At 36.4% G+C, this 56,497-nt stretch carries 67 protein-coding genes and 1 pseudogene (1 of these 68 only partly in view); 15 read left to right on the plus strand and 53 right to left on the minus strand.

Annotated elements, in window-relative coordinates; translation table 11 throughout:
- From HCD_RS03885 to HCD_RS03965, 17 genes are all read right to left on the minus strand, one after another.
- A protein-coding gene (locus HCD_RS03885) for an alpha/beta fold hydrolase (RefSeq protein ID WP_014659287.1) crosses the window boundary here: on the minus strand, positions 1–246 show its 5' portion. 678 nt of this gene lie to the left of the window's left edge; 246 of the gene's 924 nt are visible here — the first part of the coding sequence; it begins with the start codon at positions 244–246; its stop codon lies off the left edge, out of view.
- 99 nt (positions 247–345) lie between these two features.
- Positions 346–1,203 (minus strand): cytochrome c1, encoded by an 858-nt coding sequence (locus HCD_RS03890; protein WP_014659288.1) that lies wholly within the window; start codon positions 1,201–1,203, stop codon positions 346–348.
- Entirely contained in the window at positions 1,200–2,438 is a 1,239-nt protein-coding gene (locus HCD_RS03895) for a cytochrome b (protein WP_014659289.1), read from the minus strand. Before HCD_RS03895 ends, HCD_RS03890 begins: the two co-directional genes overlap by 4 nt.
- Before the next feature lie 9 nt (positions 2,439–2,447).
- Positions 2,448–2,951: a ubiquinol-cytochrome c reductase iron-sulfur subunit gene (gene petA, locus HCD_RS03900; RefSeq protein WP_014659290.1), complete on the minus strand. Its 504-nt coding sequence runs from the start codon at positions 2,949–2,951 to the stop codon at positions 2,448–2,450.
- 132 nt (positions 2,952–3,083) lie between these two features.
- Positions 3,084–6,089 carry a transcription-repair coupling factor gene (gene mfd, locus HCD_RS03905; RefSeq protein ID WP_014659291.1) on the minus strand — a complete coding sequence of 1,002 codons (3,006 nt, stop codon included), beginning with the start codon at positions 6,087–6,089 and terminating at the stop codon, positions 3,084–3,086.
- 3 nt (positions 6,090–6,092) lie between these two features.
- Entirely contained in the window at positions 6,093–6,503 is a 411-nt protein-coding gene (locus HCD_RS03910) for a bactofilin family protein (RefSeq protein WP_014659292.1), read from the minus strand.
- Positions 6,458–7,357, minus strand: a complete 900-nt coding sequence (locus HCD_RS03915) for a M23 family metallopeptidase (RefSeq protein WP_014659293.1) — start codon at positions 7,355–7,357, stop codon at positions 6,458–6,460. Before HCD_RS03915 ends, HCD_RS03910 begins: the two co-directional genes overlap by 46 nt.
- Positions 7,358–7,369: 12 nt before the next feature.
- On the minus strand, positions 7,370–8,287 hold the full coding sequence (locus tag HCD_RS03920; protein ID WP_014659294.1) for a M23 family metallopeptidase: 918 nt from the start codon (positions 8,285–8,287) through the stop codon (positions 7,370–7,372).
- Positions 8,274–9,485, minus strand: a complete 1,212-nt coding sequence (locus tag HCD_RS03925; protein WP_014659295.1) for a Mur ligase family protein — start codon at positions 9,483–9,485, stop codon at positions 8,274–8,276. Before HCD_RS03925 ends, HCD_RS03920 begins: the two co-directional genes overlap by 14 nt.
- A complete protein-coding gene (gene lptE / locus HCD_RS03930; protein WP_014659296.1) occupies positions 9,457–9,966 on the minus strand; it encodes an LPS assembly lipoprotein LptE in 510 nt (169 codons plus the stop codon). The genes HCD_RS03925 and lptE overlap by 29 nt, the downstream gene beginning before the upstream one ends.
- Positions 9,963–12,383 carry a leucine--tRNA ligase gene (gene leuS / locus HCD_RS03935; RefSeq protein ID WP_014659297.1) on the minus strand — a complete coding sequence of 807 codons (2,421 nt, stop codon included), beginning with the start codon at positions 12,381–12,383 and terminating at the stop codon, positions 9,963–9,965. Before leuS ends, lptE begins: the two co-directional genes overlap by 4 nt.
- 9 nt (positions 12,384–12,392) lie before the next feature.
- Positions 12,393–12,731 (minus strand): DUF6394 family protein, encoded by a 339-nt coding sequence (locus tag HCD_RS03940; protein WP_014659298.1) that lies wholly within the window; start codon positions 12,729–12,731, stop codon positions 12,393–12,395.
- Between the two features lie 9 nt (positions 12,732–12,740).
- Positions 12,741–13,712: a protein translocase subunit SecF gene (gene secF / locus HCD_RS03945; protein ID WP_014659299.1), complete on the minus strand. Its 972-nt coding sequence runs from the start codon at positions 13,710–13,712 to the stop codon at positions 12,741–12,743.
- A gap of 9 nt (positions 13,713–13,721) precedes the next feature.
- Entirely contained in the window at positions 13,722–15,302 is a 1,581-nt protein-coding gene (gene secD, locus HCD_RS03950; RefSeq protein ID WP_014659300.1) for a protein translocase subunit SecD, read from the minus strand.
- Positions 15,303–15,593 carry a preprotein translocase subunit YajC gene (gene yajC, locus HCD_RS03955; protein WP_014659301.1) on the minus strand — a complete coding sequence of 97 codons (291 nt, stop codon included), beginning with the start codon at positions 15,591–15,593 and terminating at the stop codon, positions 15,303–15,305.
- 64 nt (positions 15,594–15,657) lie between these two features.
- Positions 15,658–16,971, minus strand: coding sequence for a sodium/proton antiporter NhaA (nhaA, locus tag HCD_RS03960; protein ID WP_014659302.1), 1,314 nt, complete (start codon positions 16,969–16,971; stop codon positions 15,658–15,660).
- A gap of 21 nt (positions 16,972–16,992) precedes the next feature.
- A complete protein-coding gene (locus HCD_RS03965; protein ID WP_014659303.1) occupies positions 16,993–19,797 on the minus strand; it encodes a RecB-like helicase in 2,805 nt (934 codons plus the stop codon).
- Between the two features lie 243 nt (positions 19,798–20,040).
- Between HCD_RS03965 and rpsB the strand changes: the two genes are divergently transcribed.
- The 7 genes and pseudogenes from rpsB to HCD_RS03990 form a co-directional block, all read left to right on the plus strand.
- Positions 20,041–20,835, plus strand: a complete 795-nt coding sequence (gene rpsB, locus HCD_RS03970; protein ID WP_014659304.1) for a 30S ribosomal protein S2 — start codon at positions 20,041–20,043, stop codon at positions 20,833–20,835.
- Positions 20,835–21,902: a translation elongation factor Ts gene (gene tsf / locus HCD_RS03975; protein ID WP_014659305.1), complete on the plus strand. Its 1,068-nt coding sequence runs from the start codon at positions 20,835–20,837 to the stop codon at positions 21,900–21,902. The genes rpsB and tsf overlap by 1 nt, the downstream gene beginning before the upstream one ends.
- 66 nt (positions 21,903–21,968) lie before the next feature.
- Positions 21,969–22,106, plus strand: a complete 138-nt coding sequence (locus tag HCD_RS09420; RefSeq protein WP_014659306.1) for a hypothetical protein — start codon at positions 21,969–21,971, stop codon at positions 22,104–22,106.
- A 42-nt stretch (positions 22,107–22,148) separates the two neighbouring features.
- Entirely contained in the window at positions 22,149–22,763 is a 615-nt protein-coding gene (locus HCD_RS03980; RefSeq protein ID WP_081482779.1) for a type II restriction endonuclease, read from the plus strand.
- The gene (locus HCD_RS09685; RefSeq protein WP_158308556.1) at positions 22,732–22,992 is read left to right on the plus strand and encodes a type II restriction endonuclease; all 261 of its coding nucleotides are present in this window, start codon (positions 22,732–22,734) and stop codon (positions 22,990–22,992) included. The genes HCD_RS03980 and HCD_RS09685 overlap by 32 nt, the downstream gene beginning before the upstream one ends.
- Positions 22,992–23,837, plus strand: a complete 846-nt coding sequence (locus HCD_RS03985; protein ID WP_014659307.1) for a DNA adenine methylase — start codon at positions 22,992–22,994, stop codon at positions 23,835–23,837. The genes HCD_RS09685 and HCD_RS03985 overlap by 1 nt, the downstream gene beginning before the upstream one ends.
- A 16-nt stretch (positions 23,838–23,853) precedes the next feature.
- A pseudogene (locus HCD_RS03990) lies at positions 23,854–24,345 on the plus strand (DNA cytosine methyltransferase); the annotation flags it as partial.
- Between the two features lie 207 nt (positions 24,346–24,552).
- On the opposite strand, the gene HCD_RS03995 reads toward HCD_RS03990, so the two are convergent.
- The 31 genes from HCD_RS03995 to rpsJ all read right to left on the minus strand — a co-directional run bounded on the left by HCD_RS03995 (position 24,553) and on the right by rpsJ (position 40,248).
- Positions 24,553–25,179 (minus strand): hypothetical protein, encoded by a 627-nt coding sequence (locus HCD_RS03995; RefSeq protein WP_014659309.1) that lies wholly within the window; start codon positions 25,177–25,179, stop codon positions 24,553–24,555.
- A 78-nt stretch (positions 25,180–25,257) separates the two neighbouring features.
- Complete coding sequence (locus tag HCD_RS04000) at positions 25,258–26,247, minus strand: DNA adenine methylase (RefSeq protein ID WP_014659310.1); 990 nt, start codon at positions 26,245–26,247, stop codon at positions 25,258–25,260.
- A 132-nt stretch (positions 26,248–26,379) separates the two neighbouring features.
- Entirely contained in the window at positions 26,380–26,730 is a 351-nt protein-coding gene (gene rplQ, locus HCD_RS04005) for a 50S ribosomal protein L17 (protein WP_014659311.1), read from the minus strand.
- The gene (locus HCD_RS04010) at positions 26,730–27,764 is read right to left on the minus strand and encodes a DNA-directed RNA polymerase subunit alpha (RefSeq protein ID WP_014659312.1); all 1,035 of its coding nucleotides are present in this window, start codon (positions 27,762–27,764) and stop codon (positions 26,730–26,732) included. Before HCD_RS04010 ends, rplQ begins: the two co-directional genes overlap by 1 nt.
- 11 nt (positions 27,765–27,775) lie before the next feature.
- Positions 27,776–28,402, minus strand: a complete 627-nt coding sequence (gene rpsD / locus HCD_RS04015; RefSeq protein WP_014659313.1) for a 30S ribosomal protein S4 — start codon at positions 28,400–28,402, stop codon at positions 27,776–27,778.
- A 9-nt stretch (positions 28,403–28,411) separates the two neighbouring features.
- Positions 28,412–28,807, minus strand: a complete 396-nt coding sequence (rpsK, locus tag HCD_RS04020; RefSeq protein WP_014659314.1) for a 30S ribosomal protein S11 — start codon at positions 28,805–28,807, stop codon at positions 28,412–28,414.
- 22 nt (positions 28,808–28,829) lie between these two features.
- A complete protein-coding gene (gene rpsM, locus HCD_RS04025; protein WP_014659315.1) occupies positions 28,830–29,192 on the minus strand; it encodes a 30S ribosomal protein S13 in 363 nt (120 codons plus the stop codon).
- A 3-nt stretch (positions 29,193–29,195) separates the two neighbouring features.
- On the minus strand, positions 29,196–29,309 hold the full coding sequence (rpmJ, locus tag HCD_RS08940; RefSeq protein WP_000868339.1) for a 50S ribosomal protein L36: 114 nt from the start codon (positions 29,307–29,309) through the stop codon (positions 29,196–29,198).
- A 78-nt stretch (positions 29,310–29,387) separates the two neighbouring features.
- Entirely contained in the window at positions 29,388–29,606 is a 219-nt protein-coding gene (infA, locus tag HCD_RS04030; protein ID WP_014659316.1) for a translation initiation factor IF-1, read from the minus strand.
- Positions 29,606–30,367: a type I methionyl aminopeptidase gene (gene map / locus HCD_RS04035; protein ID WP_014659317.1), complete on the minus strand. Its 762-nt coding sequence runs from the start codon at positions 30,365–30,367 to the stop codon at positions 29,606–29,608. Before map ends, infA begins: the two co-directional genes overlap by 1 nt.
- Positions 30,367–31,629 (minus strand): preprotein translocase subunit SecY, encoded by a 1,263-nt coding sequence (gene secY, locus HCD_RS04040; protein WP_014659318.1) that lies wholly within the window; start codon positions 31,627–31,629, stop codon positions 30,367–30,369. The genes map and secY overlap by 1 nt, the downstream gene beginning before the upstream one ends.
- A 55-nt stretch (positions 31,630–31,684) precedes the next feature.
- Positions 31,685–32,086: a 50S ribosomal protein L15 gene (rplO, locus tag HCD_RS04045; protein WP_014659319.1), complete on the minus strand. Its 402-nt coding sequence runs from the start codon at positions 32,084–32,086 to the stop codon at positions 31,685–31,687.
- Between the two features lie 17 nt (positions 32,087–32,103).
- Positions 32,104–32,547 (minus strand): 30S ribosomal protein S5, encoded by a 444-nt coding sequence (gene rpsE / locus HCD_RS04050; RefSeq protein WP_014659320.1) that lies wholly within the window; start codon positions 32,545–32,547, stop codon positions 32,104–32,106.
- A gap of 14 nt (positions 32,548–32,561) precedes the next feature.
- A complete protein-coding gene (gene rplR, locus HCD_RS04055; RefSeq protein WP_014659321.1) occupies positions 32,562–32,918 on the minus strand; it encodes a 50S ribosomal protein L18 in 357 nt (118 codons plus the stop codon).
- A 13-nt stretch (positions 32,919–32,931) separates the two neighbouring features.
- Positions 32,932–33,468 (minus strand): 50S ribosomal protein L6, encoded by a 537-nt coding sequence (gene rplF, locus HCD_RS04060; protein ID WP_014659322.1) that lies wholly within the window; start codon positions 33,466–33,468, stop codon positions 32,932–32,934.
- Positions 33,469–33,478: 10 nt separating this feature from the next.
- Positions 33,479–33,874, minus strand: a complete 396-nt coding sequence (gene rpsH, locus HCD_RS04065) for a 30S ribosomal protein S8 (RefSeq protein WP_014659323.1) — start codon at positions 33,872–33,874, stop codon at positions 33,479–33,481.
- 9 nt (positions 33,875–33,883) lie between these two features.
- Positions 33,884–34,069 carry a type Z 30S ribosomal protein S14 gene (locus tag HCD_RS04070; protein ID WP_014659324.1) on the minus strand — a complete coding sequence of 62 codons (186 nt, stop codon included), beginning with the start codon at positions 34,067–34,069 and terminating at the stop codon, positions 33,884–33,886.
- Positions 34,070–34,081: 12 nt separating this feature from the next.
- The gene (rplE, locus tag HCD_RS04075; protein ID WP_014659325.1) at positions 34,082–34,627 is read right to left on the minus strand and encodes a 50S ribosomal protein L5; all 546 of its coding nucleotides are present in this window, start codon (positions 34,625–34,627) and stop codon (positions 34,082–34,084) included.
- Positions 34,628–34,639: 12 nt separating this feature from the next.
- Positions 34,640–34,861 carry a 50S ribosomal protein L24 gene (gene rplX, locus HCD_RS04080; protein WP_014659326.1) on the minus strand — a complete coding sequence of 74 codons (222 nt, stop codon included), beginning with the start codon at positions 34,859–34,861 and terminating at the stop codon, positions 34,640–34,642.
- Positions 34,861–35,229: a 50S ribosomal protein L14 gene (rplN, locus tag HCD_RS04085; RefSeq protein WP_014659327.1), complete on the minus strand. Its 369-nt coding sequence runs from the start codon at positions 35,227–35,229 to the stop codon at positions 34,861–34,863. Before rplN ends, rplX begins: the two co-directional genes overlap by 1 nt.
- Before the next feature lie 3 nt (positions 35,230–35,232).
- The gene (gene rpsQ, locus HCD_RS04090) at positions 35,233–35,493 is read right to left on the minus strand and encodes a 30S ribosomal protein S17 (RefSeq protein ID WP_014659328.1); all 261 of its coding nucleotides are present in this window, start codon (positions 35,491–35,493) and stop codon (positions 35,233–35,235) included.
- Between the two features lie 18 nt (positions 35,494–35,511).
- A complete protein-coding gene (rpmC, locus tag HCD_RS04095) occupies positions 35,512–35,709 on the minus strand; it encodes a 50S ribosomal protein L29 (protein WP_014659329.1) in 198 nt (65 codons plus the stop codon).
- Positions 35,696–36,121 (minus strand): 50S ribosomal protein L16, encoded by a 426-nt coding sequence (rplP, locus tag HCD_RS04100; RefSeq protein WP_014659330.1) that lies wholly within the window; start codon positions 36,119–36,121, stop codon positions 35,696–35,698. The genes rpmC and rplP overlap by 14 nt, the downstream gene beginning before the upstream one ends.
- Positions 36,122–36,123: 2 nt before the next feature.
- Positions 36,124–36,828: a 30S ribosomal protein S3 gene (gene rpsC / locus HCD_RS04105; RefSeq protein WP_014659331.1), complete on the minus strand. Its 705-nt coding sequence runs from the start codon at positions 36,826–36,828 to the stop codon at positions 36,124–36,126.
- Positions 36,829–36,831: 3 nt separating this feature from the next.
- Positions 36,832–37,200 carry a 50S ribosomal protein L22 gene (rplV, locus tag HCD_RS04110; RefSeq protein ID WP_014659332.1) on the minus strand — a complete coding sequence of 123 codons (369 nt, stop codon included), beginning with the start codon at positions 37,198–37,200 and terminating at the stop codon, positions 36,832–36,834.
- Positions 37,201–37,209: 9 nt separating this feature from the next.
- Complete coding sequence (gene rpsS / locus HCD_RS04115) at positions 37,210–37,491, minus strand: 30S ribosomal protein S19 (RefSeq protein ID WP_014659333.1); 282 nt, start codon at positions 37,489–37,491, stop codon at positions 37,210–37,212.
- Positions 37,492–37,502: 11 nt separating this feature from the next.
- Positions 37,503–38,333 (minus strand): 50S ribosomal protein L2, encoded by an 831-nt coding sequence (rplB, locus tag HCD_RS04120; protein ID WP_014659334.1) that lies wholly within the window; start codon positions 38,331–38,333, stop codon positions 37,503–37,505.
- 18 nt (positions 38,334–38,351) lie between these two features.
- The gene (locus HCD_RS04125; RefSeq protein ID WP_000763613.1) at positions 38,352–38,633 is read right to left on the minus strand and encodes a 50S ribosomal protein L23; all 282 of its coding nucleotides are present in this window, start codon (positions 38,631–38,633) and stop codon (positions 38,352–38,354) included.
- A gap of 3 nt (positions 38,634–38,636) precedes the next feature.
- The gene (gene rplD / locus HCD_RS04130) at positions 38,637–39,284 is read right to left on the minus strand and encodes a 50S ribosomal protein L4 (RefSeq protein WP_014659335.1); all 648 of its coding nucleotides are present in this window, start codon (positions 39,282–39,284) and stop codon (positions 38,637–38,639) included.
- Positions 39,285–39,319: 35 nt separating this feature from the next.
- Positions 39,320–39,895 carry a 50S ribosomal protein L3 gene (gene rplC, locus HCD_RS04135; RefSeq protein ID WP_014659336.1) on the minus strand — a complete coding sequence of 192 codons (576 nt, stop codon included), beginning with the start codon at positions 39,893–39,895 and terminating at the stop codon, positions 39,320–39,322.
- A gap of 38 nt (positions 39,896–39,933) precedes the next feature.
- A complete protein-coding gene (rpsJ, locus tag HCD_RS04140; RefSeq protein ID WP_014659337.1) occupies positions 39,934–40,248 on the minus strand; it encodes a 30S ribosomal protein S10 in 315 nt (104 codons plus the stop codon).
- Positions 40,249–40,449: 201 nt separating this feature from the next.
- On the opposite strand from rpsJ, the gene HCD_RS04145 reads away from it, so the two are divergent.
- Together HCD_RS04145 and HCD_RS04150 are read left to right on the plus strand one after the other, a co-directional pair.
- The gene (locus HCD_RS04145) at positions 40,450–41,544 is read left to right on the plus strand and encodes an ATP-binding protein (protein ID WP_014659338.1); all 1,095 of its coding nucleotides are present in this window, start codon (positions 40,450–40,452) and stop codon (positions 41,542–41,544) included.
- Between the two features lie 251 nt (positions 41,545–41,795).
- Positions 41,796–42,377: a flagellar biosynthesis repressor FlbT gene (locus HCD_RS04150; RefSeq protein ID WP_014659339.1), complete on the plus strand. Its 582-nt coding sequence runs from the start codon at positions 41,796–41,798 to the stop codon at positions 42,375–42,377.
- Here the strand turns inward: HCD_RS04150 and HCD_RS04155 are convergent.
- The 3 genes from HCD_RS04155 to HCD_RS04165 form a co-directional block, all read right to left on the minus strand.
- Positions 42,351–42,944 (minus strand): ribonuclease HII, encoded by a 594-nt coding sequence (locus tag HCD_RS04155; protein ID WP_014659340.1) that lies wholly within the window; start codon positions 42,942–42,944, stop codon positions 42,351–42,353. The two genes, HCD_RS04150 and HCD_RS04155, sit on opposite strands and share 27 nt — an antisense overlap.
- A gap of 57 nt (positions 42,945–43,001) precedes the next feature.
- The gene (gene fumC / locus HCD_RS04160; protein WP_014659341.1) at positions 43,002–44,393 is read right to left on the minus strand and encodes a class II fumarate hydratase; all 1,392 of its coding nucleotides are present in this window, start codon (positions 44,391–44,393) and stop codon (positions 43,002–43,004) included.
- A gap of 65 nt (positions 44,394–44,458) precedes the next feature.
- Positions 44,459–45,976 (minus strand): MBL fold metallo-hydrolase, encoded by a 1,518-nt coding sequence (locus tag HCD_RS04165; RefSeq protein WP_227624871.1) that lies wholly within the window; start codon positions 45,974–45,976, stop codon positions 44,459–44,461.
- A gap of 314 nt (positions 45,977–46,290) precedes the next feature.
- Here HCD_RS04165 and crdA point away from each other — a divergent pair, with 314 nt between their 5' ends.
- From crdA to HCD_RS04190, 5 genes are all read left to right on the plus strand, one after another.
- Positions 46,291–46,668 (plus strand): copper resistance determinant CrdA, encoded by a 378-nt coding sequence (crdA, locus tag HCD_RS04170; protein ID WP_014659343.1) that lies wholly within the window; start codon positions 46,291–46,293, stop codon positions 46,666–46,668.
- Positions 46,669–46,677: 9 nt separating this feature from the next.
- Positions 46,678–47,907, plus strand: a complete 1,230-nt coding sequence (gene crdB / locus HCD_RS04175) for a copper resistance outer membrane protein CrdB (RefSeq protein WP_014659344.1) — start codon at positions 46,678–46,680, stop codon at positions 47,905–47,907.
- Complete coding sequence (locus HCD_RS04180) at positions 47,904–48,905, plus strand: efflux RND transporter periplasmic adaptor subunit (RefSeq protein ID WP_014659345.1); 1,002 nt, start codon at positions 47,904–47,906, stop codon at positions 48,903–48,905. The genes crdB and HCD_RS04180 overlap by 4 nt, the downstream gene beginning before the upstream one ends.
- A gap of 2 nt (positions 48,906–48,907) precedes the next feature.
- Complete coding sequence (locus HCD_RS04185; protein ID WP_014659346.1) at positions 48,908–52,006, plus strand: efflux RND transporter permease subunit; 3,099 nt, start codon at positions 48,908–48,910, stop codon at positions 52,004–52,006.
- A 107-nt stretch (positions 52,007–52,113) separates the two neighbouring features.
- Positions 52,114–54,564, plus strand: a complete 2,451-nt coding sequence (locus tag HCD_RS04190; RefSeq protein ID WP_014659347.1) for a type I restriction-modification system subunit M — start codon at positions 52,114–52,116, stop codon at positions 54,562–54,564.
- Between the two features lie 108 nt (positions 54,565–54,672).
- On the opposite strand, the gene HCD_RS04195 is transcribed toward HCD_RS04190, so the two are convergent.
- Positions 54,673–54,936 (minus strand): type II toxin-antitoxin system YafQ family toxin, encoded by a 264-nt coding sequence (locus tag HCD_RS04195; protein WP_014659348.1) that lies wholly within the window; start codon positions 54,934–54,936, stop codon positions 54,673–54,675.
- The gene (locus HCD_RS04200; protein ID WP_014659349.1) at positions 54,929–55,189 is read right to left on the minus strand and encodes a type II toxin-antitoxin system RelB/DinJ family antitoxin; all 261 of its coding nucleotides are present in this window, start codon (positions 55,187–55,189) and stop codon (positions 54,929–54,931) included. Before HCD_RS04200 ends, HCD_RS04195 begins: the two co-directional genes overlap by 8 nt.
- Positions 55,190–55,288: 99 nt before the next feature.
- On the opposite strand from HCD_RS04200, the gene HCD_RS04205 reads away from it, so the two are divergent.
- Complete coding sequence (locus tag HCD_RS04205) at positions 55,289–56,419, plus strand: restriction endonuclease subunit S (RefSeq protein ID WP_014659350.1); 1,131 nt, start codon at positions 55,289–55,291, stop codon at positions 56,417–56,419.
- Positions 56,420–56,497: the final 78 nt, after the last annotated feature.

Genomic DNA, 56,497 nt, shown 5'->3' on the forward strand with positions numbered 1-56,497 from the left:
TTCACCCATTTCGCCCAAAAACACATCACTCCCATTAACGCTCTTACCATGCCCCCTATGGTCGTTAATAAACACATCATAACCCCTAGAGCATAGCTCTTCGCATAACCATGCGTAGCGTTCTTTATACTCCACCATGCCATGAGCGATTTGAACCACCACGCCGACAGGGTCTGTAGGCGTGTATTGATGGTAGTAAATGTTTAAATCAGGGTTGCTTTGAAAATGCAAGTTACTTTGTTTCATTTCATATCCTTTAAGGGCTTTACAAAGGAAATTCTAACACAAAATAAAACTACAAAAATAAATCAAAAATTTTAAAATAATCCCCCCACCTTTTTTAGCTCAATGCACTTCGCTCCAAACTTTTCTTTTCCAAGCATAAGCTAAGAAAGCTAACACAGCAAAGAAAATCATAATCTTAATACCTAAAGTGTCTCGCTCATGCTTTTTGCTATCGCCTGCTTTTTCTAAGTAGGCTATAACTTGTTTTTGAGCTTTTTCATTCAATCCCACTCTTGGCATGGCGGTGCCGTGCAAGAGCTTTTGAGGGTCATTAATGAAAACATTTAGTCCATGCTCACCCTTAGCTCTAATCATCATGGACAAATCAGGCACTTCAGAGCCTAAATAATGCGTTAAATCTTTAGCATTACTAAAAGCTTTGTCTTTAGCATAATCTAGGCTATGGCATCTTTGACAGCTTTGCGCAAACACTTCCTTATCGCTCAACTTTTCAGGCAAAATAGAAGTGAGATACGCCACAATATCACTCAAATCTTTATCACTAAACTGACTAAACGCCGGCATAGGATAGGGCTTTTCATCATTGAATTTATGGGTCAATTTTGCTGTTTTTACAGGGTCTTTGATAAAGTGGGCTAAGAAATTCGCATCTAAGACTCCAGCAATATGGCTTAAATCTGGTGGCACTACCCCAAAAGATTCACTAGCGCTTTTTTCATCCATAGGTGCAGGAATGTTTTGAGACTTAATGCCATGACAAGCGGTGCAATTCTCTGCTACAAGTTGCTTACCTTTCTTAACATCGCCATTTTTTAAATCCATAGGCTCTAAGTCTTTGAAAGCAAAGTCTGCAGGTGCGACTTTAGGATGCATGACAGAATGGGCATAAGGCTCGACCCCATAATAAATCACCCCTATAACAACAATAAGCAAAACTAAAATCTTAAACTCTCTCATCTAACACCCCCTTGTTTCTTTCTCTCAGCTATCGTAATAATGGGTAGCACCACAAAGAAAAGAGCTAAAAAAGTTACTGAGCCAGCTAAGCCAATGTATTTACTTGCTCCAAGTGGCGGCAATTTACCATAGATAGTTAAAACAATCATATCAATGATTAATAACCAAAACCACACCATAAAGGCGGGGCGTTTGTGTGCAGGAGCGACTACTTGACTTCTATCTAAGAAAGGAAGCAAGAAGAAAATCACTTGTGCCACACCAAAAGCCGCTAGACCTAAATCAGCGTTGAAGAAAAAGCCTCTTAAGACTTCATAGCTCCACAAGAAATACCACTCAGGGTAAATGTGGGGGGGAGTTTTAAGGCTATTAGCTCTTTCAAAGTTGATAGGGTCCATGGCAAAATCATAGTGGTAACACACGAGATAGAAGAAAAAGACCATGAACGCACAAACCACAAAAATATCCTTAGACAAGAATACCGGCCAAAAAGGAATGACTTTAGATTCTTTTTTCTTGCCTTCAATGTATTTTTTCTCTTCTAGTTCAAAGTCAATTTCTTCGCCCTCTTGATTATTGACATGCGGAATGCGTAAAGAGTAAAAATGCACCCCAATGAGTAAAATGATTGTAATAGGTAGCAAGAATACATGGAGCATAAAAAAGCGTGTTAGAGTTGCATCAGCTACAACATAATTACCTCTAATCCACTCAACCACATCAGCCCCAATAAAAGGAATGCCCCCAAATAAGTTTGTGATAACGGTTGCTGCCCAATAGCTCATCTGCCCCCAAGGTAACATATACCCACTAAAGGCTTCCGCACTAAAGACCACAAACAAAATCATTCCGCTAATCCAAATCATCTCACGACCCTTTTTATAAGAGCCATAATAAATCGCTACAAACATATGGATATAAATGATAACAAAAATCATGCTCGCTGCAGTGGCATGCATGTGTCTCCAAAGCCAGCCATAAGCCACTTCTTGCATGATAGTGAAATTCACGCTATCAAACGCCATTTTCGCATCAGGCTTGTAATACATAAGCAAGAAAATCCCTGAAACTACAAGCACTCCAAAGAGCGTTAATAAAATAACCCCCATCGCCCATAAGAAATTGATATTCTTAGGAATCCAATATTCTGTCATTAGCACCTTAGCGAGCTTATTAGTGCCAAGACGCATATCCAGCCACTCGCCTAAATTCTTTGCTTTTTTTATTTCTGCCATTATTTCTCCTTATGCTTTGCCCATCATACTCTTGTATTCAGCCCCTGCTTCACCAAAAGTGATTTTAGTGCCTTCAATCTTAAAAGGCGGAATGTCAAAAGGTCGTGGAGGGGGTGTGCCAGCGATATTCACGCCATTAGAAGTGAAACGCCCCCCATGGCATGGACATAGAAAACCTTTTTCTTCATTTTCATAGGTAGGAATGCAGCCCAAATGCGTGCAAATTTGAATGGCTGTGGTAAAAACGCCATCACCGATTTTAAAATCTCGCTTTTCATTAAAGCTCTCTTTTTTAGAACGCTTGAGAATATAAACCGGTTTCCCACGCCATTCTACGGTGGAAAACTGCCCTTCTTGCATGTTAGCAACATCTATAGTGGTGAAACCTGCTGAAACAACGCTCGGAAGCGGGTCCCAAGTCTTTTTCATCGCTACTAGACTAGCTACCGCTCCCACGGCGGTAACACCAGCCAAGCTCATCCCTAGAAAATCACGCCTTTTAATATCTGCCATGATTAAAAAACTCCTTGATGACTTAATTACCTTTTAGTTTAAAGGCATAGCAAACGATTATTTTACAACAAACTCTCTTAATAATCCTTTTAAAATGAAAAATTAAGAGTAAAAATTGAATGCCTTTTATTTTCACGCCACGCTTAAAGCCATTTGTTTACGCAAAAAACCTAGAAGCGTTTCTAAAATATCATTATCATCTTTGCTAGGGGCTTTTAGGTTCTCTTTAGTCTCATTGTGATAGGTAATCGTAATGTTTTGATTGAAATTAGAAAGCTTAAGAATGCCAAGCTTATTAGCTAAAATTTTAAGCATAATGATTTGTAAAAATTGCTCGCTCATGCAATCTATTTTGCCAAATCTATCTTCTATTTCTTCGTGGATTTGTCCCACTTCATCTAAACTTTCACACAAGCTCAAACGCCGATACAAATCTAATCTCAAACTATCACTTGCGACCAACTCAGGGTTAATAAACCCACTCACGCTTAATTGAATTTCTACGCTTTTTTCAAGTCTTTTCTTCCCGCCACTGAGTTCATAAATCGCATCTTCAAGCATGCGTGTATAGAGAGCATAACCGATATTTTTAATATGCCCACTTTGGTCTTGCCCAAGCAAGTTTCCACCCCCCCTAATTTCTAGGTCATGATAAGCGATACTCTCCCCACTCCCCAAATACGAATTTTTTTCTAAAGCGAGTAAGCGTTTTAGGGCTTGCTCATTCAAGGATTTATTATCTTCTATGAGAAAATAACAAAAACCTTCTTTTTTACCCCTACCCACACGCCCCCTTAATTGATGCAAATCCGCTAGTCCAAAATTCTGTGCGTTGTCTATAATAATCGTGTTAGCATTAGGTAAATGGATACCTGACTCTACAATGGAAGTGCAAAGTAGCATGTGATAGCTCCCCTTAGCAAACTCGAGCATAATTTCTTCACTCTCATTCGCACTGATTTGTGAATGCAAAATGGCAATCTTAAGCTTAGGAATCAAATTTTCTAACTCAACTTTCACTTTAAGAATGCTTGCAATGTGGTTATGGATATAAAAAATCTGTCCGTTACGGCGTAATTCTCTGTGAATGATTTCTTTTAATAATTCGTTGCTCTTTTCTTTTAAGAAAGTGCGGCTAGGCTGTCTGTCTATAGGCGGAGTTTTTAAAGAGCTAATGCCCTTAATTTGAGAGAGTGCCATATTTAAGGTGCGTGGAATAGGCGTTGCTGACATGCTTAAAAAATGCACATCTTTACTCAACATTTTTAAAGCTTCTTTTTGTTTCACTCCAAATTTATGCTCTTCATCTACCACCATTAAGCCTAAGTTTTTAAACTTCGCACTTAAAACGGCATGCGTGCCTATAAGAACATCAACTAGCCCTAATTCTACAGCCTTTAAAAGCTTGTTCTTCTCGCCTGTTTTAACATACCTATCCAAACGAGCCACTTTGACACCAAAATTTTCAAAACGCATTCTTAAGGTCTCAAAATGCTGGTGAGATAGTAATGTGGTAGGCACTACTAACGCACTTTGATAGCCATTTAAAAACGCGCAAAAAATAGCATGCATAGCCACTTCAGTTTTTCCAAAACCCACATCGCCACTAAGCAGCCTATCCATCACTTTATTAGAGCTTAAATCCTTTGAAATTTCAGCAATGGCTTTTTCTTGGTCGCTTGTATACTCAAAACCCGAATGCGATTTAAAGATTTCTAGCTCTGCCAAATGAGTGTCCATCTTTTTCCCTAACACCAAATTACGCTCAGCGGCTAATTCTATAATTCTACTAGCAATTTCTAAAAGCTTGGTTCTCACTTTAGATTTTAATTTAGCAAAGCTCCCCTTACCTAGCCTATCCATAACAGGAATACTATCGCTTTGTGCAACATAGCGAGCGATTAAATGCAAATTTTCAACCGGTAATAGTAGTTTGTCTTCTCCAAAATAGGCGATTTCTAAAAAATCTCTTGTGCTTCCTAAAATGCTGTGTTGCACTAATTTAGAAAATACCCCCACCCCATAATCTTCATGCACCACCCATTCGCCCACATTCAATTCATTTAAGGCAAGTTTGGATTTTTTACGCCGCTTTTTCCTTTCAAAAGAATTGAGCGAAATAAAAATCTCACTAGGGGTTTTAAAGTTTAAAACAAATGGGGCGATTACACACTCAATCGTGCCTGTTTCAAACGCACTTAGCGTATTATCTAAAATCGTTTTATTAGGGGCTAGAAGCGTGATTTTATGGTGTGAATTAAGAGCCATAAAGCTTTCTATTGCATGCGTATGGATTTCTAAATCTTCATAGCCCTGCAAGGCTTCTAAAACCTTTAAAGGTTTAAAACGCTCCAAATCTAATTCTTCTAAACTCGCTAATTCTTTAATCTCTTCTAAAGCCTTAGGACTTATGATGCTTTTATATGCACGCAACAAATCTTGTGCTTTTTCTTCTAAAAACCATAAACCAAAACTAGCTAAATCTTTAGAAAAACTATTCATTTCGCTTTGTTCTACTTTTGTTTTTAAGCTCTCATGCAGGCTTTCATTCAGGCTAAACAGAGTCGGTGTTATCTCAATCTCTAATAAATCTTTTTCCACGCTCATTTGAGTTGTGGGGTCAAATTCCTTAATGCTCTCACAAAAAGTGTCAAAAAAACTCAAGCGATACGCCTTAGAGTTAGGCACATAAATATCTACAATATCCCCCCTAAAGCTCGCTTCCCCTTCCACTTCTACCAAGTCTAAAATTTCGTATCCATAATAAAAAAGCTTGTCTTTCAAATCTCTCAAATCATAATTTTCTGAAAGAGTGATTTTAAAGCTTTCCAAAAGCTCTTTTTTAGGTAAAGGGTGTAATAAAGCAGAAATAGGGGCGATAATCATAGCCTCTTGTTTGTTTTCTAAGGCTTGATAAAACTCCCTTAAAGCTCCTAAAAGCCGTAAAAATTCTTCAAAAAACGAACGCAAATCATCATTTTTTTTGGCTCTAAATTCAGGAAAAAGAAAAGTTTTGACGCTTGGTTTGAAAAAATCCACCACTTCCTTAGCAAGCTCTGCTTCTTTCAAATCCTTACAAGCAATAATTTGATAGTCAAAGCCCTTGTTTAAGGCTCTATAAAGGCTAGATTGAATCATTTCCTACTTGTTTTCAATTTTCTTTTCTTGCTCATTAATTAACAATTTACCCCCTTGAATGCCCTTAGGACGACTCTCTCCAATCAAAATCCCTTTCCTTTCAATCACAAGCTCTTGGCTAGAAACCTTGCCATCAAGGCGTCCTAAAGGCATGATTTCTACCACTTCGGCTTCCACTACGCCATTAAACTTTCCGCTCACTACCAGTTTGTTAGCAAAAATCTCACCCACCACCGAGCCGGTTTGTCCGATAACGACCGTGCTTTTAGAATGCACGCTTCCATCCAATTCGCCATCTATATGCAAATGGCAACTAGCATGAAACTCACCCTTTATTTTGGTGCCTTGAGCGATGATAGTCGCTGGTCCTACTTTTGCATTAACTGATTTATTATTGTTATCAAAGATTGCCATCTAATGCTCCTTTCTTTAGTAAAAATTTCTTCAAAGTCTTTCATGTTCCATTTGGTAAAATTCATGGGGTTTATAGGCTGGTTTAAGAAACGCACTTCATAGTGTAAATGCGGTCCCGTGCTCATTCCTGTATTACCACTATATCCAATAATCTGCCCTTTTTTGACAAACTCGCCTGTTTTTACGACAATTTTATTCAAATGGGCATAGTAGGTCTTGAACCCAAAAGGATGGAATATTTTAACCAAATTTCCATAGCCCCCATTCCATCCCATACTCGCTAGTCCTGCTACCCCACTCGCACTCGCATATACAGGGGTGTTTATGGCTGTGCTTAAATCTAATCCGGTATGATTGTGCAACACATGCAAAATGGGGTGCATACGCTTGCTAAAGGCGGCTGATACACGCCGATAGGACTCTAAAGGATAGTCATTAGGAATCAGTCGCATGATAAAGCTTTTTTGCAATCCAGTAATTCCAGCCAAATCCAAACGGCTAGAAAAATTGCTTTCGCTTGTTTCTTCAGGTCTGTTAATGCCTACCACATCTTCTAAATCATTAATGCGTTCACCTGAGAGCTGTAAATCCTCTAAAAATTCATCCATTTTTAAAGAAAGCTTTTCGTTGGTTTGCTTTTTTCTCTCAAATTCCTCAGTAATTAATGTATGTTCTTTGCCAATGTTTTTAATCTCTTTGTCAAACACTAATAACGAAGTGCCTAAGAACAACAAAGAGCCTACAACACTCAAAAGCACATACAGACAAATTTGACGAAATAGTATATGCACATTGATATAACGACTCCCCTTAGAATCCGTAATCATTACAATCAAGCGTCTATCTAAAAACACAAAAACCCCTACTTATTTCGCTTCTTTATCCACATGCTCTTGAAGCTGGACAATATCTTCTAAAACCCAAAACAAATTCTTCCACTCAATAAACTTATTTTCTTCTAAAGCACTTTGAAAATTATCCAAATTCCATGCGAGAAAATGATTTGCATTCAAAATTTTACCCAAAAATCGCACTTCATAATGCAATTTTTCACCACCACTATTCCCACTCTTTCCGCTATAGCCGATGAGTTGCCCCTTTTGAATAAAGGTCTTATAACGCACAATCACATGGTCTAAATGGGCATAAATAGAGCTAAAACCAAAGGCATGTTCTAAACGCACCAAATTCCCATAACCCACATTAGAATTTGTTTTGACAAAATCCACGATTCCATCAGCTGTAGCATAGACAGGCGTATTAGATTCAACGATAAAATCAAGCCCTGATTCAATGCCTTTAACCTTTTTGATAGGATGATTTCTTTCTTTAGTAGAGTTAATCGCACTATAGGTATTAAGGGGCTTTCCATTAGGAATGAGCATGAGAGCTAAATTTTTTTGAGCTAGACTAAGATTTTCTAAATCCACTTTGTCATAGAGATGCACCCCCCCATTAGCCCCTTTTTTGACTTCAATCAATGATTCTAGACCACGAATTTTCTGTCCTACAATAAAGATTTCTTCTCGTTTGTTTTTAATCTCTGTTTTTAGAGCATGGTTTTTTTGATACAACGCCCTAAAATCCCTTAAAACGGCGTTTCTTTCTGTAGTCATAACATCTATTCTAGCGATTAAAAACCTTAAAAAAACCACGCCAAGGGTAACGATTAGCAAGAATGCTAAAATCAAAAGCACCAAATTACGCTTTAAGTTCTTAGAAAAATTAAGTTGCTTTGAGCCTTGCTCATCAATGATAGTAATCATCAATTTATTTTGTAGCACACTTCCCCCTTGTTGCTTCTAAGCTTTGATAAAAAGAATTTACTACAAGAAATGAGCCATAAACTAAGTAATTTTGGCTTGTCTCTAAATGGCTTGACTCATACAAATCATATTCTAATTCAAGGCTTTTTAAAATTTCTTTGAGAGCTTCTAATTCTATGACCCTTTCTTCAAATAACTCCAAAATTAAAACTTTTTTAATGAAAGGCTTTAAAATCTCTAATACCTTAAAAGCATCCTTATCCTTGTAGCAATTATAAATCAAAGTGATTTTTGACTTAAAAACACGCTTGATTTCTTCTTTTAAGGCTTTCGCACTATGGGGGTTATGCCCCACATCAATTAAAATATTAGGTCTTAGAAGCTGAGAGCGCCCCATTAAATCTAAGGGCTTTAAATGTTGCAAAATGTCTTGCTTGTCTAAGTTATATTGCATTAAAATTTCAAACGCCTTTAAAGCCACTTCTAAATTAAACGCTAAAAAATCTGCCAAATGATAGCGTTCAATATAAAATTTTACTTCTTTTGAAATCTCATTTTTAACCCAAATGAGTTGTGCTTGTTTGTTATTAGCTATTTTTTGAGCCACATTTAAAACAAGCTTAAGTTGCGGGGCAATAACATTAAAATTGCTCATAGCGTTGAGTTTGGTAGTTGCAATACTCTCTAAACTATCCCCTAAAAATTCCTTATGGTCGTAATCAATGGGCGTAAAAATACTCAAAGTTTTTTCTAAAACATTTGTGCTATCAAACTCCCCCCCAAGCCCTGCTTCTAAAATCAAATAATCACAATCTTTAGCCAACATTATGGCGAGCAAGGTAGCGTATTCAAAATACGAGCAAGCATTACTAAAAGCATGTTGTTGTAATTTTTGATGAGCGTTTTCTAATGTGTTGCCATCAATGATAGTGCCATTCAAATAAAAGCGTTCTCTAAATTCAAAAATATGGGGCGATGTGAAATGTAGCACCTTAAAATGTTGTTGCAATAATAAAAGAGTGAGAAATCTCCCTGTGCTACCCTTGCCATTAGTGCCTACAATATGAACTACTTTTGCTTTAGTCTCAAAAAAAGCGTTTTTAAATGCTTTGTAAATTTGAATGAAACGCTTGGGGTCAAACTCTTGATATTCTTTGCCTTTTATTTTTAAAAAATCTTCTAAGCACCTATTTATTATGGTTAAACTTCCCCTCATAAGCGATTTGAACCACAAATTTTGTCAAAGTCTGCTCCACAGCCTGATTGATAGCATAATAGCGGTTATTGTAGGTGTTAAGGGGGTCTTGCAAATTCACCGCATAGTTATAATATCCGCTGTCTTGAAAAGTCTTTTTTGTGCCTTTTTTATTGTCGTAAGTGTAGCTTACAGACACGGTTGCACGATAAAAGGTTGTAAAGCCTTCTTTATTTTGCGTGATACTTGTATCTGTTACATTAGTAATTTCTATCGTAATGATAGAATCTGCATCTTTTTCACTTGCTAGGCGGTTTTGAAAGCGTTGCACCACCAAGCGATTCATCAAGTCTTTAAATTCCACAGAGTTTTCAGGGTTAGGCAAATTGACAATGAGTTTCACATACACGCTATCTCCCAAAGCATTTTGAGCGTAAGTAGCGATGGGCTTGTATCCACATCCGATAAAAAATAAAATCAAAACAATAATTCTAAAAATCATACCAAAACAAAATTGACTAACTTCTTAGGCACATAAATTTCTTTTTTAATGCTGGCTTTATTGAGATATTTAGCCAACTCAATTTTAGCTTGCTCTATAATTTCTTCTTTATTTGCATTAACGCTGACTTTCAATTCTGCACGCCTTTTGCCATTGATAGTTAATGCTAAAGTTATCGTATCTTCTATTAAGGCGCTCTCATCTATCTCAATGGGCTTAAAATTCTCTCGCTTAAAAAGTCGCTCGCTTAATTCCCAAGCCATATGCGGAATCATAGGTTCTAAAACTTGCAATAATACAAAATACCCTTCGCTTAAAACTTGCTCATTAGTTTGTGCGTTTAGGGCATTTAAAGCCTCCATGCAACTTGCAATCAAAGTATTAAACGCATAAGTGCTTTCTTCTTTATTAAACAATTCATGCGATTTTTTCAAGGCTTCATAGACCTTTTTACGAGCTAGTTTTTCATTCTCATTCAAGCTAATTTCTTTAAACTCAGGCTTAGAAGTTGTAGGCGTGATAGCACTTGCTTTATCAAACAAACGCTTGATAAAGCGGTATGACCCTTCTAGTGCGTTATCATTCCATTCTAACTCTTTAGCCGGAGGAGCCGCAAAAAGAATAAAAAGTCTAGCCGCATCGGCACCATATTTTTTAAGGATTTCTTTAGGGCTAACTACATTACCCTTAGACTTACTCATCTTAGCCCCATCTTTTAACACCATGCCTTGCGTAACAAGCTGTTTAAAAGGCTCATTAAAATCTACATAACCTAAATCTCTTAGAGCCTTAGTAAAAAAGCGAGCGTATAGTAAGTGCAAAATCGCATGCTCAATGCCACCGATATAGGTATCCACTTGCATAAAATACTTCAAATAGTCCTTATCAAACGCCTGATTTTCACGCTTATCTTTTGGGGTTGTATAGCGTAAAAAATACCAGCTAGACTGAATGAAAGTATCCATGGTATCTGTTTCTCTTAGAGCGTCTTTTTGACACTTTGGACATTGTGTAAACTTCCAAGTAGCATGTTTTTCTAAAGGATTACCCTCGCCATCAATAACAATATCTTCAGGTAAAGTTACAGGCAAACGAGTTTCAGGCACAATCCCACAACTCTTGCAATGAATCATAGGAATAGGTGCTCCCCAATATCTTTGGCGACTCACTCCCCAATCTTGTAAGCGATAGTTTGTAACTCTTTTTCCTAGATTTTCTTTTTCAAAATAAGCCATAATCTCTTCTCTAGCCACCGAACTAGAAAGATTACTCCATTCCCCACTATCTTTTAAAATTTCTTCTTGAGTGTGTGGTAAATTTTGAGAGCTTTCAGTGATAACTTTAATAGGAATGTTATAGCAATTAGCAAACTCAAAATCTCTTTCATCGCATGCTGGCACGCCCATTAACGCTCCAGAGCCATAATTGGCTAGAGCAAAATTAGCCACCCAAACAGGAATTTTCTCGCTTGTTAAAGGATGGATTGCATAAATGCCTAAAAACGCCCCTTTTTTCTCTAAAGCTCTTTCTCTTTGACTCGTATTTAAAATCGCTTTTATGGTCTTTAAAGTTTCTTCATCAACTTGTTTAATGGCATGCTCTACTAAGGGGTGTTCTGGAGCTATAGCTATATAAGTAACTCCATAAATAGTGTCTGCTCTTGTAGTAAAGACTTCAATTTCTTTAATTTTGTTACAAGCCTTCAAACTTTCATCAGCGATTTTAAAGCTAAATTGCAACCCGCTAGATTTTCCTATCCAATTTTTTTGCATAAGCAAGACTTGAGCGGGCCAATGATTTTCTAAACTCTCTAAATCTTTTAACAACTCATCTGCATAATGCGTGATTTTCAAGTAATATTGATTGAGTTCTTTTTGAATAACTTCCGTATCACAACGCCAGCACTTCCCATCTACTACTTGCTCGTTGGCTAAAACAGTTTTATCATTAGGACACCAATTAAGCATGGCTTTCTTGCGATAAATGAGTCCTTTTTCCCATAAATCAATGAAAAATTGTTGCTCAAATTTGGTGTAATCAGAATCTGAAGTGGCTAACTCCCTACTTTTAGCAAAAGAAAACCCTAGAGCCTCAAACTCTTTTTGCATGTTCTCAATATTTTGATAAGTCCAAGTTTTAGGATGAATGCCATGCTTAATAGCGGCATTTTCAGCAGGCATTCCAAAAGAATCAAACCCCATAGGGTGTAACACATTGTAGTTATGCAAACGATAATACCGTGCTAAAGCATCGCCAATGGTGTAATTACGCACATGCCCCATGTGGATTTCTCCACTAGGATAAGGCAACATGCTTAAAATGTATTTTTTAGGAAGATTAAAATCGTCCTTAGGTTCAAAGCTCTCATTTTGTTGCCAAAAATCTTGCCATTTCTTTTCTATACTTGCAAAATCCATGATTATCCTTTAGTCTGTTTCGCTTGTTACAACGCTTTCTATCAATAAAAATACCACACAAAAAGCATTACTAATCAAAGCTCCAATCATAAACATGTAAGATAAAGTTAAATTATTTAAAATCTGTAAAAAAACAAATGCCGGTATCAGATGCAACACGGTCGCTAAAGAACTAGCTAATAGCTCTGAAGCAAAGCGTTTACATATTCCAATCTTTAGCGTGATAGAAATAAGATTTAAGGCTAACGCACCAAATAACACGACAATATTTGGCTCATACAAAAACCCTGCAATGGTTGTCAAACTTACAAGACTAAAGAATACATGAATAACCCGACCCCAATCCATAGAAACTCCTTAAACTTGACCGCCTTCATACAAGCGACGCATTTTTTCTTTCTCTTGAGCTTTTTTGATTTTTCTAGCTTCATTGTCATAGTATTTTTCCATATCAAAGCCCAATAATACCGCAACTTTAGGGGCAATAAACATAGAACTATAAGTCCCTACAATCGTGCCTACTAGCATAGGTAATGAGAAGCCAATGATAATCTTGCTCCCAAACACACACAAAATCAACACCACAAAAAACACGGTTAAAGAAGTTAGAAGTGTGCGAGTGAGTGTGCTAGAAATGGCTTCATCAATGGCTTGAGAGACATGCTTAGATTTTTTAGCTAACATCTCTTCTCTAATCCTATCAAAGATAATAATCGTATCATTAATGGAATACCCAATTAAAGTGAGTAGGGCAGCAATCACTTCTAAATTCATATCAATTTTAAATAGTATCACCGAACTAGCCACAATAATAACATCATGCAACAACGCTACAACACTAGCAAGTGCAAAACGCCATTCATAGCGAAAACTCACATAAACCATAATCGCTATCAAAGCTAAAATCAGCGATAGGATTCCCTTTTCTTTTAGCTCACTTCCCACCCTAGGACCCACGGTGTCAAATTTACGGATTTCAAAATCACCACTAGGCTTTAGAATATTAGCCACTATAATGTTTAAGTCTTCGTTTTCAGCTGTTTCTATAAAAGGAAATTTGATTAAAATCTCTTCTTTAGAACCAAATTCACTCACTTGAACGCCCTTGAAACGAGCTTCTTTTTCAAAAAGCTCACGCACTTCTTTAATAGGGGCATTTTGAGCATAACGCACCTGCACCACGCTCCCCCCAGCAAAATCAATCCCTAAAGAAAACCCCTTAAAAAACAAAAGCCCTAATGCCATAAGCACTAAAATAGCCGAAAGAATAACCCCATAATTAGAATAACGCATAAAGCTTAAGACTCTAGCTTGCTTAAATAGTTCCATTAAAATCTCCTAAGCTCTCTTATTCTTTATTCCAAACCAAAAGCAAAGGCTCTTAGTTTGAGAAAGTTTGGGTAAAAGGGCTTGATAAATCCCTTGCGTGCCTACAATGGCAGTGATAATAGATGCCAAAATCCCAATGCCTGTTGTAAGAGCAAAGCCCTTAATTGCTCCTGTACCATAAGCATATAGTAACACCGAAGCGATTAAGGAAGTGATATTAGAATCAAAAATCGCCCTGCTAGCATTAATGTATCCTAAATGAATAGCCTTAGCTATGCTTTCATTTTCTCTTAAAACTTCCCTGATACGCTCATTAATAATGATATTCGCATCTACGGCAATTCCTACGGTTAAAACAATTCCTGCCATTCCGGGTAAAGTCAAGGTTGCTCCAAAAATAGCCATTACAGCTACAATCAAAAAAAGATTAACCACTAACGCTATACAAGCAATCACGCCCGCCATTGAATAATATAACACCATAAAGCCCATAACTAAAATAAAGCCCCCAATTAGAGCGATAATAGAAGTTCTAATGCTGTCTTTTCCTAAACTCGGGCCTACGATTCTTTTCTCTAAAACTTGAATGGGTGCACTCATAGCCCCACTTCTTAAAGCAATCGCTAAATCGCTTGCTTGAGCTACGCTAAAGCTCCCACTAATCTGTCCGCTCCCCCCACCAATGCGTTCTCTAATAACAGGAGCTGAATAGACTTTATTATCCAAAACAATTGCCATGCGTTTGCCTACATTAGCACCTGAAAAATCCCCAAAAATCTTAGCCCCTTGTGCATCTAAGGTAAAGCTCACAACCGGCTGGTTATTTTGGTCATAAACCACTTTAGCATCAGTAAGCATTTCGCCATCTAAAATAGGAATGGCTTTTAATAAAATTTTACCCCCCATTTCTACATCAGGTAATAATACAGCCCCTAATTTTTGAGCTTCTAAATCTGTCATATTCATTGCATCTTTATTATGCTCTTCATCTACTGCCATCATCTGTAAATGGGCTGATTTAGAAATCAATTCTCTAGCACGCTGTTCTTCTTCTAAAGTCTTAATACCGGGTAATTGCACAGAAATTTCTTCTTTGCCTTGCTGGATTACCGTAGGCTCTGCCAAACCAAATTGGTCTAAGCGGTTACGAATAATCCCTATTACCTGTAAAATAGTACTTTTACGCAATTCTTCTTGCTCTAAAAAAGTGAGCCTAACTTGGTAAAACTCAGCTTCTTTTTTGATTTCAAATTTGCTATTACCTTGTAACTCTAATAAAAGCTTGTCTATTTTCGTAGCGTCATCTTCATCTAAAAGCTCAAAACTAATCCCTTCCAAACCAGATTTTACGCCTTTAAGCAAAACATTTTGTTTTTTGGCGTTGTATTCTAAAGCGGACGCTAAACTTAGATACTTGTTTTTTAGGGCAATATCCGTTTGAACCCCCAAAAGCATGTTTAAGCCCCCCCTTAAATCTAGGCCTAAAGTGATTTCTGGCCCCTTAATGTGCAACAAAGAGGGCAAGGAAAACCCTACCCCAAAAAGAAGTGCGAGAATAAAAACGATTAAGCGAGTATTAAAAAGTTTCATTTAGTTGTTATTTGTCATTCCTTCATCTAATTTATATGCCACATGGTGCTTAGAGAGTTTTACAATAGTATCATCATTGAGCTTTACGCTAAAAAAATTTGCTTCAGCTTTAAGCACCTCAACTATCAATCCGCCTTGGGTTACAATCTTATCGCCCTTAATCAGACTCTCTACCATTTCTTTATGCTTTTTTTGTTGCTGGCGTTGTGGACGAATAATCAAAAAATAAAAAATAAAAAATAGTGCTACCAAGGGTAAAATAGAAGTTAGAATTTCTTTCATTTGTCCCATTCAATTTCCTTTAAAAAGATGTTTAATCTTACATTATAGCATTTTTATGGGTCACAAGATTTCATCACTTCTTTAAAGCGGCTCTTTTGTCTAATAAAAACAAATATAAAGCCCCAAAAATCCCAGAAATCAACGAACCTAGCAAAATCGCAATTTTTGCCACTTCCATAGCATCTTTATGCTCGCTTGTAAAAGCTAAGTTAGAGATAAACATAGACATCGTAAAGCCGATTCCAGCTAATAGTCCAGCCCCTAAAATATGCCACCAGCTTATACCTTTAGGGCGTGCGGTGATTTTAAGCTTCTCGCCTATAAAAGTGATGAGAAAAATCCCTAAAGGCTTACCCAAACAAAGCCCTAAAATGACCCCTAAAAGCACTTTATCCACTTCTAAATTCGTGCTAGAGCTAATACTTACCCCAGCATTTGCAAACGCAAATAAGGGCATGATAAAATAGCCACTGATAGGGGCTAGAAAATGCTCTAATCTTTCTAGTGGGCTTTGCAAGGCACTTGTCTTCTTTTCAATAGAATGTAAAATTTGTTGTTGCTCTTTGGTTAAAAGCACTTCAACACTTGTTTGAGCGTAGTGTTTGCTTAATTCTAAAAGTTCTTTGCTCTCAGAATTTTTAGGCATTTTAACCGGTATCATAAAGGCTAGAATAACCGCCGCAATCGTCGCATGAATGCCACTTTCATGCACGCAAAACCATAGCACTACTCCTAAAAGCAAGTAAGGTAGAAGCAAACGCACATTCAAACGATTCAATAATGCCAAGCCTAGAATTACCCCTAACGCCCCTAAAAGCCATGCGAGTTTTAAATTAGTCGTATAAAATACCGCAATCACTATAATCGCCCCTAAGTCATCAGCCACCGCTAGAGTGATTAAAAAAACCTTTAAAGCCACTGGCACTCTCTTACCTAAGAGCATAACTACCCCTAAAGCAAACGCAATATCTGTCGCCATAGGAATCCCAAAACCATGCTGAGAAGGGGTGTTAGTATTGAGAACAAAATAAATTAATCCAGGAACTACCATACCCCCAATAGCCGCAATCACAGGAAAAGAAGCCTTTTTAAAATCCGATAACTCCCCAAACAATAACTCTCTTTTAATCTCTAGACCTATCATCAAAAAGAATAACGCCATTAAGACATCATCAATCCAGTGGTGCAAACTAAAACCAATGAAAAAATCCCCTATTTGAAACCCAAAAGGCACATGCCATAAGGCAAAATAACTCTCTTTTAAAAACGAATTTGCCACAATCATAGCTAAAACGGCGTTTAAAAAGAGAAAAATCCCCCCAAAAGACTCGCTTGTGATAAAATTTTTCAACATCACACTGAGCGTATTTTCTGTTTTTATATTCATTCAATAACCTTATTCATAAAATTAAACCCATAGTTTTTCAAGCAATGCTTTATGAGCATAGACAATACCGGCTTTCACGCTAGAAGTCGGTGCTTGAGATTGTAAAAACTCGGCGTAATTACGCACTTGCTTAGTGTGGCTTTGCTGATAATTTTGAGAGCTTTTATAATCCAAGACACACAGGTTTTGTCGCTTGTCCCAAAGCAAAACATCTATTCTATAAACAATTCCTTGATGTAAGAAGCTGACTTCACCCTTCAGCTCATTACCCCTAAAAAGACTTTGAATTTCAGTATCATCTTCAAAGAGCTTCAAGCTCTCTTCTAAAGCCTGATAATCCAAACCATAAAACCCATAATGGTAATCTAAATATTCTAAAACACTTTTTTTAGGAATATTATAAGCATATTGACATTCTAAGCCTTTGTGTAAGGCGACTCCAAAATTAATCGCTTCTTGGTTATCGTTCTTTTCGTAATTTTCATCTTGTTCTTCTTCTATTTCTTGAACCTGTTTGCCATAAGCGTGGGGCTTAATCAAAATGCTCGTTGCTAAAGGTTCTTTTTGAGAAGGAGTAACTGATTTGATTTTACCTTCTTCTAAAGGCACAAGCTCTAGTTTTTTACACATATCTTTTCCATTTTTAGCCACCACAATGAGTCCAAGCCTTGCCCTGGTGAATGCCACATAATACACATTCATCTCTTCGCAACTCTGGCGTCTTTTCTCTTCTTCTAACGCCCTTTTGTAGGCTTCATCTACTAACTCACGATTTTTCATTCTGTAATAAAGGCGTTTGAGTTCTGTATGGTCATATTCTTCAAGCAATTTATCTTGGCGTGTGTGAGCCTTATTCAAACGCTCACACAAAATCACATAAGGAAATTCCATGCCCTTAGATTTATGAATGGTCATAATCTGTGTCCCCTGAGCGCTTAAAGATGCGATTTGTTGGTTCTCTAATTTTTTTAAAAACTCACTAGCATCTTTACAATCAATGGCTAATTCTAAGCAACTCTGTGCTGGCTCTTCATAAAGCTCAAATTGCTCCACTACACGCCACACAAAGCTTGCTACACTCTCTTTTTGTGGTTCAAAACTAGGTAAAGCTATCACATCATCATGCAAGTATCCAGCGAGCTTTAAAACACTATGCTTATAAAAGGGCTTATAAGGCTCTTTTGCCAAGGCGTATTCTAAGGCATTCTTAATAATCTTAGATTCTACAAATTGAGATAAGCTCGCACTAGATTCAGTGCTTGGGTAAATTTCGCTTAAACGCTCTTGTAAGTAATGCTTGATTTCTAAGGCGTTGTCATTAGTAGCGCACAAAATCGTAATATCTTTAGGCTCAACTTGATGGACTAAGAGATTTTTAACTTCTTGTAAAACTTGCTCTAACACTAACTCACTCTCATCAGCGACCAAGGACACTTTCACATACCCACTTGTAGCGTTCCTTGCAGCATTCCATGTAACATTTTGGGGGCATTTTTGCGGAATATAAGTAGTGGGAAAATTTTGATAAGCTTTTTCAAAAATTTGATTCACATAGGCTATGACTAGGGGCGAACTACGATAATTAAACTCCAAATTATCTTGGTAAAAGCCTTTAGAGACTTCTTCAAACAGCGAACTAAAACTCCCCCTAAAGCCATAAATACTCTGTTTCACATCACCTACAAAAAACACGCTTCTGTGCCATTTAGCTTGGCCTACTCCGGCTTTGATTTCTTCAATAAAAGGGGCTAAAATCTCATAATCACTCAAACTCGTATCTTGAAATTCATCAATCAATATGTGTGCAATTTTGCTGTCTAATCTAAAGTAAAAAAACTCCGCTGGCATCACTTGGTGGTGTTTAAGCAACTCATAAACCTTGTCCTTAATCGCACTAAAATCTAGGGCTTGGATTTTACAAGTGGCGTTGTCATACCATTGAATGAATTGAGGAAACGCTTCAAATAATTCGTATTCTCTAGCTTCATAATAGCGTTTTAATTCTTCTTCAATCCTTTCACATTCTGTGTCTAAAGTAGGGATTTTATCTCTAAATTTTTTAAAAAATCTATATTCGCTCTTATCTTTAAGCCAGGTTAAAGTGCTGTTTAAAAACCCCTTAAAACTCTCGCATTTAATGGCCTTTTTAGCACTATCTGATGCAATTTCTATACTTTGAATTTTAGCCTTTAAGGCTCTTAGCATGCCCAAAAAACGCTCTTCATCAAAAATAGGCTTTTGCTTGCTTAAGGCGAATAAAAATTGCTTGTTTTTCAAAGAGCGAACAAGCTCTAAAACTTGCTCGTTTTTATAGCTCTCATAACTCAAACATTGAGCGATAAAAACGCTCAATTCTTTGAGTTGCTTGCTATCTAAAACACTCAAAAAACACTCATTAAGCCATTTTTGATACAACTCTGTGTCTTCATTAACTTCAAAATTCGCACTCAAACCCACAAACCAGCAAAATTTCCTTAAAATGCTTTGAAAAAACGCATCAATCGTGCTGATTTTAACTTCTGCATTCAAAAAGCGTTGGTACACCTTTTTGGCATTATCTAGCACAAAACTAGGATTTAAGTCATATTTTTTTTCTAATTCTTTTAGGACATCTTCACTCTTAGGACTTTCCTTTTGTAAGTCTAGCAAATACCCTAAAATCCGCTCTTTCATTTCGGCTGTGGCTTTTTTAGTGAAAGTGAGCGTTAAAATCTCGCTAGGATTAGCCCCCTTAAACAGCAAGGCTAAAAAACGCACGCTCAAAGCAAAAGTCTTCCCACTCCCCGCTGAAGCTTTTAAAGCCATGCATTGTCTGTTTGTATCCATTTGCAACTTATCCCAAAAATCTAATTTTGCCTTGCTTATTATACCTAAAAGACATTTTTGCTTAAGCTAAAAAACCTTAATCTTTTGCTACAATTATAGGGTTTTGTCGCTAATCAACTAAGAAGCGATAAAAGAAAAAGCGTCAAATTCACACATGCTAATCCTTAACTTTAGGTGTTCTCTACGATAGAGAATTAAACGAGCATGGAGGATAGAACCAAAAACACTTTAAGGAGAACATTCATGGTAACCATGAAAGATTTATTAGAATGTGGTGTGCATTTTGGACACCAAACAAGGCGTTGGAATCCTAAAACCAAAAAATTCATTTTTGGGGTTAGAAAAAATATTCATATTATTGATTTGCAAAAGACTTTGCGTTATTTTAGATACACTTATAACATCGTGCGTGATGCCACCGCACAAGGTAAGAGCATCATGTTTGTAGGCACTAAAAAACAAGCGAATGAAACCTTAAAAGAATTTGCCCAAGAGATTCAAGTCCCTTATGTAAACTACCGCTGGCTTGGTGGAATGCTTACAAACTTCAGCACCATTAGAAAATCCGTAAGAAAATTAGAAATCATTGAAGAAATGGAAAATAGCGGTCAAATTGACTTGTTGACTAAAAAAGAAAAACTAATGATTCTAAGAAAAAAAGAAAAATTAGACAAGTATCTTGGTGGTGTGCGTCATATGAAAAAAATCCCTGATATGATTTTTATCATTGATGTGGCTAAAGAAAAAATTGCTGTAGCAGAGGCTAGAAAACTTCATATCCCTATCGTGGCTCCGCTAGATACAAATTGCGACCCTGATTTAGTGGATTACCCCATTCCTGGAAATGATGATGCGATTCGCTCCATTAGATTATTCTGCAAAGAAATGAGCGAAGCGATTTTAGAAGGGCGAGAACTCATGCAAGAAGAAATCGCTCATTCTGATGAAAATAGCGAAGAAATAGAGTTTGTAACTAACGAAGAAAAAGAAGAAGTGATTGCAGAAATCAAAGAAGAAGTAGCACAAGGAGCAGAATAATGGCAGAGATTAACGCACAATTAGTCAAGCAACTAAGAGACTTAACTGATGCTGGCATGATGGATTGTAAGAAAGCTCTTGTAGAAGTGGGCGGGGACTTACAAAAAGCGATTGATTTCTTGCGTGAAAAAGGCTTGAGCAAAGCCGCTAAGAAAGTCGATAGAATCGCCGCTGAGGGCGTAGTCGCTTTAGAAGTAGCGAGCGATTTTAAAAGTGCGGTTATGGTAGAAATCAATAGCGAAACAGATTTTGTAGCTAAAAATGAGGGCTTTAAGGAATTAGTGAAAAAGACTTTAGAGACTATCAAAACCCACAATACCCACACTACAGAAGAGCTACTAAAAAGCTCGTTAGACAACAAGCCTTTTGAAGAATATTTACATTCTCAAATCGCAGTGATTGGCGAAAACATCTTAGTGAGAAAAATCGCTAATTTTAAAGCCCCTAGCTCTCATATCATCAATGGTTATGCGCATTCTAACGCCAGAGTGGGTGTGTTAATCACCATGAAATACAATGATGAGAACAACGCTAAAAAAGTTGCTGAACTAGCAAGAAATATCGCTATGCATGCCGCAGCGATGAAACCCCAAGTATTAGATTGCAAAGACTTTAGCCTTGATTTTGTCAAAAAAGAAACTCTAGCTTTAATTGCTGAAATTGAAAAAGAAAACGAAGAGGCTAAACGCTTAGGCAAACCTTTAAAAAACATTCCTACTTTTGGTAGTAGCATTGAATTAAGCAATGAAGTTCTAGCTAATCAAAAGAAAGCCTTTGAAAACGAATTAAAAGAGCAAGGCAAGCCTGAGCAAATCTGGGATAAAATCGTTCCGGGAAAAATGGAAAGATTTATCGCTGATAACACACTCATTGACCAGCGCCTAACCCTTTTAGGACAATTCTATGTAATGGATGATAAAAAGACTATCGCTCAAGTGGTCGCTGACTATTCAAAAGAATTAAACGATTCTTTAGAAATCACTGAATATGTGCGTTTTGAGCTAGGCGAAGGCATTGAGAAAAAAGTAGAAAATTTCGCTGAAGAAGTTGCTTTGCAAATGAAATAAATTTTTAAGCGCATTTTGTGCTTAAAAACCCTATAATATTTTTGATACCAAATACACTAGGACTACATGCCCTACAGATTAGAAAAAGACTTCCAAGACTTAATCGCTAACAACAGCAATATTCAAAAAGATATTTGTTCTATTTTAGAAGTAGAATATAAAGATTTTACTTTTAAAAACAAGCCATCAATTATTGTCTTTTAATAGTTTTGCTGTTATTATAAACAATCAATTTAGGGGTTAATGATGAATACAGCAAAACAAAATTTTATTGATAAACTTAAAGATTTTGCAACAGAACTAACTGATTATGTTACAACTCAATTAGGAGATTGGAATATTAAAGGATTTATTGATACAGATAGAAATATTTATACGATTTCATCAGATACTAAAATTATTTCAAAAATTCTTGAAATCCAACTTTTTCCAAAATTTAAAATATTTGCTAATAAAAATGGGTATGAAATTATTCTTGCTGAAAAACAAAATGGGTATCCCGACCTGTCTTTTGTATGTAAGAAAAATCCAAAAATAAAGTTTGCTGTAGATATAAAAACAACCTATCGCTTAGATGATTGTCTAGGTTTTTGTAATGGTTTTACATTGGGTTCGCATGGTGAATATTTTAGAAATCGCACTAGCACAAAAAATATTCAATTCCCTTATTCGCATTATCTAGGTCATATTTGTTTAGGTATTTTATATACACGAGCTACTTCTAGTGATATAGATGAAACAAAAATTTTACAATTAGATAAATTAGATAGCATTACTTCTGTTATTAAAGATTTTATATTCTTTGCCGAAGAAAAATGGAAAATCGCTAGTGATAAAGGTGGAAGTGGTAATACAAGCTAATATTGGTAGCATTCAATATATTGATGATATTTTGCAAGGAAATGGCGTATTTAAAAATCTTGGAGAACAAATTTTTGATGAATATTGGATTAATCAAGGTGTATTAACAATACCTGATCTAAAAAATCAAGGTAGCTTTAAAAAACTGACAAAGTTAGCCGAGTTTCTTGAATTTAAAGGAATTGATATTCAAAAAATTAATCCTATGAAAAATAAGAGCAAATCTTAATGACAAAAATATTTGTTCCACCTATAAAATCGCAAGGTATTAAAACAAAATTGGTAGATTGGATTAAGGAAAGTTCAAAAAAAGTTAAATTTGAGCGTTGGGTTGAGCCGTTTATGGGGACAGGCGTTGTAGCCTTTAATATTCAACCCCAAAAAGCCTTATTGTGCGATAATAATCCGCATTTAATTTGTTTTTATAAAGCTATTCAAGATGAAAAAATCACTCCAAAAATTGTGAGAGATTTTCTTAATAAAGAAGGTTTGAAATTATTGCAGAGCAATGGAGAATATTATTATGAAGTGAGAGAACGATTTAATAAAAACCACAACTCTCTTGATTTTTTATTCTTAAATCGTGCATGTTTTAATGGTATGATACGCTTTAATCAAAAAGGAAAATTTAATGTTCCATTTTGTAAAAATCCTCAGCGCTTTGCTCAAAGTTTGGTTACTAAAATTGTTAATCAAGTGGAAAATATAGCAAAAATTATTAAAAGCAATCATTATGAATTTAAGTGTCAAGATTTTCAAGAAACACTTTTAGAAACAAATCAAGACGATTTAATTTATGCTGACCCCCCTTATATTGGAAGAAATACGGATTATTTTGATTGCTGGAATGAAGAAAACGAAGTTATACTGCAACAAATATTATCAAAATCTAAACACAAGTTCATTCTTTCTACATGGTTTAGCAATAAATACCGCAAAAATCATTATATTTTTTCTATTTGGAAAAATTATCACATAATAACTAAAGAACATTTTTATTATGTTGGAGCAAAAGAAAACAATCGTAATATCATTTATGAAGCACTTTTGTCAAATGTGAATATATCGTATTAATAACATAATAATATTAAAAATAAAACTTAAATTAGATTTTAAAGTTTTACCTACAAATTTTAAGAAACCTTTTTTAATTAGAGATGCTTTTAATCTGATTGACTATTCTAACTTAGATGATACAGACAATTTTCCCATGCAACACAATGAAAAGACCATTGAACGCTTTAAATTCATACAAGAAGGTAAAAATATAAAAGATTGTATAGAGAATCTACCCAAGCATTTACAAATTTCTCAATTTTATTCTAGGGGTAACACCATGCGTTTAAAAATGGACTCTCTTGCCCCAACCTTAGTCCCAGGGCATAGTAATTTTCCTATCCACCCAACAGAACACAGGAGTATTACCATTAGAGAAGCAGCCACCATTACAGGCTTTCCCACCCATTATAAATTTTTTGGCTCACACACCAAGCGTTGCGAACAAGTAGGCAACGCTGTGCCTATTGCCTTATCAAGTGCTATTGCTAAGGAAGTTAAAAGGTTTTTAGATAGTTTAAGATAAAAAACTATGTAGCACGAACAAGCCCCTTGCAAATTCAGTCATTTTAAAACCATGTTTTCTGTTAGTCTTTTCCCCTATATGGCATTAGCTTTGTGTTTAGTGGGCTATATTCTTTATAAAATTTTTATCAAATAGATATTGTAGTTTCTTAAAAACTTTTGGCTTTGATTGGCCGTCTTTTTTACAAAGTCTTTCAAATATTTTGCTCTAAACTTTAGCCTTAAACAACGCCACGCACCCTACTATTTCTATTTTTACTTCTTTAAAATAGTGTTCTAAAACACGCTTTAAGCTTTCTTTGTCATCGTTGAGATTAGAGAAAATGCCTTTTTGATTGTAAATTTTCATAAGCTTTGAGCCTAGCTTGTTATGATTAAAATTTAAAATCGTGCTACCAAATACAACCGCCCCCTTATTCAATAAGGGTCGTAGGTATTCAAAGCACTTGCCTTTTTGCTCCAAATTCCCAGGTAAGCAATGCAATAAATAATTCACACTCATAGAAAGAAAAGGCTCACAATCAAGTTTAATAGGCTTTAAAACATCTACTTGATAAGCCTTAGCTTTTAGGGGTAAAAGGCGATTTTGTGTCATTTCTAGGCTATTAGGGTTTAAGTCTAGTAATGCAATTTTTTCTAAAGGGCATTTTTTGAGATAATAGCCTGTCCCTACGCCAACATCAGCGTGATTAGAACTGACATTTTGCAAAAACAAATTTTCTATCCTTTTAGTTTCACAACGCCAAAAAAAGCGGTTAGATATGCCTAAAACCCATAAATCATAGATTTTTAACACCCATGGATTATAAATAGCTTGCCCTTGATGAGTATCCACGAAAAGTCCTTATTCAATATTAGTAAATGGATATTATACAAAAGAATGGTTTAACTAAGTTAAATAGCTACTTTTCAATCACTTAATAAGGATGTGCAAATATTCTTTGGTGTGCGTGGCTTTTTGCGCGCGTTTGTTATCAGCTTTAAAGCGTGTGTAAGTTTTTGTGGCTAATGAGTAAGTGCCATATTTCTCTAAGATGTTTCTAATCTCTGTTTCACTCATAAGCCCTTCGTTGTTATAGCTTAAAAAGATGTATTTAAATCGTGCTTTTTTTATCAAATTTTCAAAAGCGTTTAAGATTTTAGCACGAGAGCAAAAAGATGATTTTTGATAGTTGGGCAAGCCGGTTTTTCCCTTTGGAATGAAAGGCTTGTAAGTGGCAATCGTGTTTAATAAATGGTAATTCGCTCCGTATTGTCTCGCATTATAAGGGGGGTCTAAATACAAAATATCCCCTGAAATTTTTTCAATCAAATCATTAGAATCTTGCTGATACACTTCGTTTGAATTTTTACTCAAATCAAAATGAGCGCTTTCTAATATTAGTTCTTTTGATGCGCTTCTTTTGAGCTGCTTTAAAAAAGCTCCATAAACCGAAGCGGTGTTAGCCACCCTGTCTGCACTCTCTAATAATGAAGCGAGCAAAAAGTAATAGGTGTTGCTATCAATACTTTGAGAAAGTTTGAGTTCTTCAATTTTTAAACGCATCGCATCAATTTTTTGAGCGTTTATTTCGCTAAAATACTGCCTTTTGCTCCCCCCTAAAGAATAATGCGAATAGATAAAGCCCTTTTCTAAAGTAACGCTATTGAGCATGTTAATAAGCTCTTCTTTATTAGGAATTTCTTTAGTGTTATAAATATAATTTTGATTCAGCACAAAGCTATAATACTCCAAATCATTAGAAATCACTTTTCTAACAGCTCGTTTAAACGCACGCCCCACAATGCCTGTGCCAGCGAATAAATCACAAAAAATAGCGTTAGAGAGATTGTTACCCACAACAGCGTGAATATTTTCTTTGATAAAAGCAATGAGCTTGTATTTAGAGCCGATGTAGTTCATTATTTTGTGCTGAAATAAATGTCGGTTAAAACCACTTAACCCAAATTTTATGTTTTCTAATAAATTTAAAACCTAATCAGATAATCTTAACCAAAAACCCACAAAGAGCTTTGGTTAATTACAGATGAAAGTTTATACGAATTCAATCGTAGCGAGTGTAGAAGCGTCCCCTCTTCTAAAAGTGGTGCGTTGGATTCTTGTGTAACCACCATTTCTTTGTGCGTATTTAGGTGCGATTTCAGTTACAAGCTTGTGAGTGGCTTCTTTGTTTTGCAAATATGCAAAAACATGGCGGTGCGCGTTAAAATCACCATTGCGAGCCACTGTAGTTAGTTTCTCAATATAACTGCGTAACTCTTTTGCCTTATAAATTCCGGTTTCAATTTTATTGTGTTCAATCAAAGCAATCGCTAAATTTTTTAACAATGCCTTTCTGTGTGAGCTTGTTCTACCAAGCTTACGGTATCCATGCCTATGTCTCATCAGTCGTTGCCTCCCTTATCTTCTAATTTTTCTAATCTTTTCTTTAAATTTTCTTTTTGTTCAGAGCTTAATTCTGTGCCTACAGGATAGCCTAAATCATTTAGTTTTTCTGCGATTTCATCATAGGACTTCTTGCCCATGTTTTTCACGCCTTTAAGCTCTTCTTCACTCATTAAAACGAGTTCGCCCACATACTTAATACCGATTTTATCCAAGCAATTAAAACATCTAGCACTCAAATTCATGGTTTCAATCTTAGCGCTCAAATCTTTAGAGTCATCTTTTTGTGTGTAATCATTTGAATAATCGGTATTAGTAATTGGATTCTCTCCAAAAACACCCAGCTGCTTACCCATAATCTTTACTGCAGATAAAAACGCTTCATAAGGGTCAATCTGCCCATCTGTTTCAATATTAAAAACGATTTTTTCATAGTTAGGGTCGCCCTCAACCAAAACATTTTCAATATCATAAACCACATTTTTAATCGGCGTGAAAGAACAATCTAAAGGCATGTAACTCTCAGGCATCAATTCTCTCACATTCTCACTTGGCACATAACCCATTCCCTTATAGATAATGAGTGAAAAATTCAATTGAGTGTCTTCATTGATCGTTGCTAAGGGCATTTCAGGATTCACTATCTCTACATGCTCAGAAACTAAATCTCTAGCCCTAAGCTCCATAGGTCCCTTAAAAGAATAATCCACTACAACTGACTGGTTCTCTTGAGAAGCATTCTCCTCTGCTAACGCCTTAGCTATAAAGCGAATGTTTTTTAAGTTCATTATAAAGAGAGATACATCTTCAGTTACCCCCCTTAATGAGTCAAACTCATGATGAACGCCTTCAATCTTCAAACCTATAGGGGCATATCCTACAGAGCTTAAAAGCAATAACCTTCTGATAGGATGAGCAAGTGTAACGGCATAGCCAAACTCAAATGGAGCTAGAGAAATCTTAACCCGATTATCCTCTTTCTCTAACACCTTGATTTCTGAAGGAATCAATGGTGCTGTTTTGATAAATTTCATGCTCTAACCCCTTACTTAGAATACAATTCTACAATTAGTCTTTCTTCAATAGGGATAACCACTTCTTCTCTTTCAGGGTAGCGAGTAAAGATACCATATTTCTTATCTTTTTCCACATCAATCCATGGAACAATTCCTGTTTGAGCGGTCAAATCCATAGCACGCACGACCTGTGGATTACTCTTAGTTTTTTCTATAATCTCAACCTTTTGCCCTGAACGCACGAAATAAGATGGAATATCCAAACGCTTACCATCTACGAGTACATGCCCATGTGTTACTAATTGTCTGGCGGAACTTCTAGTAGTAGCAAATCCCATGCGATAGACTACATTATCTAATCTTCTCTCAATCAAACGAATAAGATTTTCACCCGTATTGCCGTCCAAGCGGTTCGCTTCTGTAAAGATACTTCTAAATTGCTTCTCAGAGATTCCATACATCATTTTGGCTTTTTGCTTTTCTCTCAACTGCAAGCCGTAATCTGAAATCTTAGCACGCCTTTGTCCGTGCTGACCTGGTCCATAAGCTCTCTTGTCTAAAGCACTCTTTCCACTTAATCTTCTCTCGCCCTTTAAAGCTAAAGAAACCCCAAAACGCCTTTCTAATTTTTCTACTGCACCTCTATATCTTGCCATAAAACCTCCTTATACTCTTCTTCTTTTAGGCGGTCTGCAACCATTGTGGGGAAGCGGAGTAATGTCTTTAATCCAAAGCACTTTAATGCCTTCAGTTGCACCCACACTCTTAATAGCAGTTTCACGCCCACTACCTGGACCTTGAACCTTAATGCCTACCTCTTTAACGCCATGCTCTTTAGCCTTACTCAACGCACTTTCTACGGCTTGTTGAGCCGCATAAGGAGTGGATTTTTTAGAACCCTTAAATCCTAAACCGCCTGCAGTACTCCAGCAAATCACATTGCCCATTTCATCAGTTATAGTGATGTTTGTGTTATTAAAGGTTGCTGAAATATAAACAACCCCTCTAGCAATATTTTTTTTGACTACTTTCTTTTTAGTCGCTACATTTCTCTTAGCCATAAAATCATCATCTCCTTATTTGCTACTTGCTACCCACGGTTTTTTTCTTACCCTTACGAGTTCTAGCGTTATTTTTAGTGGTTTGACCCCTTACAGGAAGCCCCTTACGATGCCTAATACCACGATAACTTCCTAAGTCCATTAAAGATTTTATATCCATTTGAACTTTCTTACGCAAATCACCCTCTACCAAGTAGCTTTGCTGGATTTTCTTAGCAATACTAGATGCTTCATCTTCGCTCAATTCATGCACACGCTTATCAAAAGAAATGCCCACCGCTTCTAAAATTTCTCTGGAACTCTTAAGCCCAATCCCATAAATGTAGGTAAGGGCATACTCTACTCTCTTCTTTTTTGGTAAATCTACACCAGCAATCCTTGCCATGCTTTATCCTTGTCTTTGTTTGTGTTTAGGGGTAGCACAGATAACTCTGATAACGCCCCTTCTCTTAATAATTTTGCACTTATCGCACATCTTCTTCACTGATGGCCTGACTTTCATAATTTCGCTCCTTTGAAATAATTAGGCACTACTAAAAACTTTTATACTAACATATTTTAATTGAAATAACTCTTAAATTCACTTGTATCTAAAAGTTATCCGACCTTTGTCTAAACTATAGGGCGTAAGCTCTAGCTTGACCCTATCACCTAAAGAAATCCGAATATAGTGCATACGCATCTTTCCAGAAATCCTGCACAGCACTACATGCTTGTTGTCTAACTCCACCTTGAAAGTAGCGTTAGGCAACGCCTCAATCACTTTTCCATCAACTTCTATAACATCATCTCTTGCCATTAATGCTCCGTAAGAATCACTGCTTTATTGTCAATAATTGCGATAGTATGCTCATGATGGCTCGTATTGAGTCCATCTACTGAAACCACGCTCCACTTGTCCTCTAGTATTTTAGGCTCACCCTGTTTTTGACACACCATAGGCTCTAAACAAAATACCATGCCTTCTTTGATTTTAGGACCACTACTTGGCTTCACACCCTTTTCTAGGTAGTTAGGAATTTCAGGTTCTTCATGGGGTTTTCTACCAATGCCATGTCCACAAAACCCTTTCAAAGGCACAAAACCCCTTCCTACAATAGCACCCTCTAAAATTTGGCTCAACTCTTTAAAATGCATGCCCACTTCAATCAAACTAATGGCGTGCATTAGGGTATCCTTAGAGCAAGCGAGCAATTTCTCATCTTGTGAGCTTATCGCACCTACAGGAAGTGTAACGGCCGCATCGCCATAATAGCCATCAATCTCCACCCCCAAATCCAAACCTATAATATCGCCCTCTTGTAAAACATAATCAGTAGGAATACCATGAATTACAACCGCATTCAACGACATGCATACAGAATTAGGAAATCCATATAACCCCTTAAAGGCGGGTCTAGCTCCAAAAGATTTGATGAACTCTTCAGCCATTTTATCTAACTCTAAAAGTGAAACACCGGGTTTTACTTCTTGCTCCAAAAAAGCTAAGGTTTTAGCGGTAAGTTCTCCGGCTTTTCTTAGAGCTTTGATTTCTTTGGGGCTTTTAATAGAAATTGCCATTAAAAGCCTACCGCACTCAGAGTCTTATACTTACTCATATAAACCTGTGCCTCAATCTTCTTCATGGTATCAATTGCAACTTGAACCACAATCAACACTGCGGTGCCTCCAAAATAAAATGGCACACCCATAGCCTTCACTAAAATCCAAGGCACAGTAGAGATTAATGCCAAATACAATGAACCCCATAAAGTGAGCTTACTGGCTACAGAATTTAAAAACGATGAAGTTCCCTCTCCAGGTCTAAGTCCCGGAATATACCCGCCATTACGCCTCAAATTGTCCGCAATATCTTTAGAATTAAACACAATAGAAGAGTAAAAATAAGCAAAGAATATAATGAGCAAGAACATTAAAATATTATATGCATACCCTTGCGGACTTAAAAAATCCGCAATAGCTTGCAAGGTTTTATTACTTGTGGCTTGCTGTAAAATAGTAGAAGGAAATACCAGTAACGCTGAAGCAAAAATCGGCGGAATCACTCCGCTTAAATTTAACTTAATGGGAATGTAGTTCATGATGCGCTTATTTTGATTTTGCATAACCACTTTGCGTGCATAAGAAATAGGAATCCTTCGCTCTGCTAACTCCACATAGATGATAACAAACACGGTTGCTAAAATAATCAGCACAATACCAATCAGCATTAAGATATTGATAACGCCGGTATTGACAAGGTTAAATGTACCTGAAATCGCCGCCGGAATCCCTGAAACAATCCCCGCAAAAATAATGAGACTGATTCCATTACCCACGCCTCGTTGTGTGATTTGCTCTCCTATCCACATAAGCAACATCGTTCCTGTAAGCATAGAAAACGCTGAAACCACTATAAAGACTTGCATATCAATCATGATAGCCCCATTCGCTCCACCGCTAATGCTTCTCAAGCCAACTGAAACACTCACTGCTTGTATCAAAGTGATTAAAATGGTTAGATAGCGAACAATTTGCATGTATTTTTGCATGCCATCTCGCTCTTTCTTCATTTTAGCCAAGTTAGGAAAGGTGGCACTCAAAAGCTCCATAATAATGGAAGAAGTGATGTAGGGCATAATACCCAAAGAAATAATACTCAAGCGAGAAACCGCATTGCCACTAAACATGTTAAACAGCCCCAAGGCATTATTTGAATTGCTGTCAAAAAAGGCCTTAATCGCTGCCAAATCTACGCCGGGAATGGGAATATAAGCTAATACTCTGTAGAGAAATAAAAAACCTAAAGTGATGAGTATCTTACTAGCAATGGCTTTATTCATAATCTTACTTATCCTTATTTCTCTAATTTCAAATTAAGCTGGTAAGGCTGAAGCATTACTTCTGCCCGCTTGTTTTAATTCTCTCATCTTTAATTTTAGAAGCTAGTGTTTTTGCATCCTTACCGATTAACTTCACGCCTTCAATATAAAGGGGAAAATGATGGATTGAACGCAAACTTGAAAAAGTGATTTCTTCTAAACTCTTAATCGCTTCACATTTTTCTACATTGATAGAGTAGATGTAAGAATCCTTAGTCCTAAAACCTACTTTAGGTAAACGGCGTTGTAAAGGCTGCTGTCCGCCTTCAAAACCTCTTTTAGCTTTATAACCGGTTCTTGCTGTTTGACCTTTACCACCCCTTGTGGCGGTCTTTCCCATACCGCTTCCTTGACCACGACCCACGCGTTTGATTTTTTTAACGCTACCTTTAGCGGGTTTTAAATTTTCTAATCCCATTGAATAATCCTTCTCAACTATGCCTTGATTTTAGCTAGAGCGTCAAAAGTCGCACGCACAACATTATAGGGGTTATTTGAGCCTAAAGACTTGGTTAGGATATCCTTAATGCCTGCCAATTCAATAATAGGGCGTGTTGAACCACCAGCAATAACTCCTGTTCCTTCACTTGCAGGTTTCAATAAAATACGACTCGCATTGTATTTGTGCTCAATATCGTGGGCGATGGTTGTTCCCTTGATAGTTACATGAATAAGGTTTTTAAACGCATCATCTACCGCTTTTTTAATGGCATCAGGAACTTCTTTAGCCTTACCCAAACCAAACCCTACAAGCCCATTCTTATTGCCTACAACCACCAAAGCGTTGAAACGAAATCTTCTACCACCCTTAACCACTTTGGTTACACGACCAATATTAACAACGACTTCTTGAAACTCTTCTCTATTAATCTCTTCCATACCTTTCCTTTCTGTCATAGAGCGATTCCATTCTCTCTCAAGCTTTCAGCAAACGCCGCTACCACACCATGATAGAGATAGCCATTCCTATCATAAACTGCTCGCTCAATCCCCGCTTTTTTTAGCTCTTCAGCAAAGAGAGTGCCTAATTTTTTAGCATCTTCTTGCGTGTTCTTAAAGCCCATTTTTCTGCCATCAATGTGTGCTATCGTGCTTTGTTTAGCATCATCAATCGCTTGAGCATAGAAGTAGCGATTTGAACGAAAAACGCTCACTCTTGGTCTTAACGCATCGCCAAAGAGCTTGCTCTTAATTCTTAACTTCCTACGCTCTCTTAAGGCTTTCTTTTTATATAATGCTTTCGCGTTCATCACTTCACCTTACCTATTTTTTAGCTGTTTTACCAGCTTTTCTAATAATGACTTCATCGCTATATTTCACACCCTTGCCCTTGTATGGCTCTGGGGGTCTAAAGCTTCTAATCTCAGCGGCAACTTGCCCTACTTTTTGCTTATCGCTTCCCTTGATAGTGATAGTGTTCTTTTCTACCACCATTTCAATCCCTTCTGGAATAGGATATTTAACAGGGTGGCTAAAACCTAAGCTTAAATCCAAAGTTTTATTACTTAAAGCTACCTTGTAACCCACGCCATTCACTTCCAAAGTCTTAGAAAAACCGGTGCTTAATCCAATAACAATATTATTCGCTAAAGCCCCATAAGTTCCCCAATAAGCCCTAGATTGTGCGTCTTCGCCTACAGGCTGAAAGCTTAGTTGATTGTTTTCAAGCACAATCTTCACTCTGTTATGAGTTTCTAATTCTTGCTTTTCCTTGCTGTTTTTAAAAAGAAGCTTGCTTCCTTCAACGCTCGCTTGCACAGAGCTTGGAATTTCAATGATTCTTTTTCCAATTCTTGACATCTCTTATCCTTTACCAAATGCTACAAAGCACTTCGCCACCGACATTTTGTCTGTAAGCTTCTTCGTTAGTAATCACGCCCTTAGAAGTGCTTACCACAATCACGCCATAACCATTTTTAAAGCGTTTTAACTCACTCTTTTGCTTATACACACGACGACCGGGCTTACTCAAACGCTTCACTTCGCTAATCTTTGAATGCCCTTTTTCATCATAAGCTAATTGCACATAAATAGATTGCTTCTTGTATTTATCTTTAATATTAAAGTCTTTAATAAAACCTTTTTCTTTAAAAATTTCTAAAATAGAAACCACAATCTTTGCATAATAAAGCTGTGTAACTTCTAAGCGACGCATAGAAGCGTTTCTCAAACGAGTTAATGAGTCTGCAATTATATCATTTACCATATCTTATCCTTACCAACTAGCCTTTCTTAAGCCCGGGATTAGCCCCTCATTGCCCATCTTTCTAAGGCATACTCTACAAAGTCCAAAATCTCTATAAACAGAATGCGGTCTGCCACAAATCCTGCATCTAGTGTAGGCTCTTACCTCAAATTTTGGTTTTCTCTGAGCCTTTGCTATCATTGATTTTTTAGCCATATTCTTAATCCCTTATCTTACTTTTGCAAAAGGCAATCCAAGCAACTCTAATAACTTGAACGCTTCTTTGTCGCTGTCTGTAGAAGTTACCATAGTGATATTCATTCCATGACTTACCATAATATCATCATAAACCACTTCTGGAAAAATCAATTGCTCATTGATACCAAAGGTATAGTTCCCACGCCCATCAAAACCATTTCGTGAAATCCCTCTAAAGTCTTTCACTCTGGGTAAAGAAATCACAATAAGCTTTTCTAAGAAATTATACATGCGCTTATTTCTTAAAGTAACCTTCGCACCTACAGCCATACCTTCTCTAATCTTAAACCCTGCAACAGATTTTTTCGCCTTAGTGATAACGGCTTTTTGCCCTGCAATCAAAGAAATCGTTTGTGCGATATTTTGCATGATTTTCATATCTTTTGAATGCGACCCAGCACCCACACTAATAACGATTTTTTCTAGCTTAGGTAAAAGCATAGGATTTTTTATGTCTAATTCTTGAGCGAGTTTTGCTCTCACTTCATCTTGATAAAATTGTTTCAAACCAAACATGCATCTAACTCCTTATGCTTTCTTCACATTAGAAATGTGCATAGGCTTTTCTTTTTGGATAAAGCCCCCTTTAGGGTTATCATCAGTAGGCTTAATCGCTTTTTTCACCACCTTACACCCTTCTACAATCACTTCAGAAGTCTTAGGAAATACCGCTAAAACCTTAGCAACCTTACCTTTATCGTCTCCTGCAATGATTTTAACCATGTCATTCTTTTTAATCTTGCATTTCATTATAAAACCTCCGGTGCTAGAGAAATAATTTTCATAAAATTAGCATAACGCACTTCTCTGCTCACTGGTCCAAAAATCCTTGTGCCAATAGGGTCTTTTTTAGCATCTAAGATAACAGCTGCATTATCATCAAAACGCACCAAAGAACCATTTTTTCTTTGAATTTCTTTCTTAGTTCTAACAATAACTGCTTTTACCACCTGACCACGCTTAACCTTGCCATTAGGAATAGCCTTCTTCACAGAAGCTACAATCACGCTACCTACGCTCGCATAACGCTTATGACTCCCACCTAATACCTTAATACACATGATTTCTTTAGCACCGCTATTGTCTGCTACGCTTAATCTTGTAAAACTTTGTATCATGCCTTATACTCCCACTACTAAAATTTCTTTGAGCGTAAAAGACTTAGTTTTAGAAATCGGTTTGCACTCAATCGCACTCACAAAATCCCCTACTTTCACTTGATTGTCTTGGTCATGGATAGTGTATTTCTTAAACTTCTTAACAATCTTTCGGTATTTTTCATGCACCACTTTTCTTTCTACAAGAATAACGGCACTTCTCTCAGCTGACTTGCTGATAACCTTGCCTTGCACTAGCCTTTTATGTGGCTCTTTAGTATTCATAACTTCTACCCTTTTTTACTAAACATTTGAAGAATGATGTGCATTAATGGCGGTATTAATGCGAGCAATATTTCTTCTAGCTTTCTTAATCTCATTAGGATTACTCAATTGCATAGCCTTTAGCTTAATGCGTAACTCAAAAAGTTCTGCTTTCTTAGCATGCAACAATTCTTTTAATTCCGTAATACTCTTATCTTTCAACTCAGTATATTTCATTTTCGCTCTCACAAGTTACAATTTTAGTTTTAAAAGGAAGTTTACTCTGAGCTAATGCTAAAGCTTCTCTAGCTAGTCCTTCTTCAATACCTAACATTTCATAAACGATTCTACCGGGCTTAATATTCATCACCCATTTTTCTACAGAACCCTTACCTTTACCCATTCTGGTCTCTAAAGGTTTAGCAGTTAAAGGCTTGTCTGGGAATACCCTAATCCATACCTTGCCCGCTCTTTTAATGTGTCTGGTCATAGCCACCCTTGCAGATTCAATTTGTCTTGAGTCAATGCGCCCATGCTCTATAGCTTTAATCGCAATATCTCCAAACGCAATGGAATTGCCACGATAGGCCTTACCACGATTGCGTCCTTTCATTTGCTTTCTATATTTTGTTCTTTTTGGCATTAACATAATTATTGCCTCCCTCTTCTACTTCTTCTAGGCTCTCTTTCTTCTCTAGCATCTTCTTTCTTTTCAAATTGAATGCCTTTTTGTAAAACTTCCCCTTTGAAAATCCATACTTTTACGCCAATAATACCATATACAGTCATCGCTTCTGCAAAGCCATAATCAATCTTAGCCCTTAAAGTATGTAATGGCACGCGTCCTTCCATATACCATTCTGTGCGAGCGATTTCAGCCCCTGCTAAACGACCAGAAACACGCACTTTAACACCTTTAGCACCAGATTTTAATGCCCCTTGCATAACCTTTTTCATCGCACGGCGGAAAGCCACCCTTTTTTCTAATTGAGTCGCTACATTTTCTGCTGCTAATTGAGCATTAGCTTGTGGGCGTTTGACTTCTTTAATATTAATAGAAACTTCTTTTTTAATGAGCTTTTTTAAGCCTTCTTTGACTTTTTCAATATCCACGCCTTTTTTTCCGATGATAAGCCCCGGACGAGCCGCAACCACCGTAACACGCAATTTTTTAGCCGCTCTTTCAATCACAATTTCGCTCACACCCGCATAATAAAGCTCTTTTTTAAGAAATTTTCTAATCTTGTTGTCTTCATCAATATTGCTTGGAGCTGTGCGAGCGTTAGGAAACCATCTAGAAGTCCAATTCCTATTAATACCTAATCTTAAACCTATCGGATTAACTTTTTGTCCCATGCCCTACTTACCTTCTGCTTTATTTTTTTTGTGGCTTTTAGAAGATTTCATTTCTTTCCCTTCTGCTACTTCTACCAATACATGAGATGTTGGTTTTCTAATTGCTGTGGCTCTACCCTTAGCTCTTGGCATGGAGCGTCTAAGCACAGGACCTGCATCCACTCTACAAGAAACAATCATAGCACTCTTAGCATCTAAAGAGCCATTAGCTATTGCAGAAGCAACCACCTTTGAAAGCACTCTAGCGGCCTTATTAGGCGTAAATTCTAAACTAGCAATCGCTAATTCTGCATTCATGCCCTGAATTTGTCTTGCAATCAATCTTGCTTTAGTAGGAGATAACCGCACAAATCTTAATAACGCTTTGCTCATTTCTTCCCCTTACTTACCAATCTTTTTTTGGACACTGCCCTTGTGTCCCTTAAAGGTTCTTGTAGGAGCAAATTCTCCCAGCTTGTAACCCACATGGTTTTCTGTGATATATACAGGAACAAAGACTCTTCCGTTATGCACATTATAGGTAAAACCAATCATCTCAGGCAAAATGGTGCTTCTTCTAGACCATGTTTTAATAGGACGATTATCCTTGCCCTCTTTTGCCTTAAGCGTTTTCTTCATCAAGTGGTCGTCTATAAAAGGACCTTTCTTAATTGACCTAGCCATTCTTTAACCCTTTATTTATGTTTCTTTCTAGAAATGATGAGCTTATCACTAGCTTTTTTTCTTCTAGTCTTATAGCCCTTAGCTGGAATACCCCAAGGCGATACAGGATGACCGCTCGTCCCTGTTTTACCTTCACCACCACCATGCGGGTGATCTACTGGGTTCATCGCACTACCACGAGTTTGTGGGCGAATCCCTCTATGGCGGTTACGCCCTGCCTTACCAATAGAAACATTGATAAAATCCTCATTCCCTACCACGCCAATAGTCGCCATGCACTCACTCAAAATATAACGCATTTCAGAACTTGGCATTCTGAGAATAGTGTATTTGCTTTCTCTACCCATAATTTGAGCACTCATGCCCGCACTTCTTGCTAGCTGTCCACCAGCTCCAGGATGCATTTCAATATTATGCACCACGGTTCCAATAGGAATATTTTTCAGCTTCATTGCAAAGCCTACTTTAATATCTAAGCCGCCTTCAGCAGCAATAATGCTATCCCCTACCTTTAGTCCACTTGGCTGTAAAATGTAGCGCTTATCCCCATCAGGATAAACTACCAATGCGATGCGTGAATTTCTATAAGGGTCGTATTCAATCGCAGAAACTTTTCCCTCAATATTGTATTTATTGCGTTTAAAATCAATAATGCGGTAGAGTTTTTTAGCCCCACGCTCTTTATGGCGGCTAGTAATGCGCCCATTATTGTTTCTACCCGCTGTTGCTTTAAGCTTAGTTAGTAAGCCTCTAACACTACTTTTTGCTGTAATGTCTTTAGAATCCAATACAGACATAAAGCGTCTGCTTGGTGTGTAGGGCTTATAAGTTTTAATCGCCATAGCACTTTCTCCTTTCTACTAAGCGCCAAGGGCGGCAATGCTGGCGCCCTCTGGAACTTTCACATAAAATTTCTTAAACGACTTTCTTTGCCCAAGCTTGCCTCTAAAACGCTTGACTTTACCCTCTTGCTTCAAAGAATTGATTTTTAAAGGCTCAAAGCCAAAGTAAGTTTTAAACACTTCCTTGAGTTGGTTTTTAGTAACATTTTGAGCTGTTTGAACTACTAAAACACCTTTTTCTTGCAATCCTAATGACTTTTCAGTGTAAAGAATTGACTTTATATCCATGATGTCTGCCATTTTTTACTCCTCTGTCTTATCTTGCACAACATGCTGAAAAGCTGCTTCTTCCATAACCACAGAGCTAAACGCCGCTAAAAGATAAGCATTTAACTCGCAAACATCAATAATAAGACACTTCTTAAGGTTACTAAAAGCTAACTCAGTGTATTCGTCCATATTCATGCACACAAATAAAGTATCTCGCTGCTCTAAAGCTTGAAACATTTTGCTAGCTTCTTTAGTTAAATGTTTTCTTTTATTATCTTCAACCACGCCTTCTATAGCGATTTTTTCCACAAGAAAAAGCTTGTTAGCTTGTGCTTTTTCTTCTAAAGCGTATTCCAAAGCTAGACGCTTTTGTTTCTTGTTGATTTTAAGATTGTAATTGCGGTTATTTGTAGCCCCATGAGATACACCCCCGCCTACAAATACAGGCGAAGTGATACTTCCTGCTCTAGCTCTTCCGCCCCCTTTTTGTGCCCAAGGCTTTCTACCACCTCCGCTGACCTCAGAGCGGTTTTTACTCTTAGCGGTATTTGCACGCATAGAAGATAAATAGTGCTTTACATATAGATAGAGATTATGGCTGTTGATATTCTCATATCTTTTAGGTAATTCAACATTACCCTTTTCTTTCAAATGGCTGTCTAAAACGATGGCCTTACTCATATCAAACCCTTTATATTATATATTCAATTATGGTTTTATAACGCTCTAATGCGTCCATAAGCACCAGAAAAACCGGCTACTGAACCCTTTAGCACTAATACCATGCTTTCTTTATCAAAAGAAACAACCTCGTTTTGACAAGTTACTAGCTCATTGCCATAATGCCCTGCCATTTTCCTACCCTTTTGCACTCTTCCTGGCCATTCTCTATTACCGATAGAACCGGGGCGGCGATGGAAACGGCTACCATGAGCTGCAGGACCACCTTGGAAATTCCAACGCTTCATGACCCCTGCAAAACCTCGCCCCTTAGTCTTAAAGCTCGCCTTAACTCTCTTAAGTGTTTCCAAAACGCTTACATCTAAGTCGCCAAGCTCTTGCTGATGAGTTGCTTTTAAGGTAGCGAAGTGGTTAAACTCTTTGCTGAGCTGGTATTTCTTTTGCTGACCCTCAATCGCCTTATTATGTTTCTTATGCATCGCATAGGCTACTAAAGCTTTTCCATTTTCTAGCTGGCACACCTTAGCTTGTAAAACTTTAAGCAAAGTTACAGGCGTGCTGTTAGCATCAATGGTGCGGCTCATGCCTATCTTTTGAACTAAAAATTCCATATTCTAACCCTTATTTTATTAGTCTCAATGCGTTCAAACTACTTAGTTTCCATAGAAGTAACTTCTACATCTACTTCTGGAGCTAAGTCTAACTTCATCAAGCTATCTACGGTTTCTGGGGTGGCCGAAATAATATCAATCAATCGGCTATAAACCCTAATCTCAAACTGCTCTCTTGAATCCTTGTTGATGTGTGGAGAGCGTAAAACGGTGTAACGCTTGTTCTTAGTCGGTAAAGGAATAGGCCCTCTAATTTCAGAACCTGAACGCTTTACTGCTTCCACAATAGCCACAACGGAGCGGTCCAACACCCTATGGTCATAAGCTTTGAGCTTCAACCTGATTTTTTCCATAAAAAACTCTCCTAAAAGAACTCGTTTCATTCACTTGTAGAACCGAACAAAACAATAAAATAAAAACTAAAATACTACTAAAAATGCGTAGTTTAGTCAATAATTTTTGCGATTTTTAGGCACTTTTTGGGGATTTTTACTTCCTTTTTATAAGGAAATATGGCATGCTTTTGAAATTCAATCTAGTTAAAAGGAAGTTTTATGCCCCTTTCTTGCTTGCACCCTTTTGGACCTTTTGAAACCCCTAATGAACCTAACTTAAACAATCCGCTTTTAGATTCTCATTTGAGCGATAAAATCTGTCTTTTAGGTCCTATAAAATCCGGCAAAACTTCGTTTGCTCTCAAACTAGCTAAAAGCTTTAAAAACCCTGTATACATAGATTATGATGATATGCGTTTAAATAAAGATATTCTCAGCTCATGGCTATTAAAATGGCATTTAGAAAAGAAAATGGACTTACTTATTTTAGACAATGTAGAGCCATTAGATTTTAGCCTACCAAAACTTCCTAAAATCATTCTCATTCCCAGCCATTTAAGCCCCATAGTGCCACAAGATTTTAGCCCATGTTACACGCTGGGGCTGAGCTTCAAAGAATATGGCGTTTTTTTCAAATCTAATATTCCTAAAAACACTCTCTTTAACCGCTTTTTAAGAGACGGCAACTCTTTGGATTTACTTTTTTCTGAAAATGAAAAAGAAAAAATTCTCAAAAAACAAAAGAATATTAAACTGGTATTTCAAACCTATGCCCCCCTAATGGCTAAAATATGTGCTTACCAAGCTCGGTTTGTCAGTGCCTTTTATCTCTATACGCAATTCAAAAAAGAACTTAAAATCTCTAAAGACACCCTTTACAAATTTTTACACACACTAGAAAAACAACACACCATTTTTTTAGTCAATAGTTTTGAAAGCAATAAAACCAAATTGTATTTATGCGATTTCGCTTTGCCCTATAGCTTGACTTCTAGCCCATCGCTTTTAAGCATTTTTGAAAACATGGTTTTTTTAGAGCTTTACAAACAGCTCCCCACTCATACAATTCACTCCCATGATAACGGAATCTTTATATTGTGTGAAAACGCTACAAAGAAACTCGCTCTCATCGCCCATGCTTTCCCTACGCAAAGCTTTTTAGAAAAACAGCTTGCATGGTGCAATCAGCATGGATTTTCAAAAATCATTGTCGTTTCTATCAACGCCCATACTTTACCTGTAGTGGCTAATGACTCTTACAAACACCTTAATTTTATTGATTTTTCTTTGAATGTTAAATCCATTTTGATATAATCTATATCTATATCTATATCTATATCTATATCTATATCTATATCTATATCTATATCTATATCTATATCTATATCTATATTAAATTATTACTACTAAATTTTTTATATTATTAAATTATTTTATTTTAATTTAAGCTAACTCTCTATAAACTTTGGCTTCCACTTTTAGCGGTTTGTGAGAATAGAAATACAAGTATCACTTACTATATCGGCAAAAGTGGAAATATTTTCTGTATTTGAAAGGAATTTATCATGAAAATATTAAAAACCTTAAGCTTATATGCTTTTTTGTTTTTAGGACTTTTAAGTCATAGTGCGAACGCTGAAAAAATGCGAGACATCGCAAACTATCCCCACTGGCTCAAACTCAATCTCTTTGAACTAGATAATCCTCGCAACCAATATGTAGGTTCAGCCTTAATAAATGATGACAGGCACGATTTCTACGCTAGTTTCATCTCCCATGACAATAAGCTACCTCCCGTTAAAAACGCCGAGAGAATCGCCCTTGTAAGAGCCAAGTTAAACGCCTACAGCTCTTTAGAGGCCATTTTAATCGCTAAGAGAATGCGAGAACATATTTATGCAATCCTAGAACCTAAGGACAGAAACATTAACAGCTTGTTTAAAATTGTTAATTTTTTGGTGTCTAAGTCTATTTTAGCTAAAGAATTTGTTGATACAGCCAACCGTCGTGTGTATATTATGGTGCAATTCCCCTTCGTTGCCCCCGAGGAGCTTGGTGCCTACTTTAAGGGGCAAGACATAGAACTTTCTTTCAGCACCGCCAAAGCCGTAAGCGTGATGCTAAACAAGACTTTGTTCAACATCTAAGCTTTTAATCACAAAGCTACGCCGATGAAAGGGCGTAGCTCCTAGCTTAGCTATCGCTTCTATATGCTTTTTAGTCCCATAACCACAATTTTTATCCCAGCCGTATTCTTTAAACAAGGCGTGCAATTCTAACATTTCCCTATCTTTAGAAGCTTTTGCCAAAATAGAAGCCATAGAAATTTGAATGATTTTATCATCACCTTTAATGATTGTTTGTAAGTTAGGGTACTTTTGATTGAGACCAAATGCCGTATTGCCATCTATGTAAATATCTTTAGCATAAGAACTTAAATTTTCTAAAATTTCTTGCATGGATTTTTTTAGACACACGCCTAAACCCCAACTATCAATTTCATCCGCACTTTTTGTAGCGATATAGAATTTCACATCATCACACGATTTAATTTTTTCTTCTAAAAGAAAGCGTTTCTTTTGAGTGAGTTTCTTGCTGTCTTTGACACCCATTTTTAAAAATTCTAACGCTATCTCTTCTTCGCACACCACTCCAGCTACAAAAAGCGAACCGGCCAAACACCCCCTACCTGCTTCATCAATGCCTAAGGTCATTCTGACTAAAACCTTTTGCTATCACTTATTATTAAAATCCAACCCCCCCCTATTGCTCTACGCCTTAGGTCCTATCATTTTTTCAGGCACAACAAATTTATCAAAATCCTCCGCACTCAATAGATTTAACTCCACAGCGCTTTCTTTTAAAGAAATGCCTTTTTTGTGGGCGTTTTTAGCAATTTTGGCGGCGTTTTCATAGCCCACATGCGGATTTAGAGCGGTTACTAGCATTAAAGAATGGTGCAAGTAATAATCTATCTTTTCAATATTAGGTTCAATGCCGCTCGCACAATGGGCATTAAAACTCTCCATACTATCTGCTAATAGCCTTAGGCTTTGCAAAAAATTATAAATAATCACCGGTTTAAAAACATTCAACTCAAAATTACCTTGACTAGCAGCAATACCAATAGCAGTGTCATTACCCATAACTTGCACGGCTACCATAGTCATGGCTTCACATTGTGTAGGATTAACTTTGCCAGGCATTATAGAACTCCCTGGCTCATTTTCAGGGATATTCAATTCGCCCAAACCACAGCGTGGCCCACTAGCAAGCCACCTAATATCATTAGCGATTTTCATTAAGTTTGCAGCTAGTGCCTTAAAAGCCCCATGGGCGTAAGTGAGTGCGTCATGGCTAGTGAGTGCGTGGAATTTATTAGGAGCTGAGATAAATTTTACACCTGTAAATTGTGTAAGCTCTTCAGCCACTTTTTCACTCAACTCAAGATGTGCGTTTAGCCCCGTGCCTACCGCTGTGCCACCTATGGCTAATTCTCTTAAATGCTCCAAACTCTCTAAAATCTGGGATTTGTTATGCTCTAGCATGCTCACATAACCGCTAAATTCTTGCCCCAAAGTCAAAGGCGTAGCGTCTTGTAAATGCGTGCGCCCAATTTTAACAATCTCTTTAAATTCTTTGCTCTTTTCTTTGAAAGTTTTTAATAAATTCTCTAAACTAGGAAGTAATTTATTGGTGATTTCTAACACGCTCACAATATGCATGGCTGTTGGAAAAGTGTCGTTTGAGCTTTGAGACATATTTACATCATCATTAGGGTGAATGAGTTTTTTCTCTCTAAAATTACCCCCTAAAATCTCAGTGGCTTTATTAGCTATGACTTCATTTAAGTTCATATTAGTTTGTGTGCCAGAACCCGTTTGCCATATAGCTAGTGGGAATTCGCCACACAATTCGCCTTTCAAAATACACTCACACGCTTTAACAATGGCTTGTGATTTTTCTTCGCTTAATTTTCCTAGCTTGTGGTTAACTACCGCTAGACTTCTTTTAAGCTTTGCAAACGCTCCGATTAATTCTTTTGGCATTTTCTCTGTGCCGATTTTAAAGTTTTCAAAACTTCGTTGCGTTTGAGCCCCCCAATACTTGCTGTCATCTACTTTGACTTCGCCCATAGTGTCATGTTCAATTCTAAATTGCATGCTAATCCTTTGAATTTGATTTGTAAAAACCACAACAAGATAGCATAAACTCTTATACCTTCTCCTTATAAAGCACAATTTTTTTCAACTTCTTTAAAATAGACCGCACTAGGATTAATATAAATATTGGTGAAATGAAACCAAAAAGCGCTTTCATAGGTGTTGGGACTGCGTAAGATTCTACAATGAAATCCAATAGAAAAATCTTCAAAAGGCAAAGCATGTTTGATAACACAAGCTAGAATTTCAGCCCTAACTTTTAATTGCATCACTCTAAAATTTTCTTTTTCTTTTAAGGGGATTTCATTAGGTTCTAAAACCCTAAAATTTTGAGTGTCAAAATTAGCCTCAACACATGCACCTACCACTACACTAAAATCATCGTTAGTAGGTATAAAAGTAACGATTTGCTTGTCAAAATATTGAGCGTTTTTTAGATATTCTATTAAGGCATGAGAGTCATATTGATAATATTTTTTATATAAATCAATGTAAAATTCTGGCTCAAAATCTTTGATAAAACTTGTTTTTAAGAGGGTTTTAATTAAATCTTTGCCCTTAAAAGAAAGTTTGGTAGCATTATTTGGCTCAATATAGGCAATATTATTTTTCTCACACAAACTTTCATAATCTTTAGGAGCGTTTTTAACATTGTATTCTTTAATAAAGCTGTCTCTCTTAGCCTCTTCGCTAAACATGCCTGCATAGGGCATATAAAATTTTGGCATAGTAACTTGCATCATCTTAGCTACATGATTTTTTAACTGCATTCTAGTTTGAGCGCTAATTTTTTGCTTTTCTTCTAAAGAGTAGTTATCAAAGCATAAGGGAAACCCGCTTGAGCCACTCGCAAAGGAAGTGGCTAACATGGTAATATCTTTAGGCAATACATAATGGTTTAAAAAATTACTATCCACAGAAAGTAAGACTTCATGGTTGTCTAAACATAGATACAACCCACTATCATCTCTAAAATCTCCTGATTTTAAAATGCTGACTTGAATTTTAGAGTCAAGTGAGATAATTTTTTTAAAATCAAGAGCATGGATATTGTTAAATCCAAGCCCCCTTAAGGAGTTTTCTACACTTTTGGATTCAAAATTAGGGATAATGAACGGCTTGTCTTTAGGCACAAGTGCTAGAGTTTGAGCATTTAAATGGTCTGGGTGGTTGTGTGAAATATAAATAAAATCTGCACTCTTTAAATGCTTTATAGCTTCTTTGGTGCTAGGTTCTTTATGCCACCACCCACCTAAAAAGCAAGGTCCTATTAGCCATGGGTCAGTGATAATTTTCACTCCATTACACTCAAAAAACAAGCTTGCATGGTTTAAATACTCACAAGAAAACTCGCCTTTTTCAGTCCCTTTGAATGGATTTTTTAAATGTGAAATTTTAGAAACGCTCAAAATATTATTTTTAATGGTGTAATTGCTTAAAGGGGCTTTTTTGATGCCATTTTGATAAGTTAAAGTTCTAATATCTAATTTCCAAGAGTGGCTAGGACAAGTTAAAATAGGGTCTTTTAAAATCGTAGCTTGCAATAAAGAAGTTTCTTTAAATTCAACCTCTTTGGAACACAAGCACCCTCCCATATGCTCACATACACTATCAATAAGCCACTCAATTTGTGAATTTTTGTATTTGGCATAAAATAAAATTTTACTTTTATCGCTTAGTGCCACAATTGCTTCATCTAATGGGGGGGGGGGGTAAAAGATAGCTGTCGTAAATCTCTTCTTCTAAAAATTTACCTAAAACTTCCATGTTCTAATCCTTTCTCTTAAAATAAAGCCATTTTATCAAAAAATGACTTCCACAATTTTTACACAAAAGACAACTACAATTCACACACAACAAGGTTTTCCTTGTAATCTTATTTTATAAAGGTAGAGCGATGAAAAAGTTAGCCACTTTATTTTTAGCAAGTTTATTGAGTGTTGCTAGTTTAAGTGCATGGGAGCAGACCATTCAAACAAGTGATTTAGAAATCAAAATGAAATCTGTAGGTAACCCCACTAAAGGCGATAATACCTTTATCCTAACCCCTACTCTTAATGACAAAGCCTTAGAAAAAGCTACCATTAGGGTGCAATTTATTATGCCTGAAATGTCCGGTATGCCAGCAATGAAAGAAACGGCGCAAATTAGTGAGAAAAACGGCACTTATGAAGCTAAGGCTAATCTCTCTATGAATGGGACATGGCAAGTGAGAGTGGATATTAAATCCAAAGAAGGCAAAACTTATCGCGCAAAAACTAGCATAGATTTGTAAGGATATAAAATGCACACGCTATCTTTCAAAGGAGGCGTGTTGATACGCCTTTTAACAGCCTTTTTACTTCTTTTTAGTTTGGGTTTTACAAAAAATTTAGAGATTCAATCTTTTGTTGCTAAATACCTTTCTAAAAATCAAAAAATTCAAAGCTTACAAGAGCAAATTGATGCCTTAAGCTCTAAAGCAAAGGTAGCAAGCAAATGGGATAACCCCATTTTGTATCTAGGCTATAACAATGCTAGTGTGAGCGACTTTTTTAGGCTTGATAGCACCCTAATGCAAAACATGAGTTTAGGACTATCTCAAAAAGTGGATTTAAATGGCAAAAAATTCACGCAATCCAAAATCATCAATTTAGAAAAACAAAAAAAGATATTAGAACTTAAAAAAACCAAGCAACAATTAGCGATTGATTTGATGATAAATGGCATTGAAAATTATAAAAATCAAAAAGAAATTGAACTTTTAAACACAGCGATTAAAAATTTAGAAAACACCCTTTATAAAGCCAACAACTCTAGCTCGCCCAATCTTGTAGCGATTGCTAAATTAGAAATCTTAAAATCACAATTAGAAATTAAAAAGAATAATTTAGAAGACGCCTTATCTAATAGCCATTATGTGATGAGCGAATTGACCTTTAAAGAAAACGAGCTTTTAAGCATAGCCCCTAAAGACTTTGAACTCAATAAAGAACAAGAGATGCAAAAAATCAATAGCACCAACTACGATATTGCTATGGCTAAAATTGATGAAGAAAAATCACAAAAGGACATTACGCTCGCTAAAAAAAGTTTTTTTGAAGATGTGAATGTAACTGGGGCGTATTATTTTCGTAGCCAACGCTACTATAATTTTGATATGTTTAGCATTTCTTTAGCCATTCCCTTACCCATTTATGGTAAGCAAGCTAAATTAGTAGAGCAAAAGAAAAAAGAAAATCTAGCCTCTAAAAGCGAAGTAGAAAACGCTAAAAACCGCACACACCATTTAGCTCTAAAGCTCATCAAAAAAATTGAAACTTTGCAAAAAAACTTGCAAGCGATTAATAAAATCTTAAAAGCTAATGAAAAAATCGTTCAAATTTATGCGTCCGATTTAAAATCTAGCAATGATTACAACGCCTATTACAATTCATTTAACGACAAAATTAACATTGAAATCACCCATCTTGAAACCCTAAGTGCGTTGAACACCACTTTTTTAAACCTACAAAACCTTAAAGGATTAGAATGAAACCCTCTATCATTTTAGCACTAGCCCTTGTATTATTCCCTTTGCAAGCTAATGAAAACAAAGCAAAGCAAGAGCCTAAAAGCCAAACCCATTTTAATATTGCTACAACCAAAGTAGTAGAAAAAGAGTTTGCAGAGAGCAGGCGTTATTATGCAGTTTTAGAGCCTAATGAAACGCTGATTTTTTCTCAAACCGTGCGTTTTGATGGCTATGTAGAAAAACTTTATACAAATAAGACTTACACCCCCATTAAAAAAGGCGATAAATTACTCAGCGTGTATGCACCAGAGTTAGTGAGCGTTCAAAGTGAGTTGCTATCATCATTGAAATTCAACCAGCAAGTAGATGCGATTAAAGAAAAATTACGCTTACTAGGCTTAGAAAACTCTAGCATTGAAAAGGTGATTAGCACCCATAAAGTCCAAAACGAAATCAATATTTATTCTCGTTTCAATGGTATTATTTTTAGAAAAAGCAAGGATTTAAATGAGGGTAGCTTTATCAAAAAAGGGCAAGAGCTTTTTCAAATCATAGATTTAACTAAACTATGGGCGATTGCTAAAGTCAATCAAGAAGATTTGGAGTTCTTAAAAGGCGTTACTAAGGCTACCTTATTTGTAGAAGGAGTTAAAAACAAACAAGAAATCACGCTTGAAAATATCAACCCTATTGTCAATGAAAAAGACAAAATGCTAGAGGCTCGTTTCAATGTGCCTAATACCAAACTACTCTACTACCCTAACATGTTCGCTCAGGTAGAAATCTTTCAAAAAGCTAGAAAAATGAAAATCCTACCTAAAGAGGCGGTGCTGATTAAAGAGGGTAAGGCGATTGTGTTTAAAAAAGATGATTTTGGCTTAACTCCCCTAGAGATTAAAGCCACTCGTCTAAGTGATGGAAGTTATGAAATTTTAGAAGGTTTAGAAGTGGGCGAAGAAGTCGCTAATAACGCTTTATTTGTGCTAGATGCGGACGCTCAAAATAATGGGGACTACTAAAAATGATAGAAAAAATCATTGATTTAAGCGTTAAGAACAAGCTTATAACAACTCTAGCTACTTTACTGATTTTTTTAGGCTCTATGTGGGCGATTAAAAGCGTGCGTTTAGACGCTTTGCCGGATTTAAGTCCCGCACAAGTGGTCGTGCAAATCACCTACCCTAACCAAAGCCCAAAGATTGTGCAAGAGCAAGTTACCTACCCCCTAGTCTCTACTTTTATGAGTATTGCTAATATTGACACGGTTAGGGGCATTTCTAGCTATGAAAGCGGGCTAATTTACATCATTTTTAAAGATGGCGTAGATTTATATTGGGCAAGAGATAGGGTCTTAGAGCAGTTAAACAGAGTAGGCAACTTGCCTAAAGACGCTAAAGTAGAAATAGGAAGTGATTCCACTTCTATTGGTTGGGCGTATCAATACGCTTTAAGTAGTGAGAACAAAAATTTAAGCGATTTGAAAGTCTTGCAAGATTTTTATTACCGCTACGCACTTTTAGGCGTTGATGGCGTGAGTGAAGTAGCGAGTGTGGGGGGCTTTGTTAAGGATTATGAAGTTACGCTTAAAAATGACGCTTTAGTGCGTTATAACCTAAGTTTAGAGCAAATCACAAATGCCATTAAAAAGTCTAATAACGACACCGGTGGAGGTGTTATCTTAGAAAATGGATTTGAAAAAATCGTTCGAGCGCATGGCTATATCAAATCCTTGAAAGACTTAGAAGAAATCGTAGTTAAAAAAGAAGGGGCAATCCCTTTAAAAATCAAAGATATAGCTAGCGTGAGATTGACGCCAAAACCACGAAGAGGTGCGGCTAATCTCAATGGCGATAAAGAAGTGGTGGGCGGAATTGTCATGGTGCGCTATCACGCTGACACCTATAAAGTTCTTAAAGCCATTAAAGAAAAAATCGCCACTTTACAAGCAAGTAACCCTGATGTGAAAATCACCAGCGTGTATGATAGAAGCGAGTTGATTGAAAAAGGCATTGACAATTTAGTCCATACACTCATAGAAGAAAGCGTGATTGTTTTAATCATTATTGCGATTTTCTTATTACACTTTAGAAGTGCGTTAGTGGTGATTATCACTTTGCCCTTAACCGTGTGTATTTCTTTCTTGCTTATGCGGTATTTTAATATTGAGGCAAGTATTATGAGTTTGGGGGGCATTGCGATTGCTATAGGGGCTATGGTAGATGCCGCCATTGTTATGGTAGAAAACGCTCACAAGCATTTACAACACATTGATATGAATGATAACGCCCAAAGAGTGAATGGCATTATGGAAGGGGTTAAGCATGTGGGGGGAGCGATATTCTTTGCTTTAATGATTATTGTGGTCTCTTTCTTGCCTATTTTTGCACTCACTGGTCAAGAAGAAAAGCTTTTTGCCCCTTTAGCTTATACCAAAACTTTTGCCATGCTTGTAGGGGCATTATTATCTATTACAATAGTCCCCATTTTAATGGTATGGCTCATTAAAGGGCGGATTTTAGAAGAATCTAAAAACCCTATTAACGCCTTTTTCATCAAAATTTATGGCGTGTGCTTGAATTTTGTCCTTAAGTTTAGATACGCTTTTTTAGCGGTTAGTGTGCTAGGTTTAGGGGGCTTGTATTTCACTTACAAGAAACTCCACTGGGAATTTATACCCCAAATTAATGAAGGGGTTGTGATGTATATGCCTGTAACGACTAATGGCGTGGGCATTGATGTCGCTCTAGAATATTTGAAAAAAAGCAATACCGCCATTAAGCAACTAGATTTTGTCAAACAAGTCTTTGGTAAAGTGGGGCGAGCGAACACTAGCACCGATGCCGCAGGCTTAGCAATGATAGAAACTTACATTGAGTTAAAACCACAAAGCGAATGGAAAGAAAAACTTACTTATAAAGAAGTGAGAGACAAATTAGAAAAAACCTTACAATTAAAAGGCTTGACTAATTCATGGACTTACCCTATTCGTGGCAGAACTGATATGCTCTTAACCGGTATTAGAACGCCTTTAGGAATCAAGCTCTATGGTAATGATACGGATAAATTACAAGAATTAGCCATACAAATGGAACAACAGCTTAAAACTCTCAAAGAGAGCTTATCTGTCTTTGCAGAGCGTTCTAACAATGGCTACTACATCACACTAGATTTGAATGATGAAAATCTAGCTCGTTATGGCGTGAATAAAAGCGCGGTGCTAGACACGATTAAATTCGCCCTAGGCGGAGCTACGCTTACAACCATGATAAATGGCGTAGAAAGCTACCCTATCTCTTTACGCTTAGAAGATACAGACAGAAACACCATTGAGAGATTAAAAAATCTCTACATCAAAACCGCTTACAATTACATGCCCTTAAAAGAATTTGCCCATGTGTATTATGATAACTCTCCAGCGGTATTAAAAAGTGAAAAGGGCTTGAATGTGAATTTCATTTACATAGTCCCCCAAAATGGCGTAAGCTCTGATTTGTATAGAGAGTTAGCTACAAAAGCTTTAGAAAAAGTCAAATTGCCTAGTGGGTATTATTATGAATTTAGTGGCGAAAGCAAGTATTTAGAAGATGCGTTTAAGACTTTGCAATACATCGTGCCGGTGAGTATTTTTATCATCTTTATTTTAATTGTCTTTGCCTTAAAGAATCTCACCAACTCTTTACTATGCTTTTTCACTCTACCTTTTGCATTCTTAGGGGGGTTAATCTTTATGAATGTGATGGGCTTTAATATGAGTATAGCGGCATTAGTGGGCTTTTTAGCCCTTTTAGGGGTGGCGAGTGAAACGGCTATTGTAATGATTATCTATTTAGAAGATGCCTACCAAGCATTTATTAAAACGCCCCTAATAGAACAAACTAGTACCAAACTAAAAGACGCCATCATGCATGGAGCGGTGCTTAGAGTAAGACCAAAGCTTATGACTTTTTTTAGCATTCTTGCATCACTCATTCCTATTATGTATAGTCATGGCACAGGAAGTGAGATTATGAAATCTATTGCGGCACCCATGCTAGGGGGCATGATGAGTAGCGTTATCTTAACCCTATTTATTATCCCTACAGCGTATTTTGTGATTAAGAATGTGAGAGTTAAAAACTAGCCCCTTATATCGCCCCTTTCTCTAGGGGGTTAGCCTTTTTGATAATTTTTTACTTCATAATAAAAACTTCCATATTATAATCATTAAAACAAGATTAGGATAATTTAATGGCAATCAAAAAAAGTGAATTGTATAGCTCTTTATGGGCTGGAGCAGATAGTTTAAGAGGGGGCATGGACGCAAGCGAGTATAAAAACTATGTGTTGAGTTTGCTTTTCTTAAAATACATCAGCGATAAGGCAAAAAGCAATGTTTATCATGGCATAGAGATTCCGCAAGGGTGCTTTTATGAAGATATTTTAGCCTTAGAGGGCGATAAAGAAATTGGCGATAAGCTTAATAAAATCATTGATGAAATTGCTAAGAAAAATGCATTAGAGGGCGTTATTGATAGCGTGGATTTTAATGATAGCACCAAGCTAGGCGAGGGCAAGGCTATGGTAGATACTCTGTCTAATTTAGTTAAAATCTTTGCCAATTTGAGCTTAGGCACTCATGGGGCTTTAGATGATGATTTGTTAGGCGATGCATACGAATACTTAATGCGCCATTTTGCTAGTGAGTCCGGTAAATCTAAAGGGCAATTTTACACCCCTAGCGAAGTTTCGCTTTTATTATCTCTGCTACTTAGCATTGATGAAAATACCAAACCAGACAAAAGCATTTATGACCCCACATGTGGGAGCGGCTCATTGTTATTAAAGGCTTCTAGTTTAACCAAAAAGGGTCTAAGCATTTATGGTCAAGAAAAAGATATTTCCACTACAGCATTATGCAAAATGAACATGATTTTACATAATAGCGCTGATGCTGACATTGCTAAAGGGGGTTCTAGCACGCTATCTAACCCTTATTTTATTGAAAATGACATGCTAAAAACCTTTGATTATGTTGTAGCTAACCCTCCCTTTAGCTTGAAAAATTGGACTGATGGGCTTAGTATTGACCCTAAAAGCAAGCAAGTTGTTGATGATACATTCAATCGTTTTGAATTAGGCACTCCCCCTGAAAAGAATGGTGATTTTGCTTTTTTGCTCCATATTATCAAATCCTTAAATAGCACAGCTAAAGGAGCAGTGATTTTACCTCATGGCGTGTTATTTAGAAGTAATGCTGAAGGACTTATTAGAGAAAATATTCTAAAAAAGGGCTATATAAAAGGCATTATAGGATTAGCCCCTAATCTTTTTTATGGCACTTCTATTCCAGCGTGTGTGATTATCCTAGATAAAGAAAACGCACACACCAGAAAGGGTGTTTTTATGATAGATGCAAGCAAGGATTTTAAAAAAGATGGCAATAAAAACCGCTTAAGAGAACAAGATGTCCAAAAAATGATAGACACTTTTAATGAGCTTAAAGAAATCCCTTATTATTCTAAAATGGTAAGTTTAGAAGAAATTAGTGCTAATGATTATAACTTGAATATCCCACGCTATATCGCTAACAAGCAAGAGCTAGAGCAAGACTTATTCGCTTTAATTTCTAGCCATAAAGCTAATTATTTACCCCAACTTGAAATTGAAATTTATGCCCCCTATTTTGAAGTGTTTAAAAATCTTAAAAACACGCTTTTTAAAGAGAGTGATAAAGAGGGCTACTATACCCTAAAGACTGAATGCGAAACTATCAAAGATTTGATACTAGAAAGCTTAGAATATAAAGACTTTTATACTTCTATTTTTAAAGCCTTTGATACATTAAATTTGCAAGAGATATTTTATAATTTAGATAAAGGCTTTAACCCCAAAATTTTAATAGATAGCATTTGCAAAAAGGTCTTAGAACAATTTGAAAAAATAGAAATTTTAGATAAATATGGCGTGTATCAGCTCTTTAAAGATTACTATAATGAGACCTTGCAAGACGATTGGTTTTTGATTTCTCTCAATGGCTTTCTTAGTGCTAAAGAATTAAGAGAGTTAGTCCCCCTAAAAGACAAAAACAAAAAAGCCAAGTATTTAGAAGAGGCTGATTTTATCATTCAAAAAACTTATTATAAAAGCGATTTAATCCCTAAAAACCTCATCAAACAACGCTTTTTTAAAGAAGAAGTTAAGCAATTAGAAAAATTAGAAAACGCTCTTAATGAAAGCCTAGCCCTTTATGAGGAATTTATAGAAGAACATTCTAATGAAGAGGGGCTACTATATGAATTAAAAATCAATGAAAGCACCTTAAAAAAAGAGGTAAAAAATACAGCCGACCCAGAAGATAAGAATATTTTAGAAACTTGCTTAAAACTACTAGAATCTAAAAACAAAGCCTTAAAAGCAAGAAATAGCGCTTATGATAAGCTAGAATTAAAAGCATTCAATCAATATGAAAAGCTTGAAATCAACGAGATTAAAGAATTAATAGTGAAAGATAAATGGCTTAATAGTCTAAAAAATGCCCTAGAAAACAAAATTCAAAAGCACATCAATTTCTTTAATAATTCCCTTAAGAAAATCATACAAGATTATTCAAACAGCTTGCTAGAGCTAGATAAAGAAGTTAAAGAAAACGAACTAAAAGTCTTAGAACATTTAAAAAGTTTAGGGCTAATGGAATTATAATTTAATTAAAAAGAGCTTGGAGTGCCTTTTGACTGGCGTATCCTCGCCATGAGACCTCCAAACTAAAAACGATTATAGCATAAGGAAATTTAATATAAGGATTAAGACCTAGCACTTAAATAACTCGCTATGCGTCCCAAGTCTCGCTAGTTCTAAATAATCATCTTTATAGCGATAAATCAAAATCAAATCTGGCTTAACATGGCAATCATAAAAGTCTGAATACTTGCCTTGCAATCTGTGATTATTATATTTTTGAGGTAAAGCTTGTCGCTCAATCAAGTAGTTTAACACCTTGATAAGCTCCACACTCAAGCCATAGCGTTTTAACTCTTTTTCAAAAATCGTAGTCCTAACAATCCCCTTAATCATTAGACCAATTAGCCCACTCTTTAAAATCGTTCACACCACTACGCACCACGTTCTCACCTTTTTCCAAATCTTGTATAGCTTTCAATGTTTCAGCATTAAGTAAGCCATCTTGCCAATCAGAACTCAAAGGAATTTTATGTGTCTTAATAATTTCTTTAAAAAATAAATGCGTTGCTAAAGAGGGGGTTAAGCCATAACTTTCCAATATAAGTTGCACTTCATTTTCTAGCATTTTATCAACCGGGATATACATTCTTAAACCTTTCCTTGTCTATTAAATGCACCCCAAATTATAACCAAAATAGAATAAAATGCTAAAAAAGACAATCTTAAAAAAGAGTATAGGAACTTTATGCACACATTAACAGCATTCTATGATTTACCTAAAGAGTGGGAAGTGGTAAAGCTTGGGGATATAGGCGAACCATGCATGTGCAAAAGAGTGATGAAATATCAGACGACACCATACGGCGAAATTCCATTCTATAAGATAGGCACATTTGGCAAGACTGCTGACGCTTTTATTTCAAAAAAGCTATTTTTAGAATACAAAACAAAGTATTCCTTTCCAAAAAAGGGCGATGTTTTAATCTCTGCTTCAGGAACTATTGGCAGAGCGGTTATTTATAATGGAAAACCTGCCTATTTTCAAGATTCAAATATAGTTTGGATAAAAAATAATGAACAATTAGCAACAAATGTTTTTCTATTCTATGCCTATTCTAGCGTTAAATGGCATACAGAATACACAACCATTTCAAGACTTTATAATGATAATCTAAAAAATACTTTAATCCCCCTACCCCCTTTAGACGAACAAAAAGCTATCGCTAAAGTTTTAAGCGATTTAGATAATTATCTTTATAGCTTAAAGGCCCTCATTCTTAAAAAAGAGAACATTAAAAAAGCCTTGAGTTTTGAGCTTTTAAGCCAGAAAAAACGCTTGAAAGGCTTTAATGGAGTATGGGAAAAAGTAAGGCTTGGGGATATATGTGAGATTACAACCGGCTCACTAGATGCAAACGAAATGGTTAGTTATGGAAAATATAGATTTTATACATGTGCAAAAGAATATTATTTTATAGATAAATATGCTTTTGATACAGAAGCAATTTTGATTTCTGGAAATGGTGCATATGTGGGGTATGTGCATTACTATAAAGGTAAATTTAACGCCTATCAAAGAACCTATGTATTAGATAATTTTAGCGAACATATTATATTTGTAAAATATTTTTTAACAATATTTTTACAATCTCATATTCAAATAAATAGAAATGAAGGCAACACCCCTTATATTGTAATGACAACTTTAAAAGATTTTGAAATCCTTTTGCCCCCTTTAGACGAACAAAAAGCTATCGCTACAATTTTAAGCGATTTAGATAAGGAAATCACAAGCCTTAAACATAAAAAAATGAAGTTTCAAAATATTAAAAAATCTTTAAACAATGATTTAATGAATGCTAAGATTAGGGTTTAAGAGATTTTAAACTTAAAAAAGTGAGTTTCCCATAAAGAAGACTCCCCAAAAAGGGAAGCCCCCTTGAAAAGATTTATC

Source organism: Helicobacter cetorum MIT 99-5656, from assembly GCF_000259275.1.
GTDB classification, from domain to species: Bacteria; Campylobacterota; Campylobacteria; order Campylobacterales; family Helicobacteraceae; genus Helicobacter; species Helicobacter cetorum.

Bases quoted from the DNA above. Each gene is read 5' to 3' on its own strand.
- HCD_RS03890 (WP_014659288.1), bottom strand. From the start codon at position 1,203: ATGAGAGAGTTTAAGATTTTAGTTTTGCTTATTGTTGTTATAGGGGTG.
- HCD_RS03895 (WP_014659289.1), bottom strand. From the start codon at position 2,438: ATGGCAGAAATAAAAAAAGCAAAGAATTTAGGCGAGTGGCTGGATATG.
- petA (WP_014659290.1), bottom strand. From the start codon at position 2,951: ATGGCAGATATTAAAAGGCGTGATTTTCTAGGGATGAGCTTGGCTGGT.
- mfd (WP_014659291.1), bottom strand. From the start codon at position 6,089: ATGATTCAATCTAGCCTTTATAGAGCCTTAAACAAGGGCTTTGACTAT.
- HCD_RS03910 (WP_014659292.1), bottom strand. From the start codon at position 6,503: ATGGCAATCTTTGATAACAATAATAAATCAGTTAATGCAAAAGTAGGA.
- HCD_RS03925 (WP_014659295.1), bottom strand. From the start codon at position 9,485: ATGAGGGGAAGTTTAACCATAATAAATAGGTGCTTAGAAGATTTTTTA.
- lptE (WP_014659296.1), bottom strand. From the start codon at position 9,966: ATGATTTTTAGAATTATTGTTTTGATTTTATTTTTTATCGGATGTGGA.
- leuS (WP_014659297.1), bottom strand. From the start codon at position 12,383: ATGGATTTTGCAAGTATAGAAAAGAAATGGCAAGATTTTTGGCAACAA.
- HCD_RS03940 (WP_014659298.1), bottom strand. From the start codon at position 12,731: ATGGATTGGGGTCGGGTTATTCATGTATTCTTTAGTCTTGTAAGTTTG.
- secF (WP_014659299.1), bottom strand. From the start codon at position 13,712: ATGGAACTATTTAAGCAAGCTAGAGTCTTAAGCTTTATGCGTTATTCT.
- secD (WP_014659300.1), bottom strand. From the start codon at position 15,302: ATGAAACTTTTTAATACTCGCTTAATCGTTTTTATTCTCGCACTTCTT.
- yajC (WP_014659301.1), bottom strand. From the start codon at position 15,593: ATGGGACAAATGAAAGAAATTCTAACTTCTATTTTACCCTTGGTAGCA.
- nhaA (WP_014659302.1), bottom strand. From the start codon at position 16,971: ATGAATATAAAAACAGAAAATACGCTCAGTGTGATGTTGAAAAATTTT.
- HCD_RS03965 (WP_014659303.1), bottom strand. From the start codon at position 19,797: ATGGATACAAACAGACAATGCATGGCTTTAAAAGCTTCAGCGGGGAGT.
- rpsB (WP_014659304.1), top strand. From the start codon at position 20,041: ATGGTAACCATGAAAGATTTATTAGAATGTGGTGTGCATTTTGGACAC.
- tsf (WP_014659305.1), top strand. From the start codon at position 20,835: ATGGCAGAGATTAACGCACAATTAGTCAAGCAACTAAGAGACTTAACT.
- HCD_RS09420 (WP_014659306.1), top strand. From the start codon at position 21,969: ATGCCCTACAGATTAGAAAAAGACTTCCAAGACTTAATCGCTAACAAC.
- HCD_RS03980 (WP_081482779.1), top strand. From the start codon at position 22,149: ATGAATACAGCAAAACAAAATTTTATTGATAAACTTAAAGATTTTGCA.
- HCD_RS03985 (WP_014659307.1), top strand. From the start codon at position 22,992: ATGACAAAAATATTTGTTCCACCTATAAAATCGCAAGGTATTAAAACA.
- HCD_RS04000 (WP_014659310.1), bottom strand. From the start codon at position 26,247: ATGAACTACATCGGCTCTAAATACAAGCTCATTGCTTTTATCAAAGAA.
- rplQ (WP_014659311.1), bottom strand. From the start codon at position 26,730: ATGAGACATAGGCATGGATACCGTAAGCTTGGTAGAACAAGCTCACAC.
- HCD_RS04010 (WP_014659312.1), bottom strand. From the start codon at position 27,764: ATGAAATTTATCAAAACAGCACCATTGATTCCTTCAGAAATCAAGGTG.
- rpsD (WP_014659313.1), bottom strand. From the start codon at position 28,402: ATGGCAAGATATAGAGGTGCAGTAGAAAAATTAGAAAGGCGTTTTGGG.
- rpsK (WP_014659314.1), bottom strand. From the start codon at position 28,807: ATGGCTAAGAGAAATGTAGCGACTAAAAAGAAAGTAGTCAAAAAAAAT.
- rpsM (WP_014659315.1), bottom strand. From the start codon at position 29,192: ATGGCAAGGATTGCTGGTGTAGATTTACCAAAAAAGAAGAGAGTAGAG.
- rpmJ (WP_000868339.1), bottom strand. From the start codon at position 29,309: ATGAAAGTCAGGCCATCAGTGAAGAAGATGTGCGATAAGTGCAAAATT.
- infA (WP_014659316.1), bottom strand. From the start codon at position 29,606: ATGGCAAGAGATGATGTTATAGAAGTTGATGGAAAAGTGATTGAGGCG.
- map (WP_014659317.1), bottom strand. From the start codon at position 30,367: ATGGCAATTTCTATTAAAAGCCCCAAAGAAATCAAAGCTCTAAGAAAA.
- secY (WP_014659318.1), bottom strand. From the start codon at position 31,629: ATGAATAAAGCCATTGCTAGTAAGATACTCATCACTTTAGGTTTTTTA.
- rplO (WP_014659319.1), bottom strand. From the start codon at position 32,086: ATGGGATTAGAAAATTTAAAACCCGCTAAAGGTAGCGTTAAAAAAATC.
- rpsE (WP_014659320.1), bottom strand. From the start codon at position 32,547: ATGGAAGAGATTAATAGAGAAGAGTTTCAAGAAGTCGTTGTTAATATT.
- rplR (WP_014659321.1), bottom strand. From the start codon at position 32,918: ATGAACGCGAAAGCATTATATAAAAAGAAAGCCTTAAGAGAGCGTAGG.
- rplF (WP_014659322.1), bottom strand. From the start codon at position 33,468: ATGTCAAGAATTGGAAAAAGAATCATTGAAATTCCAAGCTCTGTGCAA.
- rpsH (WP_014659323.1), bottom strand. From the start codon at position 33,874: ATGGTAAATGATATAATTGCAGACTCATTAACTCGTTTGAGAAACGCT.
- HCD_RS04070 (WP_014659324.1), bottom strand. From the start codon at position 34,069: ATGGCTAAAAAATCAATGATAGCAAAGGCTCAGAGAAAACCAAAATTT.
- rplE (WP_014659325.1), bottom strand. From the start codon at position 34,627: ATGTTTGGTTTGAAACAATTTTATCAAGATGAAGTGAGAGCAAAACTC.
- rplX (WP_014659326.1), bottom strand. From the start codon at position 34,861: ATGAAATGCAAGATTAAAAAGAATGACATGGTTAAAATCATTGCAGGA.
- rplN (WP_014659327.1), bottom strand. From the start codon at position 35,229: ATGATACAAAGTTTTACAAGATTAAGCGTAGCAGACAATAGCGGTGCT.
- rpsQ (WP_014659328.1), bottom strand. From the start codon at position 35,493: ATGAATACTAAAGAGCCACATAAAAGGCTAGTGCAAGGCAAGGTTATC.
- rpmC (WP_014659329.1), bottom strand. From the start codon at position 35,709: ATGAAATATACTGAGTTGAAAGATAAGAGTATTACGGAATTAAAAGAA.
- rplP (WP_014659330.1), bottom strand. From the start codon at position 36,121: ATGTTAATGCCAAAAAGAACAAAATATAGAAAGCAAATGAAAGGACGC.
- rpsC (WP_014659331.1), bottom strand. From the start codon at position 36,828: ATGGGACAAAAAGTTAATCCGATAGGTTTAAGATTAGGTATTAATAGG.
- rplV (WP_014659332.1), bottom strand. From the start codon at position 37,200: ATGAGCAAAGCGTTATTAAGATTTGTGCGGTTATCTCCTACTAAAGCA.
- rpsS (WP_014659333.1), bottom strand. From the start codon at position 37,491: ATGGCTAGGTCAATTAAGAAAGGTCCTTTTATAGACGACCACTTGATG.
- rplB (WP_014659334.1), bottom strand. From the start codon at position 38,333: ATGGCGATTAAAACTTATAAGCCCTACACACCAAGCAGACGCTTTATG.
- HCD_RS04125 (WP_000763613.1), bottom strand. From the start codon at position 38,633: ATGGCAGACATCATGGATATAAAGTCAATTCTTTACACTGAAAAGTCA.
- rplD (WP_014659335.1), bottom strand. From the start codon at position 39,284: ATGAGTAAGGCCATCGTTTTAGACAGCCATTTGAAAGAAAAGGGTAAT.
- rplC (WP_014659336.1), bottom strand. From the start codon at position 39,895: ATGGAATTTTTAGTTCAAAAGATAGGCATGAGCCGCACCATTGATGCT.
- rpsJ (WP_014659337.1), bottom strand. From the start codon at position 40,248: ATGGAAAAAATCAGGTTGAAGCTCAAAGCTTATGACCATAGGGTGTTG.
- HCD_RS04145 (WP_014659338.1), top strand. From the start codon at position 40,450: ATGCCCCTTTCTTGCTTGCACCCTTTTGGACCTTTTGAAACCCCTAAT.
- HCD_RS04150 (WP_014659339.1), top strand. From the start codon at position 41,796: ATGAAAATATTAAAAACCTTAAGCTTATATGCTTTTTTGTTTTTAGGA.
- HCD_RS04155 (WP_014659340.1), bottom strand. From the start codon at position 42,944: ATGACCTTAGGCATTGATGAAGCAGGTAGGGGGTGTTTGGCCGGTTCG.
- fumC (WP_014659341.1), bottom strand. From the start codon at position 44,393: ATGCAATTTAGAATTGAACATGACACTATGGGCGAAGTCAAAGTAGAT.
- crdA (WP_014659343.1), top strand. From the start codon at position 46,291: ATGAAAAAGTTAGCCACTTTATTTTTAGCAAGTTTATTGAGTGTTGCT.
- crdB (WP_014659344.1), top strand. From the start codon at position 46,678: ATGCACACGCTATCTTTCAAAGGAGGCGTGTTGATACGCCTTTTAACA.
- HCD_RS04180 (WP_014659345.1), top strand. From the start codon at position 47,904: ATGAAACCCTCTATCATTTTAGCACTAGCCCTTGTATTATTCCCTTTG.
- HCD_RS04185 (WP_014659346.1), top strand. From the start codon at position 48,908: ATGATAGAAAAAATCATTGATTTAAGCGTTAAGAACAAGCTTATAACA.
- HCD_RS04190 (WP_014659347.1), top strand. From the start codon at position 52,114: ATGGCAATCAAAAAAAGTGAATTGTATAGCTCTTTATGGGCTGGAGCA.
- HCD_RS04195 (WP_014659348.1), bottom strand. From the start codon at position 54,936: ATGATTAAGGGGATTGTTAGGACTACGATTTTTGAAAAAGAGTTAAAA.
- HCD_RS04200 (WP_014659349.1), bottom strand. From the start codon at position 55,189: ATGTATATCCCGGTTGATAAAATGCTAGAAAATGAAGTGCAACTTATA.
- HCD_RS04205 (WP_014659350.1), top strand. From the start codon at position 55,289: ATGCACACATTAACAGCATTCTATGATTTACCTAAAGAGTGGGAAGTG.